This is a genomic window from Aquincola sp. J276 (assembly GCF_024700035.1).
Classification (GTDB): domain Bacteria; phylum Pseudomonadota; class Gammaproteobacteria; order Burkholderiales; family Burkholderiaceae_C; genus Aquincola; species Aquincola tertiaricarbonis.
This window is the reverse complement of record NZ_JAJONC010000002.1, coordinates 1,679,317-1,734,023: the sequence shown is the minus strand read 5'-3', so window position 1 is coordinate 1,734,023 and position 54,707 is coordinate 1,679,317. Positions and strand designations below refer to the sequence as shown.

The following is a 54,707-nucleotide window of genomic DNA, read 5'->3' as shown; positions in this document are numbered from 1 at the left end:
TGCTGTTCGAGCAGCATGAGCAGACGATGGGCGCTTCGGCGGCGGCGGTGGATGCCGCGGTCGGCATGCCGGCCCGCGCTGCCGCGCCCCGGCCGCTGCGGGTGGTGATCGTGGACGACGATCCGCTGGACCGGGAGCTGATCGCGATGCTGGTGCAGGTGGCGCTGCCCGGCGCGCAGCTGCAGGTGGCCGGCAACGGCTTCCAGGGCCTGGTCATGATCGCCCGCCATGCGCCCGACATCGTCATCACCGACGTGCACATGCCGCACATGGACGGCTTCGAGCTGATCCGCAACGTGCTGGCCGATGCGGCCACACGGCCCCGGCTGCTGGTCGCGGTGTCGGCCAAGTCGCCGAAGGAACTGGCGGAGTATGGGCAGTTGCCGACGGAGGTCACGCTCATCCACAAGCCTTTCGAGCGAGAGGCGTTCGTCGCCGCGCTGCGGCAGCGCTGATCTGCGCACCAACTTCGGGCACCTCGATTGCCGCGAGCCGGCATGTCTGCCAGTGAGAGTGCTCCTCCCCGCAAGCGCCGCCGGCGGAAGATCGCAGCAAGGCTGCGGCGCGCGCCGCCACGGCCAGTGACCGTTCATCAGGCGGCCGGCCTCGCTGCCGCGCTGGCGCAGGCGCGCGAGACGGCCAGGGCCCTGCAGGTCGAGAACCAGCGCATCCGGCAGGAGGTCCAGGCGCGCAACGTCTTCCTGGCCACGCTGTCGCATGAGCTGCGCGCGCCGCTGAACGCGGTGATCGGCTTTGCCGACCTGCTGGCGGCCGGCGTGGTGCCGGCGGACTCGCCTCGGCGCACCCATTACCTGGGACACATCCGCGACCGCGGGCTGCAGTTGCTGCATCTGATCAACGACGTGCTCGACCTGTCGCGCGTGGAGGCGGGCGCCTGCGTGCTGGCGTCCGAGCGGGTGGACCTGCGGGCGCTGATTGCCGGCGTGGTGGACGTGCTGCACACCCGCATCGCACGCAAGCGCCTGGTGGTCTTGGTGGACGTGCCGCCCGGGCTGCCGCCGGTGGTGCTCGATGCACCGCGGCTGAAGCAGGCGCTGGCCGGCTTGTTGGACCATGCGCTGCAGGCGTCGCCCGTTGCAGGCCATGTCAAGGTCCGCGTGCGCCTGCAGAGCGGCGAGCGCTTCCAGCTGGCGGTGCAGGACAGCGGGCCCGCCATCGCGCCCGAACGATGGCCCGGCGTGTTCGAGGCGTTTGCCGAGGACAGCGCGGGCCGCCGGCTCGAAGGCACCGGCCTGGGCCTGGCGCTGGCGCGGCGGCTGGTGCAGGCGCAGGGCGGCTCGGTGAGCGTGCACGGCGCGCCGGGGCAGGGCAGCGTCTTGTCGATGGAACTGCCGCTCGTGCCGGCCGGCTACCGGATGGAGGACGACGCCGCGCACCACGCCGACGGGTCGCCGGCGCTCACCTCGCCAACGGACGGCGCCGAAGCGCCGGAATGACCCGGCCGCGACAGCTCAGTCGGGCGGTGGCCGGCGTCTCCAGAAGCTGCGCAGCATCGCCAGGCCCACCGGCGCATGCGCGACGCTGAGGCTGTTGCGCAGCACCCAGTCCGCGGTGGCCAGGGCCAGCGGTTCCGAGCGGGCGGGCTGCGCCAGCGCCATCTGCCAGTCCGGGAAGGCCCGGGCGGCGATCGGCTCGTTCAGCATCTCCGTGACCCGGGTGTGCTGGCGGCTGCCCCGGATGCGCGCATAGGTCTCGGCCATGGCAAGGGGCTCGCCTTCGAAGTACTGCATGAACGTTCCCGCGCTGTAGATCAGCGCACCGGTCACGCCGCTTTCCAGGTTGAGGCGCCGAGCTTCCAGCAGGAGAGTCTCCAGCATGAAGTCCGTCATCGGTTGGACGCTGACGCTGGTGTAGACGATGGCTTGCAGCATGGAAGGCGACGGCATCGGCCAATGCAGCGCTCAGGTGCCCGGGCGCAGCTTGCGCAGTGCACTGGGCGTGTGGCCGAAACGGGCGCTGCAGACGCGGGAAAAGTGCGAGGCGTCGGAAAACCCGGCGCGCTGGCCGATCTCCTCCAGCGAGAGCCGGTCGAAGCCCGGCGCCTCCAGCATGCGGCGGGCGACGTCGGCACGTGCGTCGATGAGCAGGCGGCCGAAGGTCAGGGCGCCGGCGCTCAGCACACGGTGCAGCGTCCGCACGGACACGCCGACCTGCCGTGCGATGTCCAGTGCCTCCAGGGCAGGCTCGCTGCAGCGTTCGCGGATCGCATCGACGATGCGTGCCTGGAGCTCGGGATAGGTGCGCGCAGGCGCCGAAGCCGCCGGTGCGACTTCGGTGGCCGCCAGCGACAGCAGGGCGCCGACCTGGTCTGCCAGCATCTGGTTGGACAGCGGCAGCGGCTTGTCCGCGAGCTGCGGCGCCAGCTGCGCCACGTACTGGGCCAGCAATCGGCCCCACGGGGCGCTGCCGTCCATGCGCTGGCACACGAGCTTGCGCGGCTCGGGCACCCAGGCTGCCAGCCACTCGAACGGGATCTTGACGTTGTGCGCCGTGCAGCCGCTGGGCCAGTGGGCCGACTGCTCGAACCGCGAATCGATCAGCACCAGGTCGCCGGCGGTCAGCAGCAGTTCCTCGCTGGGCCGGCGCAGCCGCCATGGGCCGTGGCCGATGACGAGGTGGTAACTCTGGTCGGTGCTGCGTGCGATGTCACGCACGGTGCGGAAGGCGTCCTGGCTTGAGCCGCCCATGTAGGCGACGGACAGGGGCCCCAGCTGGCGCACCGCCAGCTCGGAGTGGAAGTCCACCACCTCCCGGGACGACGTGGTGACGTGGATGAACCGCTCACAGATGTTGCCCACGTAGGCGTCCAGCCGCTGGGACGGTGGCAGCTGGTCCGTCGACCACCTGAAGACCGGTTCGGTGCCTTGTTCCTTCTGCGCTTCCATCCCCGACCCCCTGCCCATCGCATGCGGCTATCCGCGTTTTCCCTGACTTTACCCAGCGAGCGTCCCGGCCTGCACAGGTGGCGCGCAGCGGCCAGTCGCTGGCACGCAGAAGCAAGGTTCTTGCGCGGTCGCCATCTAGCATTCCGATACACCCACTGCGCTGGTGCGAGGGCCGGCGGTTCAATGCGCATTACCAGGAGTCGGACATGTCAACCACTGCAAGGCGACTCAGCGTAGGTGTGCTTCATGAGTCCGTCGTCATCCAGCAAGGCCTGGCCGCACTCGTCGGCCACAGCGGCAACCTTCAGCTTGTCGCCACGGCCGGCATCGGCAGCCCGACCGTGGCGGCGGAACTGCTGTCAGCGCATGTGCTGCTCGCAAGCCACGGCTTTGCGCTCGAGCTGCTCGACGGCCCGGAAGGACCCCGGCATGCCGCCGTGATCGCGGTCGCGCCGCACTTCGGTGATGAAGCCGCGCGCGCCTTGATCCGCCGAGGCGCCCGCGGTCTGTTGCTTCTGTCCATGACGGCGGACGAGCTCGAGCAGGCGGTCCTGCGCGTGGGCGCAGGGCTGCGGCACATCACGCCGTCGGTGGCCGCGGTGATGGCAGAGCATCTTGGTGCTCCCGGGCTCACCTGCCGCGAGGTGGCCTTGCTCGAGCTGCTGTCATGCGGCATGACGAACAAGGCCATCGCCAGGACGCTGCAGATCTCGGACGGGACCGTGAAGACCCACGCACGCTCCATCTTCTCCAAGCTAGGCGCCAACAACCGGACCCAGGCCGTGGCCGTGGCCAGGAGGCGTGGCATCCTGAGGCACGGCGCGGACCTTCCCGCCGGCTGCCTGGAAGAAGCCCCGGCCGGACGGCCTGCAGCCAGCCGATCCGCAGGCAGCACGACCTTGGGCTTGCAGCTCGCCCGCTCCATGTCCGTGCCCGCTTAGTCGGGCGCGCGATCCCATCCGTCTTTTTCAACGTGGCTGACCAGCCACCATCCAAGGAGTGCCGCATGGCCAAGGTTCTAGTTCTCTACTATTCGTCTTACGGTCACGTCGAACAGCTGGCCCAGGCGGTCGCCGAAGGTGCGCTGGCTGGCGGTGCTTCCGTCGTGGACGTCAAGCGTGTCCCGGAGACCGTGCCGGAGCAGGTGGCCAAGGGTGCACATTTCAAGCTGGACCAGGCCGCCCCGGTGGCCACGGTGGCCGAGCTGGAGCAGTACGACGCCATCATCGTGGGCACGCCGACACGCTATGGCCGCATGGCGTCGCAGATGGCGGCATTCCTCGATCAGACGGGCGGCCTGTGGGCGCGCGGGGCGCTGAACGGCAAGGTCGGCGCTGCCTTCACGTCCACCGCCACCCAGCATGGCGGCCAGGAGCAGACACTGTTCTCCGTCATCACCAACCTGCTGCACTTCGGCATGGTCATCGTGGGTCTGCCCTACAGCCACGCAGGCCAGATGAGCGTCACCGAGATCGTGGGCGGCTCTCCTTATGGGGCTTCGACGGTGGCGGCGGGCGACGGTTCGCGGCAGCCGACGCAGATCGACCTGGCCGGCGCCCGCCACCAGGGTGAGCTGGTCGGCAAGACCGCGGTCAAGCTGTTCGGCTGATCGCCCTGGCAGGCCGGCTTCGGCCTCACAGGTTCTGCGGCTTGAAGCGATGCCGGCAGTTCACGATCTTGCCGGCCACCATGAACTCGCCGCGGCCGAGGTAGTGCAGCGTTTCCGGATGCGCCGGCTCGGCCGCAACGCGCGCCCTCACGATCTCCCAGATGAAGAGGTTGTAGCTTCCCACCTTGCTGCCGTCATGCAACCTGCACTCGAAGTTGGCGTAGGCCTCACCGATGAGCGGCACATCGACGTGTTCGGCATCCTCTGCCGTGAGGCCGAAGTGCTCGAACTTGTCGAAGTCCTTGCCGGTGGTGTTGCCGATGCCCACCACCTGGTCCAGCAAGGCACGGGTCGGCACGTTGATGACGCATTGCTTGCTCTTGCGGATCAGCTCGTGGCTGTGGTTGCCTGGCCAGATGTAGCACCCGAAGAGCGCCGGCGTGAAGCCCAGCATCATGTGCCAGCCCATCGTCATGATGTTGCGCTCACCCTTGTGCTGCGAGGTGACGAGGACGACCGGCCCCGGTTCGAGAATGCGCCGCACCTCACCGAGGTCGAAGTCGGTCTTTGTCATGGGTTTCATGATGGCGTCTTGGCGAGGGTCACTTGCCCCACTCGGGCCCACCGTCGGTGCACGTCTGGCCGCCGTCGACGGCCAGGGTGATGCCGGTGATGAAGGCGGCCTCGTCGCTGGCCAGGTAGGCCACGGCAGAGGCGATCTCCTCGGGCTGGCCTGCGCGTCGCAGCGGAATGCGCTCCCAGGCCTTCTCCAGGAGGGCCTGGTCGTCCATGATCCCGTCCACCATCCCCGTGATGGTCAAGCCAGGGCAGACGGTGTTGGCGCGAACGCCGAAACGACCGTTGTCGCAGGCGATGGAGCGGGTCAGGTTGGCGACGCCGGCCTTGGCGGCGCAGTACGCGGCATGGCTCCAGCCTCCGCCGAGCGAGGACACCGAACCCACGTTCACGATGGAGCCCCGCGTCTTGCGCAGGTGCACCAGCGCCGCTCGGGCGATGTAGAAGATGCTGTCCAGGTCCGAGCCCATGCATTGACGCCAGCTCTCGTCGCTCGTGTCACTGACGGAGCCGACCAGGTTCATCCCGGCTGCATTCACCACCGTGTCCAGGCGGCCGAAGCGGGCAACGGCCTCTGCAACCAGTCGGTCGCATTGCTCCCGCGACGAGACGTCGGTGGCCACCGCCAGGACCTTGTCCTCGGGCATGCCCGCCACGGCGTCCTTGAGCCGCTTTTCGCTGCGGCCGGCCACCACGACGCTGGCGCCTTCGCTCAGGAATCTCTTGACGGTCGCCAGCCCGATGCCGGAGCCGCCGCCGGTGACGAGCACCACCTTGCCTTCGAATCGATTCATCTTGAAGCTCCCTTGTGCCTTTGTGTGCGCATGTTCATGCGGGGAAATCGGCGTCGATCGCGGACTGTTTCCACCGGAGGAATTCAGACCGCATGTCCTCCACCTTCTTCATGGCGGCGTCGTGCGCGTCCTTGCCCAACAGGAGGAACCGGGGCGGCGAGGCCGACTCCACCGCGTCGGCGATCACCTTCGCCGCGCGTGCAGGGTCGCCGGCCTGCTTGCCCACGGACTCGTGGTATGCACGCCTGGCGGCGCCGGCCGTCGGGTCGTAGTCCGCGATCGGCGACGGGGTCTCGTTCGAGGCGCCCGCCCACTCGGTGCGGAATGCGCTGGGCTCGATGGTCATCACATGGATGCCCAGCGGCGACAGTTCCGCACGCAGCGTGTCCGAGAGACCTTCGACCGCGAACTTCGAGGCGCAGTAGTGCCCCACCGCTGGAAAGCCGCAGAGGCCGCCGATGGAGGTGAGGTTCGCGATGACGCCGGAGCGCTGCTCGCGCATCAGGGGCAAGGTCGCACGGATCATGTTCGACGTGCCGAAGTAGTTCACGTCGAACAGGCGGTGCGCCTGTTCGGCAGGCGTTTCCTCCACGGCGGCGAAGTAGCCGATGCCGGCGTTGTTCACCAGCACGTCGAGTCGACCGAACCGCTCCTTCACCTGCCTGATGGCAGCGTCGCACTGCCCGGCCGAAGTGACGTCCAGCTGGACCAGCAGGGCTCCAGGATGTTCACCCAGGTCGGCGACTGCCTTGAGGTTCCTGGCCGTGACCACGACCTGACGACCTCGCTCGAGCAGGTGCTCGGCGATGTGACGGCCGAAGCCACTCGAGCAGCCCGTGATCAACCAGACCTTCTTGTCGTCATTCATGCATGCTCCTTTCCACGCACGTCAGTGCTCGATCGCTTGATGAAGGTGCGGATCTCGGGTGTCCCGCCGCAAAGCAGGGGCACCCGGTCCATGAAGGCCCTGACGTAGGGCGTGTCCATGTGGAAGTCGAAGGCGTCCGAAGAGGCCCAGTCCTCGACCACCACCCACTGCTTCGGGTCGTCTGCGTTCTGGAGAATCTCGTAGCGACGGCTGCCGGATTCCCTGCGACTCGGCTCGACGAGGGCCAGCAGGCAGTCGCCCAGCTCGCCCTCCTTGCCTGCAACGGACTCGAAGAACGCAATCTTGGATACGGGATTCATACGGACGGTCCTTTCGATTGCAGACGGTGACCGATCACCAGGGTTGGTCGGTCGGCAGCACGAACAGCTCGGCCACGTCGACGTGGGCCGGCGCCTGCAGAGCGAACAGCACCGTGTCGGCGATGTTGTCGCTGCTGAGGAAGGACATCTGCTCGCGCAGGCCTTCCATCTGGTCGCGGTAGCCCTGGTCGGTGATGTGGGTGAACAGCTCGGTGTCCACGGCGCCCGGCTGGATGCTGGTGACGCGGATGTTGTGCTTCTTGCCCACTTCCAGCCGCAGCGCTTCGGTGAAGGCGGAGACGGCGTGCTTGGTCGCGCAGTACACGGCCAGTCCCGGGAACACCTTGCGGCCGGCGATGGACGAGGTGTTGACGAAGTGGCCCGAGCCGCGCTTGATGAGATGCGGCAGCGTCGCGGCCGTGCTGTTCATCAGGCCCTTGACGTTGACGTCGACCATGCGATGCCATTCGTCGACCTTCAGCGAGGCCACGTCGGAGATGGGCATCAGGCCGGCGTTGTTGAAGACGATGTCCAGGCCGCCGTAGGCCTGCACCAGCTTCTCGACGCCTGCTTCCACGGACGCGCGGTCCACCACGTCCATCGGGATGGCGATGGCTTCGCCACCAGCGGTCTTGATCTGGTCGACCAGCTTGTTCAGCCGGTCGATGCGGCGGGCGGCCAGGCCGACCTTGGCGCCGGCAGCTGCCAGCTTCAGGGCGGTGGCGGCGCCGATGCCACTCGAAGCACCAGTGACCAGGGCAATCTTTCCATTGAGCGACATGACAGTTCCTTTCGGCAATTGGGTTGGAGGTCGTGCCAACTGCGAACGGGTTGCTGTATCGCAGCTGGCACGGTTCCCATGGTGCCGACGGACGTCTGCTCGGTCGCTCGTGGATTTGCTCTCGATATCGAGGTTTTGCTGCCGCTGTCCAGCAGGCTCAGCGCACGCTTCGATAGTCGCTCGGAAGCACGCCTACCTCCTTGCGGAACACCTGTGCGAAGTGGCTCGGGCTGGCGTATCCCACCTCCAGGCCCACTTCGACGATCGGCATCTCCGTCTCCCGCAACAGGCGGCGTGCCCGTTCCATGCGCAGCCTGGTGAGGTACTGCGACGGTGAGAAGCCCGTGCTCTTCTTGAAGCAGCGGGAGAAGTGCGAATCACTGAGCTGGACTTCACGCGCAAGCCGGCTGAGGTCGAGCTCCTGGTCCAGGCGCTCCTGCATCGCCTGCAGGACCCGGTGCATCTTGAATGCAGGCAGCCCGCCGTGGGGTGCGGCCGATGCCGGCGCTTCGCTCGCATAGGAGCGGACCAGGTGAACCGCCAGGCTGCTCGCCAGGCCCTGGACCAGCATGGTGCTCGGGGTCCTCCGGTCCACCAGCTCGTCGCGAAGAATGCCCAGCTGGTGGGTGATGACGGTGTCCGTGCCCCCGGAAATCTCACGCAGCTGGACGTTCGCTGCTTCCGGTCCGTAGACGTCGATGACGGCCCGACGGATCAGCGGCAGGCCCAGGTAGACATGCATCACCCGGAACGGCTCATGCGTCAGCGTGCGCCAGCGGAGCTCACAGGGCAGGGGCGATGTCTGGAGGAAGAAGTCGCCCTCCCTGACCTCATTGCCCATCCATTCGCCTTCCAGCGGTCGTTCCTCCACCAGGGCCGCCCCTGACACCACCCACACGATGAGCGGTTCCGGCACTGCGGGAATGAGCAGGCTGTCCTGCACGGGCCGGCGGGTGAACATCTGGACGAACAGGTCGCGCCATGGCGTGCCCTTGCTGGTGGCTATCAGTTCGCCCGGTACATGCTCATCGAGCGCCTCGGCGGTGCTGGTTGCGAAGTCCATGGCTTCTTGTACCCAAGTTTGCATCCATGGTGCACGCGGCGCGCCCGGCGCGGCGTCAGCGGGGACCTCGGCTTGGCCACCCATCCGGACTACGGCAAAGGTGGTAGCCACCGACACCCACGGGGTGCCGGCCGGGCATGCTCATGGCCGCCGCAGCGCCACGTCCTTCGACGGAGGAAGGCCGAACAGCCGGCTGTACTCGCGGCTGAACTGCGATGCGCTCTCGTAGCCGACCGTGTAGCCAGCGCGCGAGACCTCGATGCCATCGCTCAGCAGCAGGCGCCGTGCTTCCTGCAGGCGCAGCTGCTTCTGGTACTGCAGCGGACTCATCGATGTCACCGCGCGGAAATGGTGGTGCAGCGACGACGTGCTCATGCAGCACTCGCGCGCCAGGTCATCCACCTTCAGCGGCTCTGCAAAGTGGGTCTTCAGCCAGGTCACCGCACGCATCACGCGGCTGGCGTGACTGTCGGCCCTCGCGATCTGGGCCAGCCGCTCGCCCTGCTCGCTGCGCAGCAGCCGGTACACCAGCTCGCGGGCCGCCAGTGGCGCCAGCATGGCGGCGTCCTCCGGCGAATCGAGCAGCCGCATGATGCGGATGGCCGCGTCGAGCATCCCGTCGGTGACGTTGCTGAGGAACAAGCCGCGCGATGTCCGCGCCCTGGGTGCTGCCGGCGGGCCCAGCTGCAGCACGAGTTCCGACACCTCCGCGGGATCCAGGTCCAGCCGGAAGCACAGATACGGCTCATGGAAGCTGGCGTGCGTGACCTGCGCGCTGACTGGCAGATCGGTGGAGAAGACGAGGAACCTCGACGCGTCGTAGCTGTAGATCTCATCGCGCAGCATCACGCGCTTGGCACCTTGCGCGATGATGCAGACGGCGGGCTGGTGCAGCGCGTGCACGAGCTCTTCGCCGGGTGCGGACAGCTTGATGGCGGACAGCCGTGGAATGGACGTCGGGCAGATGCCATCCCTGGCGCATGCCGCGCCACCAACCCGGCCAGCTCATGGATGCGGCCGCCGTCGGGCGGAGCAGGGTGGGGTACTGCGGAAAGGCGAGGCGCCGCAACAGGTGAAGCGATGTCTTGGGTGGCCATGGCTTGAACGTTACCTCAGGGAAAGGCCTTCAGCGGCAATGACGGGGTGAGCCAGAAGGCTTGCCCGGCTCGGCAAGCCCCACGTTGACATGACGGCCAGCGATCTCACTCTCCCAAATGGGGTAGGGCGCCGTGCAAGCCCTGGCGACAGCGCGCTGCGTCCTTCGCCGGCGCGGCACCGAATATCCGGGCGTAGTCGCGGCTGAACCGGGACGCGCTGGCATAGCCAACCTGGCGGCCGGCGCTGGCCGGGTCGAGTCGCCCGGTGACCAGGAGGCGGCGCGCTGCTTGCAGTCGCAGGTGCTGCTGGTACTGGAGCGGGCTCATCGCCGTGGCGGACTTGAAGTGGGTGCGAAGCGCGGACAGGCCCAGGTGGGCCGCCTCCGCCATCCGGTCCAGTGCCAGCGGCTCCCTGTAGTGGTCGCGAAGCCAGTCGATGGCTCTGGAGACGCGATGGCTCGTGCTGTCCGCCAGCGCTCCTTGCGCGAGTCGGTGGCCACAGGGGCCGGTGAGCAGCCGGTAGAGGATCTCGCGGATGGTCGGCGGCGCCAACGGCTCGATGTCCTGCGGCGAATCCAGCAGCCTGACCAGGCGCAGCACCGCATCGAGCAGCGGCGCAGTGACGTCGGCGGTCATCATCCCGCGGGAGGCGCCTTGCACGATGGACGGTCCCTGCCTTCCCATGCCGGACAGCAGCGAAGCCAGTTCCTGGGTGTCGTATTGCAGCCGGATGGCGAGATACGGCAGCTCGGGCGTCGCGTCCATCACCTGACCGGAGACCGGCAGGGGCTGCGAGACGACGAGGTAGGTGGCCGGGTCGTAGACGTAGGCCTCCCCGCCCAGCAGCACCCGCTTGCTGCCCTGGGCCAGCAGGCACAGGGCGGGTTCATGGACGGCGTGAACCGGACGATCCATCCGGTGGACCCGTATCAGCGAGAGACGCGGAATGGGCGTGGAGAACACGCCCTCGCGAGGCGCATGGCGTTCGATGCAGGCGGCAAGTTCGGCACGCCGCAGCACGGCTTCCACGGCCGTGTCCCGGCGCTGCAGGCAAGGCCGTGTGACGTTGTTGCTGGACATGCGCCGAGCTTAGGCCGCGGTCCGCCGCCTGGCGAGCGTGCGGAGCGATCGGGGCCGGTATGGGCAAGCATCCGCGACGAATGGGCAAGTGAGCGTCGGGTGGGTGACCCCGGGTGGCAGGCTTTGCAGGAACAGGCAAGTCAGCCGGCGGATCGAGCCAATGCCGGAGGCAGTCGCTTCCTAGAGTCTCTTCCATCGCAACCGACCCGCCCTGGAGAGATGAGATGAAGCGACACACCTCCGTCTATGGGATCACGGTCCTGCTCGCCGTTGCTTCGGCGGCGATGTGGGTTGTGCCGGTGGCCGCCTGGGCCAACAGTCCTGAACCCCTGTCCAAAGGAGCAACCATGAGCACGACAGCCACGCAACGTTCTTCCGCCAAGACCGCAAGCACCGCCAGCCACCCCTACGTGGGCATGTGGGTGACCGCCGACGGCTACATCCGCCATGAGCTGCTGCCGAACGGTCGTTACGACGAGGCCCGCGGCAAGAAGCAGAGCGCCTATCAAGGCCGCTACCGCATCACCGGCAACCACATCGACTACGTGGACGACACCGGCTTCACGGCCGACGGCGAGTTCCGCGACGGCATCCTGTACCACGCGGGCATGGTGCTGTATCGCGAGGCCAGGCAGCCGTAATACTCGCAATTGCCGCGCAATTGCCGCGCAATTGCCGTGCAACGTCGGGGCGCTTCCAGCTTGCTGGAGCGCCCGACGTCGTTCTTGGACGCTTGTTCGGCGGGATGCCGCGTGGACGACCGACGTCCGAGGCCCTCGCCGAATGCGGCCCGCACGGACCACTGGTTTGCAGAATCCGGCAAGTCGATACGGCGTTTTGGGCAGGCGCGAAGCGGGTCCGGTTCCTAGACTTTCTTCACCTCACCAACGAGGCCCAACCGAAAGGAACCACCATGAACACGCGACAGAACGTAGACCGCATCCGCGCCCTGTACGAGGCCGTGAACACCAAGGACCTGGAGACCATTGCCGGTTTCGGTGCCGCCGAAAGTGAATGGCTGGACGTGCCGTTCAACTACCTGGCCACCGGCGTCAACGCCATCATCGACCCGTGGAAGAGCTGGTTCAACATCTTCCCGGACGCGACCTGCGAGGTGCGCAGCCTGACCGCCCTGGGTGACCATGTGGTGGCCCAAGGCATCGGCCGGGGCACGCACAAGGGCGTCTTCCATTCGCCGGCCGGCACCATCGAGCCGACGGGCCGCAAGATGCAGGTCAACTTCTGCGACGTCTACCAGCTCAAGGATGGCAAGATCGTTCGCGCCGACAGCTACTTCGACTTCTACGGGCTGCACAAGCTGCTGGTCCAGGAAGCCACTGCCGCCGCCTGACCAGGCGCGGCAGTGAACGCCGCCGAACGCGATGGACTGCAGCACGCCGCCCGGCATGATGGGGCTCCTGGACGAGGCGGTGAGGTGACTCAGACGGCCCGGCCGCTTGCGCGGAGTTGCTCGCCAAGCCGGGCAATCTCATGTTCGCCATGCCGAAGCGCGGCATGGGACGTGTGCACCGAGTAGGCGCCCAGCACCAGGTCGTGCGGATGCTTGCGCGCGCTGCCGAAGACGAAGTCGGCGGCCTGCCCGGCCGTCAGCCGAATCGGCAGGTCGCCTTCTTCGAAGACCACCAGTTCGTCGGCCATGCGGTCATCGCCACTGGACAGGGCGCCCTGGCCGACATGCAGCCAGGCCACCTCGTGGCCGGCAGGCGGGTTCAGTTCGATGCGTTCGCCGGCCTTCAGGGAGACATGCAGGTACTGGATGCCTTCGGGTGCGTTGACCTTGCTGCGCACGCCCTGGTACTGGCCCAGGATCACGCGCACGTTGCCCACCTGCGGCACGTCGGCCGGCTGGAGGTACTGGCTCTGGGCGGGCGCCAGTTCGAGCGATTCGGGCAGGGCGACCCAGAGTTGGTAGCCGCGCAGGCGTTGGCCGGCCAGCGGCACGCCGTCATGCCACACGCCCTTGCCGGCACGCATCCATTCGACCGAGCCGGCCTCCAGCACCCCCGCTGGCGCCCGTGGTGTCCTCATAGCGCATGCCGCCCTCCAGCAGGACCGTCGTGGTGGCGATGCCTGAATGCGGATGCATCGGGAACATCGTCCTGCCGGCCGACTGGAAGTCGAAGTAGTCCAGGAAGACGAAAGGCTTCAGGGCGCTGCCCGCCATGCGGGGGCTGACCAGGCGCGTCACGGGCCCGTGAATGCGACCGCTGGTGCGGGTGGCGATGCCGCGACGGGTTGCCCGTTCCGGGGTACGGATTCCATACGGCGTTTGGTAGATGACTGTCATGTGTGCGCTCCGTCTAATGCGATGGAACGAAGCTTAGAAACCGGATCGACAGCCGGGAAGCCAGGATGTGTCGATGGGATCCATCTTCAGATGCGATAGAGGCGGGGCGCCTGGATGCGGCCATCGGAAGGAACGATGCTTTCCATCGAAGCAAAGAGGCTACCGGTACTCCATGGCCGTCCCTACTCTGCGAACCATGCAGCAACGAGCTGCACCACTTCAAGGAGTAGTCAATGGCATTCAAGGACTTCGAGAACAAGGTGGCCCTGGTCACCGGCGCTGGTTCCGGAATCGGTCGCGAGGCTGCGCGGGCCTTCGCAAGCCGCGGCGCGTTCGTCGTTGCGGCCGACCGGGATGAAGGCGGCCTGGCCGCCACCCGCGATCTCATCGCCGAGCTGGGCGGCCGCGTGCTGACGGCGACGGTCGATGTCTCGCACGAGGTGCAGGTGCGTGAGCTCATCGCCCGCATCGACAAGGAGTTGGGCCGGCTGGATGTGGCGTTCAACAACGCCGGCATCACCGGCCAGGCGCACCGCATCGAGGACTACCCCACGGAAGACTTCGACCGGGTCATCGCGGTCAACCTCAAGAGCGTCTTCCTGGGCATGAAGCACCAGATTCCGCTGCTGCGGCGCACCGGCGGTGGTGCCATCGTCAACACCGCGTCGGTGGCGGCGCTGACCGGCCCGGGTGGCATGAGCGCCTATGCCGCGTCCAAGCATGGCGTCCATGGCCTGACGCGCGTTGCCGCCATGGAGAACGCCGCCCACGGCCTGCGCATCAACGCACTGGCGCCCGGCTGGACCGAAACACCCATGGTCAAGCAAGCCAGCGCGCAGAACCCCGGCTTTGCCGAACTCGCCACCTCGGCCATTCCGGCCAGGCGCGGCGCCCGTCCCGCGGAGATCGCGGCCGCAGCCGTGTGGTTGGCCTCGGAGGCTTCCTCCTACGTCATGGGCCAGATGCTGGTCGTCGACGGCGGCATGACCATCGGCGGCTTCGAGATCTGAACCCCCTTCCATCGAAAGAACCATCATGAGCGACATCACCAACATCAGCGAGGCCGCCAAGGCCATCATTCGTCGCAACACGGCCGAAGTGCAGGGCGGCGGCAATTGGGACCTGTTCGACGAGCTGTTCTCCGACGACTTCCTGGACCACACGCCGCAGCCCCATTGCACGCCCGACAAGGCTGGCGCCCTGGGCTTGTACAAGAAGCTGCGCGAAGCGTTCCCGGATTTCCATGCCGTCATCCACTGGCAGCGCGCCGAAGGCGATGTGGTGACGACCTACAAGACCTATCACGGCACCCACCAGGGCGACTTCCTGGGCATTCCGGCCACCGGCAAGCCGATCCAGTTCGAGACCGTGGACGCCATGCGCGTGCAGGGCGGAAAGATCACCGAGCACTGGGGCGTTGCCAACCTGTACTCGGTCCTGAAGCAGCTCGATGCGCTGCCGCAATGAGCGAATCAGGGAACAACATGAACACCAACATCCTGCAGAACAAGGTGGTCGTCGTCACCGGTGCGTCCAGTGGCATCGGTCGCGCCATCGCCATCAACGCGGCCAGGCACGGCGCCCGCGCCGTCGTGGTGTCCGACATCAGCCCGGACCCGCGCGAGGGTGGCGGGCCCACGACGGACGAGATCAAGGCACTCGGTGTCGCGACGACCTTCGTCAAGGCCGACGTGAGCAAGAAGGAGGAGGTCGACGCGCTCGTCGAGGCGGCTGCTCAATACGGCGGCGTGGACGTGATGGTGGCCAACGCCGGCATCAGCCTGAAGGCCGACGGTCCTGAGGTGTCCGCTGACGACTTCCGCAAGCTGCTGTCGGTGAACCTGGACGGCACGCTCTTCAGCGCGCAGGCTGCGGCGCGTCAGATGAAGGCCAACGGCAAGCAGGGCAGCATCGTGCTCATGGCCAGCATGGGCGGCCTGTCCGGCGCGGGCATCACCGTGGCTTATTCAACCAGCAAGGGCGGCGTGGTCCTGATGGCCAAGTCCCTGGCCGATGCCTTGGGGCCGGACGGCATCCGCGTGAACGCGGTGGCACCAGGCACCATCGATACCCACCTGCTGCGCACTGCGCCCGGCATCGCGGAAGCCGCCGAAGGCTTCCGTCAACGCACGCCGCTGCGCCGACTGGGCCAGCCTTCGGAGATCGGCGACGCCGTCGCCTTCCTGGGCTCGGACCTGTCGAGCTATGTGACCGGCACCGCGCTGCTGGTCGACGGCGGCCTGCTGGCCGTCATCTGAAGCCGGCAACACATCCCGGCAGTACCAAGGCATTCCATTGTGAACACCACCATCCGTTTCCATTCCTACGGCGGCCCTGAAGTCCTGGAAGTCGAAGACCAGCCTGACATCGGCTTGCCCGGCCCCGGCCAGGTCCGCCTGCGCCACCTGGCCATCGGCGTGAACTTCATCGACACCCTGTTCCGCCAGGGCGTGTTTCCCGTGCCCGTGCCCTCGATCCCCGGCGTGGAAGGCGTCGGCCTCATCGAGGCGGTGGGTGCAGGCGTCACTCACCATCGGCCCGGCCAGCGGGTGGCGTACTACCTGGCGCCGGGCAGCTACACGCACACGCGGCATGTGGAGGCCGGCGCGCTGGTGGCCGTGCCGGATGAACTGGGCGCGGAGCAGATCGCCGCGGTGCTCACCAAGGGCCTCACGGCCTGGGCGGGCCTCAACGGCTATCACCCGCTGCAGGCCGGTGAAACGGTGCTGGTGCAGGGCGCTTCCAGCGGCGTGGGCAGCCTGCTGGCCCGCTGGGCCAAGGCAAGGGGCGCGACGGTCATCGGCACCGCAGGCAGCGAATCGAAGCGCGCGGCGCTCGCCGGTGTCATCGACCATGTCCTGGCATCGGACGCCGCGGACCTGGGCGCGCAGGTGCGCAGGCGGGTGCCGGCCGGGGTGGATGTGGTCTACGAGTTCGTGGGCAAGGCGACGTTCGATGCGACGTTGGCGGCGGTCAGGGACGGCGGCACCATCGCTTCCATCGGTGCCGCGTCCGGCGCCCCGATCGTGGATCAGGCCACGGTGACCAGGCGCGGCCTGAGGATGGTGGGCGGACCGATGGCCACCCACCTGGCGGGCCGCGTCGAGCAGGCGACCGCCGAGGTCTTCGCCGCCTACGAGGCCGGCGTGTTCGGCGAGGTTCCGATCACCACCTACGCATTGCGCGACGCGGCGAGGGCGCACCAAGACATCGCCTCCCGCGCCAAGGCGGGCTCGCTGGTCCTGCTGCCGTAACCGGTCCGCCAGCTCGCCACGGCTCGTCCGAGCTAGACGGCCCGCTTGCCGAGAATGGCATTGACGAAGGCCGGAAGCGATGCGGCCAGCGCCTGGCGGTCCATGGTCTGGGCGACCGTCTGTACGCCTTCGAACAGGGCATGCAGCAGCAGCCCCTTGGCGGGTGCATCCAACACGCCCAGGCCCGCGCACAGCCGCTGCAGCCGCTCGATCTGCTTTGCCTTGTATGCGGTGATCACGTCCCGGCCAGGGTGCCCCGGGTCGGGCAGCTCCACCAGGCTGTTGGAGAGGGGGCAGCCGCGATGGTCGGGGTCGGAAAGTCCCGCGGCCACCTGGGCCACCAGTCCGCCCAGCAGCTTGGCTGCCGTCTCGCCGTGAGTGGCTTCCAGGGCCCGCCAGCTGCCGTCGTATGCACGGGCCACTTCACCGAGCCAGTGCACGACCAGCTCATCCTTCGAGTGGAAATGCCGGTAGAGCGACATCTTGGTCGTGGCGGCCTCGGCAGCGATGCGCTCCACGCCCACGCCGCGGATGCCTTCTTCATAGAAGAGCCTGGCCGCTGCCGCGATGACGCGTTCACGCGGAGGAAGGTCGTGGAGATCAGGGTTCATGCGTTGACGAGCGATACCGATCGGTATTATAGTGACGATACCGAACGGTATCAACCTCATGCAAGGAGTAAAGCATGTCCGCGCTGGTCCTGATCGACCTTGACATCCGGAATGAACAAGACATGGCCAAGTATGAAGACGCCGCCATTGCCTTGCTGGCCCAGCATGGCGCGAGACCCATCGTCCGCGACTTGAAGCCGGTGCCTTACGAGGGCGAGTGGACGCCCAACTTCCTGGTGGTGCTCGAGTTCCCCAGCAAGGAAGCGGTCAGACGCTTCTACGACTCACCCGAGTACGAGCCCTTGAAGCAGATGCGCTTCAAGGCCGCGAAATCCAACGGCATCGTGGTGGTGGATACGCTTTCCGGGTGAGCGCATGCCGGGGCTTGCAGTCGTGCGGGACGCGCTGGAGCGGTGTTACTCCAGGTTTTGCACCTGAATATCGAGTTCGACGCCAAGTGCTTGTCGCGTATGAAGCTTGCCTGCCAGCCGGTCTAAACACCCCACAACTTACCCCACAGGCTGCGCGTGCTGCGCGGTGCTTCGGCTTGTCGCGGGTGATGCGTCCAGTGTCTAACTGTAGCCGGTGAAGTGAAGGCCTCGGTTGGCTGGCGCGCTCAATCACCTTCATTTGACTGCGACTCGGCGTGTGCACCGGCAAGTCAGCAGACCGTGACCATGCCGGGCCTTGCCCGCCGTCCCCACCGGTTTGTCGCGGGATAAATCCGTGGCAGGAGCAGCATGAACTCATCTGCTAGGAGAGCGCGATCGTCGCCCTAAGACTGGGGCGGACCGTCGCAAGGTTGGACCGAACGGCGGAAGTCGACCCGTTGCAGTCCTCAGCCGGCTCTACTTCGATGCCTGGAAGCGGCCGCTCGGCGATTGAACTTCGACGACGCGGACGGCCGCAACGACGGCGTTCTCGAACAACTCCAACAGGCCCTCCACGTCGTGGAGCACGGCCTCGATTTCAGCGCACAGGCAGCTATGCTTGGTGCCGGAAGTCGAATCGAGGCCTACCTCGGCATGCCTTCGATGAAGCCGACTGCCGGCGACAGGGGTTATTCGGAGGGACGGAGATGATGCGACTGGGCACACGTGCGGTTGACGAAGAGTTGGCCGAAAGCGCGAAACGGATAGAAGAGGCGCGCGAGGCTCTGGGGCGGCTCGGCGCCAAGCTCATCGCACTTGGCGCCTGACATGTCCGCCGTCGCTGGACTATCGCCCGCAGGCGCCCGCCGGCCCTTAGGCGCCACTTCGATAATGCGAGCCGGCACGGTCTTCGCACTGCTCTTGGCGCTGTTGTTTTCAGGCGGGGCCGCCGTCGCCGCCGAAAAGCCCCCCACGAAGCTGCACGGTGACCCGGGATCTCCGCAGGGATCCGGCCGGCCCGTCCCGTCAGCTCGCGCTGATGGTCCATGCCTTCACCGTAACGCCGGCCACGTTGATTCCGGCGGTGGAGCAACTTCGCGCCGTGCGTGGCCCCACTGACGTGCTGCTGCCCAAACTACCGCTGGATCTGTTTTCGCGCGCGTCAATGGAGAATGTGGTAGGCGACCTGGTGCGCTGCCTCGATGAGGCCTGGGACACAGGACGGTATGACTCGCTCGTGCTCGTCGGTCACAGCATTGGAAGCCTGCTCGTGCGAAAGGCTTACGTCGCAGGCATGGGACCGACAGTCCGTGCTCCGTTTGAGTCGGCGCTGGCACAGGCCCTGGACGCGCCCCGCGCCTTCCCTCGGCCATGGGCCCGGGAAGTCAAGCGCATCGTGCTGCTGGCCGGCATCAACCGCGGCTGGACGGTGTCGCACCACATGTCCTTGACGCGCAGCTTGGAGATTGGCCTCGGCCTATGGCTCAACCGGGCAGCCGAGGCCGTGGGCATGGATCCGTTTACCGTGATGGCCGCGAGGCAGGGGTCGCCCTTCATCACGCAGCTGCGCCTGCAGTGGCTGGCGCTCTCGCAGGAAAAGGCGGCGGACATGCCTGCGGTCGTGCAGCTGCTAGGCACGCGCGATGACCTCGTTCCCCCGGATGCCAACATCGACGCCGTGACGGGCAACGGCTTTACGTACCTGGAGGTGCGGCAATCTGGCCATGCCGACGTGGTGCGCATGACCTGCGACCGCACGAGCCCAGACTGCGTTGCGGCCTATGCGGTGGAGGACGAGCCCGAGGGAGCGCCGGCCCTGCGCGCCACGGCCTTTCGACGCGCGCTGGCGGATCCTCTGGGTCCGGGTGATGTGGTGCCCGTTTCTGTGGACGCGTTCCCGGGACCGAAACACGACCTGGCGGCGCGGGAACAAGCACAGGAAGGCGGTGACAAGAGCCCGCGCGATGTGGTGCGCGCGGTCGTGTTCGTGATCCACGGCATCCGCGACGAAGGCTACTGGACCGAGCGCATCGGGTCCGGCGTGCGTCGTGCGCTTGAAGCCATGCACGGGCCAGGCTCCGTTCATCTGGAGACCTCGAGCTACGGGTACTTTCCCATGCTGTCGTTCTTGCGCCCTGGCGCGCGGCAGGAGAAGGTCGAGTGGCTGATGGATCGCTACACGGAGGCCCGGGCGCGCTACCCCGACGCCGAGTTCCACTACATCGGCCACAGCCACGGCACCTATTTGCTGCGTAAGGCAATGGATGACTACGCCGGCGCGAAATTCAACCGCGTGGTGCTGGCTGGCAGCGTGCTGCGTACCTGCGTGGACTGGGCGCACCTCATCCAAAAAAAGCGCGTGGACCAAGTGCTCAATTTCACCGCCACCTCGGACTGGGTCGTGGCTTTCTTCCCCAATGCCATGGAGATGGTGAACTGGCAGGACCTTGGCGGTGCTGGCCATCGCGGCTTTGGCGCGTGCGAGCGTGGGGCAGCCGAGCATCTGATCCAGGTGGCCGGCACCGATGCCAAGGTACCGGGCCAGATCGGCGGCTATGTAATCGGCGGTCACTCAGCTGCGCTGGACGACCGTGCCTGGGACGGCATCGCTGCCTTCGTGGCTGGTGGCACCATGCCGCCAGAATTGCTGCCGCCAACCAGCCAAGAGCACGGCGCGCTCGTGCGCTGGTTAGGCCCGGTAGCCCCGCTGATCTGGGTGCTGCTGGCTGTGATCTTGCTGGGCCTGGCGTTGCTGCTGTGGCGAGCGCGCTGGCGCGAGTGGATCAAGACACTTGCGTTCGTAGTTTACTTGTGGCTTGTGTGGACGGTGCTGACCCAGGTTTAAGACTGGCGCTCTTGGGGTCGTTTCGTTTCGGGCAAACCCGCTTGATCGTCGCCGACCCGGTGACAGGCTGGACCCGACCCACTGGCGCCGTTCGACGTCGCGGAAAGCGGTCGGACGTGTAATCGCCGAGTGCCATGACGTAGCGACGTAACGCCACGACAGTGCGGATGAAACGCGTGACGTCCTCGAAGGCGTTGCGGTATGCATACGGGTACCTACACACGCGATGTCTTGACAATGGACCTGCTTCAACCGCTCCCTTCGCTCAGCAAGGTGGATTCCGGTGGGCAATCCGGCGCTGACCGCGCCGCCCCCGCTTGGGCACTCGCTGACCAGGTTAACCATGGTGGCTGGTTCCCAGCACACCGTCCCGGCGCGAGGAGGGCAACACCAGCGGCATCAAAGGCTGGGTGAACCAGGTGCCCGAGCGCAATGCGGTGCCGACCCTCTTGGGAACCAACAGCCTGGGCTCCTGCAGGTTTGGCGCACTGTACGAGGAACCCGCCCGGATGCATCATGCTAGGCGCTTATAAACAAGGAGGGCCCCGTGAACGCAGCCAATGTCTTCAAAGCAGCACTGTTCGGCTTCCTAGAGGATGAACTGCCCGGCCCCGTGGCGCACTTCGAGGCGTTGGTTGTTCTTCGCGGCTACCTTGCTGCAAGTCCGGGCCAGGCCGCGGCGGGCAACGCCTCCAAGTTGCATGAGTACATGAAGGGCCTGATATCCAGCGACGCCCCGGAGCAGATGGGCCTGATTCTGAAGGATCCACCGAACGGCGGCGTTACGACGATTCCCGGGCCGGGTTGCATGGCGGCACGGCTGCCGCTCGGTCGTCGGCCCACCCCGCAGGAAATCAGGGACGCGTGGGACGCCTGCTGTGGCAGCCAGCCCTGACGGGGCCAGCGAGGGCGCAGCGCCGCCCTACGTTCAAGCAATCCTGCTGTTCCTGCGTGACTCAGACCGCACCGCGGTCTCTTACTTCTACGACCACCAGGACGAGGTGAACGCCATCACCGATGTCTTTCTGCAGGTCGTTGTGCCTGAACGGCCGCGGTCTCCGGATGACGTCGCCACTGCCATCGACTCCAAGCGCTACCCGGGGCTGAAGGCGTCGGACCTGCCGTGCCTGTGGGTCGAAGGAGGTGGCGGGGGTCATCTCGTCGCGCGGCTGCCTGCCGATGTGCCTGGCGTGAAGAGTGTCCTGTTCGGGCTGGTTGACGCCTTCAGGCATGCGCAGAACTTCCCACAGGCCGAGCGGCTCTTCTCCGCGGCCCGGTCGCCTCGGCCAACGCCTGCTGCCGGTCACATCGTCATATCGCTTCACGGGTTCAACACCCCCGGGGCATGGCAAAAGTGGATTCAGGCGTGCTTCGACGAGGTGAAGCTGGGTCTCGAGCACCGACCAGATGACTACGGCCACGTCGGTTTAAGGGGGCTGCTGAACCCGGTGGAGCGCACCGCGGAGGTCCAGAGGTTCCTGCAGTGGTACGAGGCACTCGTGTACCGGGCGAATCTTCATGACTCACCGCCGTCCGTCATTGCGCACAGCTTCGGCTCCTACATCGTGGCGCGCGCAATGGAGGAGAACCCGCAAGTTCGTTTCCGGCGCATCGTCTTTTGCGGGTCTATAGTTCGCCGAGACTACGACTGGGGCGCCCGCATCGAGAGCGGCCAGGTCGAGCGGGTACTCAACGAGTACAGCCGCAGAGATATCTGGGCGCGCGTGGCCGAGTGGGTCATCGCCGACGGAGGGAGCGCGGGCGCCAAGGGGTTCGACAACACCGCTGGTGGAGCCGTCGTGCAGCGCGAGTATCCGTTCTGGCGACATTCCAGCTACTTCTACAACTTGCACCAGCGCGAGAGCTGGATGCCATTCCTGGCGCGCCAGCGAGACCCTCCGGTTGTCGTTCAGGGCAGGCAGCGGGTTCGCAATTACCGCTTCTACACGTTCATCTCCGCGCTGGCTGCACTGATCGGCGTGGCGGCATGGGCAGTCTGGCGATACGTCCTCGCGGGCGGGTGAGCTCAGGCCCGAGCGTCAGGGCAATCGTTCGTCCAAGAGGATTCGAGCTGACTCGCGACGAGTCGGCATCTGGCCGCCTGCTGGCGAGTGCTACGCCAGCGCGGCATCCATCCAGGTGGCGGTGTGGCCTGGACTTGGGCCTGACCCTGTTCAACGGAAGGGTTGCGATTGCTTTTTTCAGGCGCTTCGCTCGAGTGGACCTTCGCCGAACTAGTGCCTGTTCTGAAGAGACGATGCGATTGACCGCTCGTGGCCAGTAAGCTGTCCCTCGGTGCGTTCGGCAATGGGGTTGGGGTTGACGCAGGGCAAGAGCGGGAATCGGGCGTCGGCGCATCTTGTATGGCCCTCAACTCGATGGGAGACCATCATGGGCAACACAGGTGTCAACGGTTGTCGCGAGCCGTGGAACAAGGGCAAGATCGTCGGGCAGAAGGCCCCGTTCAAGCTCAAGGACATCTGGTCTCTCCGCGTCCATTTACAGATGTAACACCGGGTGCGCGAGCCCGCACTCTTCAACCTGGGCATCGACAGCAAGCTCCGCGGGTGCGATTCTTCGCTCTGAAGGTCAGAGACGTCTGTCATGGAGACCAGATTGCGACGCGCGCCATCGTCCTGCAGCACAAGACCCGGCGCCCGGTCCAGTTCGAGATTACGCCGGCCACGCGGGATGCCCTGCAGGCGTGGATGAAGCTGGCTGGCCTGAAGTCGGATGACTTCATCTTCCCCAGCCGGCTCCACGACTCACCTCACCTCGGCACCCGCCAGTACGCCCGGATCCGTGGGCACTGGGTCGACGGATATGGCCTTGACCGCGCCGACTACGGGACGCACTCGATGCGCAGGACGAAGGCGACGCTCATCTACCGGCGCACCAAGAACCTGCGCGCCGTGCAGTTGCTGCTGGGCCATTCCAAGCTGGAGTCGATCGTCCGATACCTCGGCATCGAGGATCACGCCTGTGCGTCGAACGGCCGCTGCTGCCAGCTCCAAACTCTCGGCCCGCCAGCGGATTTCGACGACTCTCGCCCTTTGCGAAGTTGACTCGCAACTTCGCTGCACCGTGGGAATCCGCCGCGGCGCGGCGGGCGCTTGCTCAAACAATTCCACCGTTGCGTGGCATCCGCAAACACTCGACAATCAGTAACGGCCAAGGAGAAAAATCTTGAGTAGCGAAATCTTTGTCAGTCACGCCGTCAGGGACAAACCACTTGCCGACGCCCTCGTGGATCTTCTTCAACTTGGATTGAATATGAACAGCGAGCGCATCTTCTGTTCTTCCTTAGAAGGCTTGGGAATCCCAAGCGGAGCGAACTTTGTGGACCACATCAAGAGCGAGATCCAGTCACCGAAGGCGGTGATCGCGCTCATCTCGCCAAACTACCTGGCTTCTCAGTTCTGCCTGTGCGAGCTGGGAGCAACGTGGGCTATGTCACACCAGATGTTTCCGCTGCTCATTCCTCCGCTTAAATATTCTGACGTTCAGGGAGTCATGACTGCGTTGCAGTTGACCAAGGTTAACCATAAGGATGACCTCAATCAGCTCCGGGACCAGCTTCAAACGGTGCTTTCGAGCAAGGGAGCCCCAACAGCTCGCTGGGAGAACAAGCGCGACAAATTTTTGAATGGCCTGCCTTCAATCCTAGACGCACTGCCGCAACCACTGTTAATACCGGCGGCAGAGCACGAGAAGGTGAAGCGGGACTACAAGGACGCCAAGGCGACGATCGGAGAGCTTGAAGACCACTTGGAACAACGAGACGCGCTGATCACTCAGCTGTCAGCGGCCAAGGACAAGGTGGAAGTTGCACGTATAAAGACTGCGCATTCCTCTACGTCGGACACCCTAAGGACGCTTGAGAAGAATTTGGCAAAGAAATTGAAAGAGCTACCGAGGGTAGTGGCCTTCCTGGTGTTCAAAGAATTGGGCCAGCGTGAGCCCATCAAGCTCGACGCTTCTAGCGCTAAGGAATTTCTTACTGAGGTTCAGTCCGCTGCTGAAGGTAAGCTAGTCCAAATTGACGACGAGGGCCTCTGCTCACTTGTCAGCGTTCACCCGAAAATCAAGCGTATTGAGGAGGCGTATCAGCCCCTTCGCAAGTTCCTTGACGGAGACGTCCAGGACCTGGCAGAGGCCTTTGAGGATGAGTACGACACGCTGTTGGCCTTGGACAATCGCGAGTACTGGGAGGCACGACTCGATCCTCGCATCAGACCGATCGGTGACTAAAAAAACCGTCGGCAGCCGATCATTCTACGAGTGGCCGCAGAGTGGTCCAACTACCGTGGCACAAGCTGACTTTAACCTTAACAGACATCGTGACAGAGTTGAACGCACAGAAGCTCAAAGAGAACGCGCTGACATCCATTCGCCTTGGCATTGAGGACTTCCAACGCACCAAGCAGGCGAAGGACCATGGAGGCGATCCGGCCCGTGCCCTCTCAGCCGTGCGGAACCTGTTCGCAGGCATCCTACTATTGTTCAAATATAAGATTGCGGTGTCTGTCGATGATCCTGCAGATGCGCCGGCTTTGATCTTCAATCCCCCGAAGTGCTTCCGCAAACTGACGGCGATGGTGGCGTCGAGTGGAAGCCCGTTGGTAAGTTCAAAAGAACAACTATCGACGTCGCGACCATCAAAAAGCGCTTCGAGGGGTTCGGTATTGATGTCGACTGGCCGGCCATCGAACAAATGCAGGAATGCCGCAATCACCTGGAACACTTGCACCCGGCCAATACGCTGGGCGAGGTGGCAGGCTTTGTTGCCGACCTGTTTCCTGTGCTGCGCGAATTCATCCAGACCCAACTGAACGAGCAGCCGGCCGAATTACTAGCCACTGCTTGGCCCGTCATGCTCGCGCACCACGAGTTTTTTACCAATACTATGTCGACATGCGCGGCCGCGTGGGACAACGTTGGTGTTTCGGAGCTGATGCGGCCGTGGCTGGATAAGTGTCAGTGCGTGGAATGCGGCTCTCCTTTGCTCCGACCCAGCCAAGACGACATCGAGGACGGGGCCAGCCTTGAAAGCCAGGACGAGTCGTTCAAATACGTGTGCATAGCTTGCGGCCATTCGGATTTAATCGCTCCGCTAATGATCAAGACGCTTAACGACGCCTACGATTATGACCCGCGTGATGGAGGCGAGCCGGGTGTCGAGGAATGCAACGCCTGTGACAGATCTACCTTTCTTATTCATGAGCAGCGTTGCCTCTGGTGCGGAGCGCAACTCGACTATCAGGAATGCTCAGTCTGTGAAGAAGCGCTTGGCCAAGGTGACCAGTACAACGGTGGCCTTTGTAGCTACCACCTACACGTCTTCGATAAGGCGATGCGAGACGACTAGGTTTTCTCGAAAGTCTGATTTTCTGTGGTTAATCAGACAACAGCTTTGCAACATGGCGAAGTGCAGGTTCTCGCCGGGACGTTCCTCGACCTATGGGAGCCCCCCTCCCCCCCCGCGTGGTTCACGATGAAACATCATGCGCTCCTTTGAAAAGCCTATAGCCGGGTACGAATGCATACAGCTACATTACGAGAAGACGTGCTCTCGCCTAAATAGATGACGGTGACTATGTATGACCTGCTGAGGGCCGAGGTGATCGGCGCCATGACGAATCGACAAGCGTAAGTGCCCTGCGATTCGTGCGGATTACTTGCACGGCGCAGCATCGGAGGCGATAGACTGCTTAGAACTACTATGCCATTGCTTACCCATCTTCCTGCTATTTTCAAGGATGCATTCGGTCAAGAGGTGATGCGTTCATGCGTCATCGAAGCTTTGGACTGGACTCCAGAATTGAAGCATGAAGGCCTAATCTGTACTTTCCTGTCGGCGTCCCTCCGGCGGCGAGGCATCCAGGCGACGCGCGAAGTTACCGTTAATCGTCGTCGCTACGACATCAATGTAAATGGCCAAAACGTCGAAGCGAAGTATCATGTGGAAGGCGACCTGCATGAGGTTATTTCTTCGTTCGCACAAGACTCAAAGTTTCGGTACGATAAGCGTGGCTGGAACTCTGCGTCCAAGGCAATTCATGACGAGATTAACCGCGATGAGCCGACCTGGTTTCTTTGGCTCATTGCAGTTCGAGACTATCGTGCGATCCAGCCATTCATTTATCTCAGACTCATAAAGAAGTTCTATGAAAAGTCGGGCGCCTCGTCTTGGTCGCAGGCAGTTGTCACAGCGTCCTGCCTATTGGACAACGAGGTTTTAAGTGCTTTTCAAAGTAGATTGAATGCGACGGTGCATAAACTTCCCGTGATCAGAGGTGAACACACTGCGCTCGTATCCCGCTTGTATCGGCTAACGCGTTAACTTGATCTGGCGACGCAGCACGGCTTCCAAGTGGCGCGGTCAACTGTTTGCACGCCGCGCCGCAAGGCAGAAGTAGTTCAAAAAGGTGCAAGCCACCCTGGCAAAGGGTGACCGCTGTACTTTGCTCAGCCGACGCTCGTGGAGGTGCTGTCGCCGAATCAGGGGTCGGCGTCGTTGGCGTAAGCGCGCACACGCTCGACGCCGACGACCGGCTGCTGCTGCATAGCGGTCCGTTGCGCTTGCGCTTGCGCTTGCGCGCAAGCCGCAGGACCTGCTGTTCGTGGGTGGAGGCGCTGGCGACGGAGTTTGCTTTTGGCCGCGTGGTGTTGTGAGACTACTGAATAAGTCAATTTCTACAGTGTTTATGCAACATTGTTCTTTTGGGCTTTGTCGAGGCCATCCGCGTGCGCTTGTGCAGCAGCATCTGCCTTCACGTCCCGGTAGGCCTGGGCGTCTCCCCGCTGCGCGGGGCCGGGCCGTCGCGCTGCGCGTCGAGCCACCGGGGGACCGGCGTCTCGCCCCTTCGGGCTTCCTTCCCTGACGCGAACACGGTCAGGCCGGCGAAGCCGGCGATCGCCACGCCGCGGCCTTTCCGGTGCACGGGGATCGCGGGCTTCATGTCCGTCATGCTGCGCATAACCGACGCCCGCTTGGCGATCGGGCCGGCTCGCAGGTCGCTGCGCTCGGTGCTCGCTCGCCCCGAACGCCACCCCGGTCACCGCCACGCCCGTCGCCGGGCCGCTGAGAGCGAATACGTGGAAGTGATCGCCACGGCTCGGCCAACGCGCCAGTCGTCCGCTGCGCCGCCTTTGTGTCACGTCGGCCGCGGAGACGCAGTGGCTCCTGGATGTCGGTCCGGTTGCGCTGCAGCCGGTGCGCCAGGCGAGCTGGCACACCGGCCGCGACGCTGCGCCGTCTTGCCACGCGGAGGGCAGCCCGTGCGCCAGTCGTCCCACCGCGCTCCCCCCAGCTGCGCCCCCATCCCTGGGTGAGGGGGACTTGTGGGGGGATCTTCGAGCGGTGGGCCGGGAAACTGGCTCACTGCTTCGGCTGCTGAAGAACGCCACCCATCCCCTACCCCTTCCCGTGAGGGAAGGGGCGATGCCCACCCCCGCCCGCCCGTGGGCGGGAGCAAGGGAGTCCGAGCGAAGGGATCAGTTTTCAAGGCAACCCAGATCGGGGCCTGGCTGGTCACTTTCGCAAGGAGATTGGCCATGGCCAACGTTCAAGTTTTCCAACGTCACGCGCACCTTGCAGGCGCAGTCCGCATCGAGTACGTCAACGGGCGAGAGGGCAAGATCGCCAAGGCGGTGCTAACCGCCATCAGCAACAACCGGCGTGGCAGCGGTGACAACCGCGAGGAAGAGGCGACGGCGATCCAGTGGACGCTGTGGGGCAAGCAGGCGGAGAACGCCGCCGAGTACCTGGGGAAGGGCTCGCACGTGAACGTCGTCGGGCGCCTGCGCAACAACAACTTCGAGCAGGACGGCAAGACCGTCTACGGCATGACGTTCACGGCTGACGAGATCGACTACCTCGACAGCCGCGCCGACAGCGAGGCGCGCCGCAGCAGTGGTGCCGACGCAGGAAGCGGCACGACCAACGACGAGCGTCCCGCAGCCGCAGCCCGCAAGACCCGCACGACGCGCCAGCCGGCGCATGCCCACGCCTGACCCCACCCGGGCAGGCATGAAGCCACAGCGCAGCGCCTGCCCTTCGAAGTCCATTCAACGATCGAAGGAAACCATCATGTACTCGACCCCGAACCTCGCGACCCGATTTGCCAAGAACACCCGCGTCCTGCGTGCCGATCAACCGCTGAGCGAGGACCAGATGCGCGCCGCGGCGCCGTCCATCTTCGCCGAGGGCAAGCACGCGAGCCGCTCCGAGCGCTACACCTACATCCCCACCATCGACGTGCTGCGCGGCCTGCGCAACGAAGGCTTCGCGCCGTACATGGTCGCCCAGGGCCGCAGCACCATCGAAGGCAAGGAGAACTTCACCAAGCACATGATCCGCATGCGTCACGCCGGCCAGGTGCAAGCCCGGCCGGAAGCCAACGAGATCATCCTCATCAACAGCCACGACGGTGCCAGCAGCTACCAGATGCTCGCCGGGATGTTCCGCTTCGTCTGCTGCAACGGGCTGGTCGTCGGCGAGGTGGTGGAGGACATCCGCATTCCCCACAAGGGCAACATCCAGAACGAGGTGATCGAAGGCGCGTTCCGCGTGCTCGACGAGTTCGAGGAAGTGGACGAGCACACCGAGGCGATGAAAGAACTGCCGCTCGAGCCGCCCGAGGAGATCGCCTTTGCGACCGCCGCCCTGGCACTGCGTTTCGGCGAGCGCGTGGTGGAGGAGGGCGGCGGGCATCTGCCGATGCCCGTCACCGCCGAGCAGCTAATCGAGGCACGCCGGCCCGAAGACCTGCGGCACGACCTCTGGACCACCTTTCAGCGCGTGCAGGAAAACGTCATCCAGGGCGGGCAGCCCGGCCGCAGTGTGCAGGGCCGGCGGTTGCGCACGCGCCCTGTCGGCAGCATCGACCGCGGCGTCAGCCTCAATCGCGCGCTGTGGATGCTGGCCGAGGAGATGCGCAAGCTGAAGGCCTGAAGCGGCGGGGCGGTGACTCGGCAGGCCGGGTCACCGCAGTCAACCGGAGAGGTCGGCCCGTCCGCGGTGCCGACCTTCCGCGCGCTGGACCGCGCAAAATCGCGCGGGCCGGCTGCGGCCGGCCCGCTGGAAAGGCGGCGCGATCACCGACGGCAGTGAACGGGCACCGAATCGCGCGGCCGGTTCAGGGCGACCGCTTGAACCCGTCTTCCCGCTGGCTTCTGACTGCCAACACGAAGACGGTGTCGATGCCTGGGATGAAGCGGTAAAGCGCGATGTAGCCCCGGGTGTCCTGACCGATCACCAGTTCGCGCAGCCCGCCGCGCACCTTGCGCCCGATCAGCGGGCTGTGCGTCAGGACGTGCAGCGCGTCCAGAATCTCACTGATGCGCTCCGGGATGTCCTCGACCTCGAAGGCATGAAGGTGGTCGAAAAAGCGGTCGAAGTCGTCCAGGACTTCGGGCGCCAGTTCCAGGCGCGCCATGGGTCGTCAGCCGGTGAGCTTGCGCGCCGAGGGGCGGGCAGGGCGTTGACCTTGCGCCCTGGCCTCGATGTACGCGCGCGCCTCGTCGAAAGGAATCGACTTGCCGGTCGCCCGGACCTTGGCCCAGCGCTCTTCGGCAACGCGCTGGAACTCGTCGTCGAGTTCCGACTGCTCTACCGTCTGCGCGATGGCATCGACGATGAAGGCGTGAGCGGTTTTCCCCTGGCGTTCAGCCGCCGCCGCGATGCGGGCCTTGAGATCCTCTTCCAGGCGGATGGTGGTGGTGCTCATGCGGCGCTCCTCGGCAGGGCAGCAGAGTAGCACAAGCGTGCTACTCACGCCTTCTGCCGCACGCCGAGCGCTGCCTCGATGCGCCGTCATGCCCATGGCCTGGTCTGCATCACCAGGGTGACGGCCGCCCCTACGGCTGCAGCGGCCGCATGGGTCAGCCACTGCTCCCAGCCCCGGCCAGCTTGTTCGACCAGCGGATTCAGGACGGCCTGCAGACGTTCCACAGCCCTGCCGATCTCGGCACCGAAGGCCAGACGAGCCGCGTCGGCCATCGCGCGGGACTGCTGCTCGATCGTTCGCCGGGTGGCTTCATCGGTTCGTGCCGCCAGATGCTGTAGCGTCTTGGCCTTGGCGTTCTCGGTGATCGCCGACATCCGTCCTTCGAATGCGGCCAGGCTGTCGCGCAGGCCGCTGTCGGCCAACGCCAACGCCTCGACGGCTTCTTCAACGCGCGGGGCCACCTGTTCCATTCGCCGCATCAGCTCGGCCGCCTCGCCCAGTGCGTCGGCGAGCAGCGCCTCGCGCAACGTGGAAGGGTCCGCCATGATCAGGCCGCCGCGGCTGCGTTCATCTGACGCGCAGCCATCGGTCCGATCGCCAGCGCCTCGAAGCAGTCATCCAGCGCCGGCACGACGCCACGCGCCAGGCGCTGCATGGCCAGCCGCCGCGCGAGGGCGATGCGCTCGTCGCTGTTGGCGGTGGCCGCGATCAACGCCTTGAAGTTGGTTGTGTCGTCGGCCAGCGCCGCGATCTCGACGCCCGTGGCGTTGACCAGGCCGTAGATCTCGTTGCTGTTTAGCCGACACGCCGGGTCTGCGCGCGCCGTGGAGGTCTTCTCGACGAAGGCCAGCAGCGGCTTGAACTCCCGTGCGATGTCGGTGTCCTCGTCCAGCATGTTGAACACCAGCCGAACCGCGTCCGACGGCACGCCAAGTCGTGAGAGCGCGACCAGCGTGGCGATGGTGTCCTGCTGCTGCTTGGTCGCTGGCACGGTTGGAACGATGAAGTAGTCGAAGTCCTGGTGGCTGCCGCGATACCGGCTCATCAGCATCAGCAGGTCTTCGACGTTGCTGGCGCCGATGTCAACGAGCACGTTCTCGGCGACTTGCAGGTACTCCTGCAGCGCTGCGAACTGGCGCCCGCGGATGACGTCTTCCGGGGCAGCGTCTCCGGCGTTGATGCTCTCGATGGAGACGAGCTTGGCGCCGGCGATCCGGGGCGCGAGCAGATGGCGGGCGATCGTCGTCTTGCCGACGTTGCCCGAGAAGCTGATGACGGCGATCTTCATCACGGTTTCCTTTCAGTCCGCAGCAGCGGGTTGGTAATCTGGTCCTTCATGAAGTCTTCGGCGACCTGCTTCGCAGTGCGCGGGTCATCGGCAGGAGGAACCGCACGGGAAGTGGCCAGCGAGGGCACGGGTTCTTGGCCGCTGGAGGTGGTCATCACTGCCGGTGGCGCTACCACCCCAGCGGTTGTCATCGCTACCGCAGAGCTTGCGGGGCTTGTCGCCACCGGCCGCTGACGCCCGCGCGCGGCTTCGCGCTGGACCGTGCTCCGGCTGACCACCAGGCCCACCGCGGCCAGGGCGTCACGGATCTCGTCACACGTATAGCCCTCGGCGTTCAGGCGGTGGATCTCGGCCGAATACGCGCAGAGCTTGTAGCGCGTGCGGCGGGGTGGATGCTTGGGCTCGAGCTGCACAGGGATCACCGGAGGGTTGATCCATTGTTGGCGCCGACGCGATCGGCGGACGCGATGATTTCGGCTCAAGAATCATCGCGCCGACTCACCCCGGCTCGTGCTTGCGCACTCGGTATGCACAGCGGGTCGTCCACGTGCAGCCATGCGCACCGTTTGGCGCACGATTGCTCAGATCCGGTCGGCAAGGGTCGATCCGCATCGGTATCGACCGAGTCGGCTCAAGAGCGCTCGCGCGACGGCACGTCGCCGCATTCGGCCTCACTGTCGCTCATATCAAGCGTCGTTGGTGCGCAGTTCGGCTCGTCAGTGGTCACGCTGGATCAGCGGCGCGCTCGTCCGATGCTCATGGCGTGTGCATGTCGTCTCACCATTGCCCAGCGATGCGCATTGCCGCTCGTACGGATGCAAGTGCCGCATGATTTTCAGCTCGAAATCATCGGTCTATAGACCTCGATCGAAGCCAATACTGAATGCATTGGTGAGTGCAGGATAGGCGCGGTGGCGCCGATGTCTGACACGCTCCGCATGTCAGGAGACTCGGGTATGGACGCCTCGTCACGTGATCGACTCAGCGTCGATCTGCATGGCCTGAAGGCTGCGTTGCTAGACCGCGCCAGAGAGCTCGGCGTCACGCCTTCCGGCTTCGTGCGCAGCACTTTGGCCGCGGCGCTCGGGCAATCTCTCGACCTCGATGCCGACCGCCTGACGTGTGGATCGCCAGGAGGCCGAGGAGACCGCGTGCGGCTTTGCCTGCGCATGAGCAGCGAGCACGCCCGTGCCACCGTGGCAGCGGCGTGCGACGCCCGCATGCCGATCGGCGACTACATCAGCGGCCTGGTCGCCGGCGTGCCGGTGCTGTCGGCCGGCGGCAGCCGCGGCGACCACATTGCAACGTTCGTCGCGTCCACGGCAGAACTCTCAACCCTCAGCCGCAACGTCCACCGGCTCACTGTTCTGCTACGCCAGGCCAACGTTGAGCCCGCACGCCAGTACCGCGACATGCTCGACACGCTGGCCGCAGACGTGCGCGGCCACCTTGAGCTGGCCGCAACCGTGCTGTCAGACCTGCAGCCGCAAGGCCGGCCCGCTGCCGCTTCCGCTCGTCGCGGGCAATGACCAGAAGGAGATCTTCATGTCCCAGCCACCCAACATCGACGATGTTCTCATCACGTGGGGCGACCGTCTCTTCTATCCGGGCAACCGGATGGTCGAGGGCAAGCAGACGCCGAAGCTCAAGGGAAGCGCCCCCAAGGCGCGCGCCGCCACCCTCCGCAGGCGTATCGAAGCCACCGTGTTGCGGCGCGCGCCGCAGGTCATGGTTAAGGTGACAGGTGGCGGTCGTGGCATGAAGGCCATTACCGCGCACTTCCGCTACATCAGCAAGAACGGCCGGCTCGAGATCGAGGACGAGCGGGGGAGACGTTGCGCGGCAAGGAGAGCGTCTACGATCTGGCCGACGACTGGCGACTGGGCGGATCGCTGATCCCGGAAGAACCCGAAGCCGGCCACCGGCGCGAAGCCTTCAACATCATGCTGTCGATGCCACGGGGCACCGACCCGATGAGCGTGAAGTGGGCCGTGCGCGAGTTTGCCAAGACCGAACTGACCGACCACAAGTGCGTGATGGTGCTACACAACCACCAGGCCAACCCGCACGTCCACATCAGCGTTCGCGCGGAGTCCAAGCACGGCCGGCGCCTCAACCCGCGCAAGACGGATCTGCACCGCTGGCGCGAGACCTTCGCCTCAAGGCTGCGTGAGCGTGGCATCGAGGCCGAGGCCACTCGGCAGGCCACGCGTGGCGCGACGCGCCGCTACCCGGAATTGTGGCAACTGAACGCCGGCCGGGATGGGCGCCTCCTTAACGCGCCGGCGACAGCAATGCAAGGCGCAACGGCGAGAGCGGCGCGCGAAGATGCCCAGACTGCTTGGCGCGCGATCGCTGCATCGCTCGGGGCGTCGGGAAGCGAGGCGGACCGGGAACTGGCTCGCCATATTCGAGTATTTTGCGAGGAAGTCGGCCAAAGGGCGCCCAAGGCGCCAGAGCGCGGATTGTCGCAGAACGCGCCAAGTTCCCGCGCCGTATCCGATAGATAGTGCGCCAAGCTCCGTGGCCAACTATGCGGCAAGAAGCAGCGTAGGGGCAATTTGTCTTGCGCGAGTTAGCGCAATGTTCACACCGTCGCGATGCCCAGTCGTTTTCCCACAACCTCGGTGAATATCTTGATCACCTCGGATTCCGGTAGCGCATCAAGTAGCTTAAAGCCGCCAATGGAGTTTAACTCCATCATCAACTTTCTAAATGTGCTACGCTCAAACAGTATCTTCTTGCCCATTGAGGACTGAATGAGTCCCTTGAGAATTACCGAAAAGACGTGGGTGGATTGTGCTATTGTCGGGCGTTCGATAATGTTTGCCCGTACGTCCGAACGTAGCAGGAACGCTTCCAGAGCTTGTTTCTGCGAGACGCCTTGCACGCGTGTGCACAAATGTGCCATCCACCAGAGCCGAGAGGCCAAATTGTCTCGCTCAATTTGGCGGTTTGCCTTCGCAAAGAAGTGCGTGTGGATATGTGAAACGGCCTTCTCGTCATCCTTCGGAATCGGCCAGCGGGCTCTCCCGTATTGAAGCAGGGTAGTGTGAGAAAGGTATACCCATAAGCGCTCGTCCCGAGCATCGTAAGGTGCAAGCGCTTTTAGTAGCTGGTAGACGGCCAAGCAATTGTCCACCTCGAAATAGTCCTCGCCCTTCGGAAATTTGATACCCGCAAGTGCTGAGTCGTCGCTATCGACAGGTAGCTCCAAATACTGCGTGGGGTCTAGGTCGAGATGACTGAAGTCACCATTCCTATATCGGCTGAGGTTTGCTGCAATGCTGTCTCGCAGACTTTGGACAGTGGCATCGCGAGCGATTCGAATTTTCATGCCTCTTCCCCCGAAAGACGTATGCATCTACAAGTCGGAACGGGCTCTTCATGAGCCTCTCGGCTACGAGATACTCTTCATGTTCCGCTAGGTTGATGCCCGCGTTATGGCACTTTTGTGCAATGACGCGCCCCCAGCGCGTCTCATCAAGATGATCGCCGTGTTTAAGTTGGGTCAGGCAATGCATCACTGCCGCAAAGTAGATTGAATTCATCAGGACAGCGCGATGCGACTTGTTATTCCTTGCGTTGTCAATTAGCGCCTTCAATTCGGCGCTTACAAGGATATGAACCTTGTCATCGGTGGTCCGTACCTGCCACTCATGCCCCGTGATGTTCTCGTCTTTGCGGATCACAAAGATTGAAGACAGCGGCTTGAATACATCTCTATCAATGTAGACGACTTGCGGCCGGTCTAACGCCAAAACTGCACCAACAGGATATGTAAATGGACCCGGGCCGAACTCAGGGTTGATCCATTCGGCCTGGTAGGCCTTAATCTGCTTGGCTGCAGACACATACGGATAAATCTGAACTTCGCCACGCAGACTCCCTGCGGGGAATGTGACCTCAAACTCCAACGCATTGGTCAATTCGACATGCCTGAAGTATGTGTCTCGGCAGGCAAACACTATTACATAACGAGCTCGACCTGCTGCAACCTCCGCTTTAAGTTCCTCGACACTCAGGTGGAACTCCACCCTGGCGCGCACCTCCTGGCCGTCCTCAGAAGGCTCGAACTCGGCGGTTACTTGAATGTCGCCATCGACGTAGTCGTCGCTGTCTGGCCGCAAGACGGGATATGGAAAGGCTCTCAGACTATCAAATTGCATTTGCCTTCACCCTTATAGTTCCTTCAAATGCCCGCTCCAGCGTCAGGTCAAGAGTTATCCGCTGCCCCGCTTCGCAAGCAAGCTTCAGCCTGCCGTCAACTATGGTCCCTCCCGACGCCCCGGCGATACGAAGCAGTCGATTCGTGTCGGCTCCGGAGTCCTCCAATTCCAATCGCAAACTGCCCCCCGCTTCCGGAGTGAAGCTCACACGGCGACCAGATGGCGCAGTGACAACTGCGCGAACGTTCCTTAGAGCCATCGAAGGACGTGAAACCACAGCTACGCCTCCTCCGCCACCGCCATCGCTGGTGCCATCGCCTTCGTTTCCGTCGTTACCTTCCTGCTCGCCGCCATCGCCTTCACCTTGACCCTGCCCATCGTCACCTCCACCCACGTCGCCCTCAGTGCCTTCGCCTTCGCCGACACCTACGCCAGGTTGCTCGTCCGGGCTCTTCGGTTTTCGAGGAGGTAGCGGGCGCGCGCGTATCTTCAGTGCACCGCGGGGATTTTCATCGCCATCGCGTGCCCCCAGACCCCCGTCATTCTCATCGTCGCCGAAGAATTCAGCCAGCTCGTCCAGTTCAGTTACTTCAGCAATGGGATCCTGTGCATGTCGCTTGAGCATATCCCTTACCCACTGCGCCAGCTCTCGCAATGCAATTCTCGCTACGCGTTGCTGGTCTGCGGTGAGTAGTCGAGCGGGTTGAAAGTCGTCGTGCGCAGGAGGCTCCATATCTCGGAGTAGCGCATTGCCCTTGTCGCTCAAGCATTCCAGGACAGCCGAGAACTCTTTGAACTCGCTGAACCGTCGCAGTCTTTCTAGCTCCGAGGTAATCAGCATGCCGTTTCTGAGGACCGCCACTTTCTTGGGCAGATTCTCACCGACCAAAATATGCAGGCGACATCGCCCTAGACCGGCATTCTCCGTTTCCTCGATCTTGCTCTCGCTACTGGTGAGGGCATGCAGAAAGTGCCCGCTATTGAGAAAGGCGTCCGGCTCGTCCTTCTGGTCCTGTAGCGCGTCACGTACGGCATCGTTGGAAAACAGGTCTGGCAGCGTGGCGCTTTGCAAAAGCGGTTCGCCCTCGATGTCGACCTCGAGATTCCCTCGGTGAATTGAAGCAAAGAAGCTCTCTGCAATACTGCCAGCAAGGATCTTTTCCCAGTTCTTTGGCGGAGAGAATCCCAGAATGCTTAGAGTTGTACCGGTATCTTTCGCTGATCCCTTTTCGCGGCGCAGCCAAGCCGGCAGCTTGTTTGCCTGGCCGACAAGCGGCAGGCAGTTTTTCTTAACGCCCCAAAAGCCTGTACCACGGTGGGTCGCCTGCCCACGCTTGTGAGACATTAAGATCGACTTACCCTGCGTGAGGTGTTGCAGGCTTCCGTTGGTATCCTCCCATACAGTGGTAAGGAAGGTGGTTCCCTGCTCGTCGCCCAGGCGCATGAACGTGCTGATCGACGGCGTCTCGGTGTACCGGCCGGCGTTCTCCGAGGTGGTTTGGTTGCAACTGCCCGTGTCCATCGACGACATCGAACGCATAGAAGTCACGCGTGGTCCCAGTTCGGCGACGTACGGGCCGAATTCGATGTTGGCGGTGGTCAACATCATCACGTTCAACGCATCCGACGTGGGGCTCGGGCATGTCTCGATGACTGCCGGCCGGCGCCTCGGGGACGAGGCCAACGTCCGGCTGGGCCTGCGGTTCGAGTCGGCGGCACTCACCCTGACCGCGAGTCGATCGGTCGACAGCGGGTTCGACTGGGTGACGCAAGATTCCGCCGGTCACGACGGCTTGGCGATCTCCCGATTGGGATTGCGCTTGGACGCCACGCTGCCGAGCGGCGACGTCGTCAATGCGCGAGCCATGCTGGCGCGTGGCGTTGCCGAGGTGCCGTTCATTGACCCGTTTCAACAAAGCTACCCCGACCGGCGGTTTTCCGATTCATACGTCAGCGGCAGCTGGCAACGCGACTTCTCGCCAGAGCACCAGCTCCGCGTGTCCATCGACTCGGCGCGCCAGCGCAACCGTCAGTCTTGGCGCACCTGCCTGCCCACCGCCGCGCTGCTGCCCGAGTTGTTTAAGCTGTGGCAGGCGAACCCGCGGTACGCGAACGCCATCCTGGCCGGGCAGGTGCCGGTCGGCTCGGGCGGCTCGCCGCGCGACGATCAGCTTGCGGTGAGTGCTATCGGTGCTTTGCATGCCCTGGGACCCGAAGCAGCCCTGCCGCGGTGCGGCACCACCGACCAGGACGCGACGCAGTTCCGCACCGACATCGAACTGCAGGACACGCTGGTCCTGTCGCCCGAGCTGCGCATCGTCACCGGCTTCGGTTGGCGCCACCAGGGCGGCGAGAGCGAGACCTATCTCGGTGGGCGGCAGACCAGCACCGTGCGGTGGCTGTTCGGCAACGTCGAGGCGCGGCCGAGGCCCTGGCTGACGCTCAACGTCGGTGGCTATGTCGAGCGCAACAGCCTCGCGCCGTCGAGCTTCTCTCCGAGACTGGCCGCCAACTGGCACCTCGCTCCGGGTCACACGGTGCGTGCCTCGTGGTCGAAGGGCACCCGCGCGCCCGACATCCAGGAACAGCTGACCAACTGGACCATCCGGTTCCGCGACGTGGACCCGCCACTCGCGGCCTCCTCCACGGCCCGCTTCTACCAAAGCCGCATCGGCCCCCGTGGCCTCAGCAGCGAGCGCATCGTTTCGCGCGAGATCGGCTATCTCGCCAATCTGCCGACGTGGGGCGTGATCCTCGACGCGCGTGTGTTTGACGACCAGCTCACCCGCCTCATATCCGAGCGCACGAACCTCGCGGGCCTGACGCCGACGAACGCAGGCGCCGTCAATCTGCGCGGCGCAGAGTTCCAGATCAGCGGGCGACTGTCGGGTGAGTGGTTCGGTCACGCGACCTACGGCTACCTGGACAACCGCAACCCCACGAACATCCTTGAGCGAACGCTCTGGTCCCGGCACAGCGGAAGCGTCGGGGTGAGCCGTGAGTTCGGGAACGGATGGCAACTGGCTGGCAGCTACACCGGCGCATCATCCACCGGCTACCAGCAGTCGCGCTATGGCCGTGCCGACCTCGTCGTGTCGAAGGCGTGGAAACAGGACCAGACGCAGTGGCGAGTCACCGGGGGGCTGCAGCGTCTCGACCGTCCGGCCACCACCTATTCGATCGGCTCCGACACCGCGCTGGAGAGCCGGTACGACGGACGCTTCAAGGGGTTCCTGCAGCTCGCGGTCGACCTCCCGTGATCTCCAGTGCGGCGGTGCCGAGGTGAGACGCGATCGCCGCCGCCTGCTTGGCGCTGCTGGGCTGCTCGCGACCGGGTCACCCGTCATCAGCCAGGCGCAGCAAGGGCCTGAGATACGGGTCTTGTTCGACGAGGCTTCGTCGGCTGCTGCAGACCTTGTACGCGCCCTCGGAGGACGCTTCGGCCGCGTGTCTGCGGTCAGTGACGTCCGCCAGCTGCGCGTCGTGCCGGCCCCACGGTTCTATGTGGCCATCGGCGCTGGTTCCCTGGCCGCGGCGCTCGGTGAGCGCCTCAACGCACCTTCGGTGTCGATGCTGGCCTCTCGCCAAGCTTATGAGCGCGTCGCGGTGGGTCGAGAGGCCGGCGTGACCGGCATCTATGCGGAACCGGCGCCGATGAACCAGATGCGGCTAATCCGGGCGCTTCTGCGCCGACGTGTCACGGTCGGCGCCCTGATTTCTCGCGGGTCGGTGCCGATGGCAGACGTTCTTCGTGAAGCCGCGACGGTTCACGGCCTGACGCTACATGCCGAGGTCTACGAACCGGACCTGGGCCTGTCGCGGAACCTGCTGCGCATCGCGGATGCCGCAGCAGTGCTGGCTTTTCCGGACGCCGGTGTTTACACGACCCAGAACCTGCGGGAATTGCTGGAGGCAACGTACCGTCGGCGCCAGCCCGTGTTCGGGTTTTCGTCCGCGCTCGTCGCAGCCGGCACGCTGGCATCGGCCGTATCAGAGGCGGACGACTTGGCAGCGCAGATTGCCGGTTTTGCGTCCGAGCTGACTGAGCGGCGGATCCCTCCGCCGCAGTACCCGCGCTATTGGCGCGTGGCCGTCAACGAGAGCGTGGCACGTTCGCTAAACGTGGTCATCGAGCCACCGGTGCTGCGCATGGGAGATCGGCCATGAGACGACTTCTCGACCTGGCGCGTTGGAGCATCGCCGGCCGCCTCATCACGCTGGCGCTAGCGCCTGCCATGTTCATGCTGGTCATCGTGAACGGCGCGCTCTACTGGCAGTCGCTTCAGGACGCGACTGCCGATGCCCAGGACCGCGGGCAGCTAATCGCGCGCTCGCTGGCCGAAGGCAGCCGGTATGGCGTGATCTCCGGCAACACAGCGAGCATCGAGCAAACCGTCAGCGGCATCTTTGCGGCCGATCCCAGCGTTATTCGCATCGCGGTGCTCGACAGCAGCCGGCGGATAAGTGTCGTGCGCCAGCGGTCCCCCGTACCCGCTGATCTCGTCGACCTTGAGGTGGACATCCCGGCCGAGCCCCTCAACGTTGACATCTTCGACAACACAGGACGCACCGGTCCGCAGACGCGCGCTTCGCCCCTCGGCTTCGTCCAAGTGACCGTGTCACCGACGCCGATCGTCGCCAAGCGCGCGCAGCGCCTGGCCGTCGGCGGGACGCTGATCCTTTTATCCGCGTTGGCCAGCGTGGGCCTTGGCCTTGCGCTTGCCCACCGGCTGCGCGAGCCGCTGGTCGGCGTCCTGGCAGCGATACGTATGGTGATGGCCGGGCGGTTCGATCTGCCGGCTGACAAGGAGGCGCCGGGAGAACTGGGCGAACTGCAGCGTGCGGTCCAGTCGATGGCGCAGGGGTTGCGGTTGACGCGAGACCGGCTCGAAGGCGAGGTCGAGTCGCGCACCGTCGCGCTGCGCGAGGCGCTTGAACGGTTGCACGCCGCCGACGACGAGAAACGAAGGCTCATCGCATCGAGCAACACGATGGTGGAGGCGGAGCGGCGGCGCATCTCTCTCGAGATCCACGACGATCTGAACGCTGCGCTCGTGACGGTCCGCATGCATGCCGCTGGCCTTGCTGCCGCAGTGCGCGCCACCGGCCAAATCGAACTGGCGCAGACCGCCGACCGCATCGTCGCGCTGGTCGACCAGACCTACGACCGCGCTCGAGACATCGTGCGCAACCTGCGCCCGGAAGTGCTGGATGCACTAGGCTTGGCTGGCGCGGCCGAGGAAATGGTGCGCCACTTCGACGAGCCCAAGCGCGAGTGCCGATACACCTTCAAGCTCGACGGCAACCTACCTGCGCTGGATGAGGGCACGGCCATTGCCGTCTATCGCATCCTCCAGGAGGCGCTGTCGAATGTCTCGAAGCACGCGCGGGCGACGCTCTGTCGCGTGACCTTGGCCGAAATCGACGATGGGGCAGCCATCCGGCTGTGCGTGGTGGACGACGGTGTCGGCATCCAACCCGGCTCGAATGGGTCAGGGTTGGGCCTCGTCGGCATGAAGGAGCGTCTTGCGGCGCTCGATGGGTCGTTGGAGATCACTACCGAGCCAGGGCAGGGGACGACGCTCGAGGTGGTTGTCCCAATTACATCTGGTTCAGAGCGTAGGAGCGAATGAGCGAAGCACTGAGTGTTACCAGCGATCCCGATCCGGCGATCTGCCAGGTTCAGTTGTCCTTCACGTGCTGACCTTGACTAGCGGTGGCTCGCGGCGCTCGAACAGTTGCTCAAGACTGAACTGAGTCACTCGCAGTCCTCAGCCTGAATGGCCGCTGCTGCCAACACCGGTCATTCGGAGTGCGACATCGGTAAGGACTGGTTGACCTTCGAGACCTGACACTCGCGGTCAATCAGCTGTGAGTTGAAGTCGAAGGACCGCTTCCACTTAGGGCGAGCTGGCAATCTCGACCCTGAAGGGACATCCGCTGTCCTGATCCCGCCGCCCAAGACCTGCCGGTCGGCCTCGAGCACGCAGCCGTCTGGGGCCCCCGCAGCGGAAGGCACTTATCGGCAGGCGGCACCCGGGGCGATTGAGGAGCTGACTCGCAGGCTTGCAATTGCAGGCCATACGAATTTAGGAGGTCACCATCTACCATCGACCTGCGAGGGCCCCGGCCCACGGCATTGCCCGTTCGCAGGTACTCCGACTGGTCGAGCCCGCTCCTCGGTTTCCTGGCCGCGGTCATCGTCCTTCGGCGACATCAGGATGATGCGGCCATTCACGGGCAGAGCCCGCAGGTCGATGTTGTAGCCCTCGCCGTGGTTTTGCGGCCAGGCGCACCCGATCCGGGTCCAGAAGGCTTGCTTGCCCTCGCCTGTGACTATCCAGACGGTAAAGGCGGGATCCTTTGCTGTCGTCATCGTCATTCCCCCTTCATTGAGCGTTGCGACGAGACGGGTCAGGCACGGGGTAAAGCGGCTCAGGTCACGGGTCGCCCGCTGCACAAGCGCCTGAGGAACGACGGCCGCGGAAGCGAGGATGATGCGGAGCACTGGCCGTTGAACAGGGACGCGCCCCGGGCAGGATCACGGAATGAGCTCGGTCAGATGGGAGGAACCGGAACGGCCGGCAGCGAAAGAACACCGTCCGCAAACGCATGGCCGAACGAAGCCAGGCGAAGCCGACTCAGGAACTGGACCGCCTTAGGTACATCGATTCGATGTCAGTGGCGGAGATCTCCGCTGCGTCCTTCACGATCAGAGCGCGCTTCCTGATCGCCAGGTCATGACGAAACACGGGCGGGCCGGAACCGTCAAAGGTCGCAGGCATCAGCAGGTAGGAGCCAACCCGCCGATACGCCGCGAGAAACCGGCTGAGATTGACATCGTTGGTCGGAAGCATGGTGTGCATGCGCGCTGCGACCATCGCAATGCGTTCATCGTCCTTGAGGTTAGACGTAACGATGATTCCGTAATGCGCCGGGTGCTCCGCCGAGAACTTGCGCACCATGCCGATGTAGATCTCTTCATCCTTGTCACAGTCGCCGAACCGCTCGCGCCAGCGTTCAAAAATCCGCGTCCCGGCCTCGCCGCCGGTGAACATCAGGCCGAACCACGGCGGCGCATGAGGGCCGACGTCGCCGTAGCCGGTCCCTCTCCATTTCGCGCGGTCCCACAGATGCATGTCGATCACGGATCGAACGCGCATGTCGCGGTGGTCACGGATCTCCGGAAGATCTGCCGTTCTTTCGTCGTTGCCGCCCTGCGGCTCCTCGCGCCGCATCGCGGACGCCGAACGGACAATGCGCGGTCTTGTCGGCAGAAGGTCGTAGCGTTTGGGCGAGTGCTTGTCCCAGTCCGACAGACGCGCCACGCCGCTGAAGATGCGGGCGCGACTCAGGCAAACAGATCCGACCATTGCGACGCGCTCGCCCGCCGCGTCCTTCTCAAAGAGGCGCGGCAGCGCGTGCTTCATGCTCTGGACATGGCACGTCGAGGAGAACACCTCCCCCGCCACGTCCATCAGCATGTTCTGGTAGTCGCCATACGACGATGCCGGGCTCGGGATCACGCCGCGCGGCCATTGCACGGTCAGTCCCGTCCGATCGCCGTCGATCGAAACCTCATACTTGGCGACATCGGCCTCAAAGATCCGGACGGCGAACCGTTCGATGTGCGCCGCAGCCTGAAGCTCATAGGCCGTCGCGAAGAACGCCTCGATTGCGCCAGCGACGGCCTCGGCCACCGTGATCGATGCGTCGGTGGTTTCGTGAACGACATCGACGCGAAGTCCCAGCACCGAAGTTGAGAAGCTCTGCTTGCCCGCCGCGTTGAACACGGCCGGACGCCACGTCGCATCCGCGGCCGGTTGGTCCGCAAGTCGCTTAAACATGGCGGCGACATCCGATGGAGAATCCTCAGCCGGGAACGAGCCATCGGAGCGCATAAGGGCCTCATGGCCGAGCGCGTAGAGCAAGGTGGTCCGGCTGACGAAGAGCTGCATCTTCTCCAGGACGTCCGGCATCGTACACAGCCGTTCGAGATCGGCCTCGCCGAGATTGATGATCTGGCAGGCGAGAATGCCGTCATAGTCGCGCAGGCGCTCATGCGCGACCTCAAGCGATTCATCGCTGTAGGGCAGAGACGAGAGGCAGCCGCGCGCAAGCTGCATGGCCTCCAACGTTTCAGGAAAATGCTTCAGTTCGACCGCTATCGATACTCCAGCCATCAGGGTCGGGAAGATCGACGCAGGCATGTCTCCGGATTCTTCGCCTTCGATAAAGAGGCTCGCCGCCGCGGTCGTAAAGGAGGCGCGCGCGGCCCAAAGCAGGCCAGCGCTGCGGTAGGCAATCGCGAGGAGCGTCATAGCTTCGATAGATTGCTCGGCGTATTCCTTCTTGTTCAGGCGACGGGCGGCCTTGCCGAGCAGGCGGATCATCTCCATGACTTCTTCGGACTCGCCGAGTTGCCTTGCGCGCCGGACGAGGATCAAAGCGCCCTCACCCTCGCTGGTTCGCTTGGCGACGAAGTCGGAGGCCTGATCGACAAGATCGCGGTAGCCGCGATCGCTGCCCGCAGCTGGTCCGAACGCCTCGATCATCTTGATCAGCAGCGTGGCTTCGAATTCACCGAGACCATCCGCCTTCACGAGGATGTCTGAGAACTCCGGCCACAAGGAGGAGAGATCGTCGGCGGCGTCATTGATCACCGCTTCATTGGCTCTTATGACCAGCAACGACGCGCGCGCCTGAAGCGCGTTGTTCGGCCGTTCTGCCTCATTCGCCAGCGTATCAAGTCGCGCCTTGAGCCGAGCCAAGCGCGCATCCAGCTGAACCTTGTCCCGATCCCAATCGTTGCGGAGAACGGCATTGAAGAGCAGCTGCGCGAGGTTGCACAGGAACTCCAGGTTCTTGGCGATGTCGTCGTCGATAACCTTGGCTTCAAACTGTTCGTATCCGGCAACGACGGCCGCAACATCATCGAACCACCAGAACGCCGTCCACAGCGACTCGTATCGAGCCTCCAGCTTCTGGCGGCCTGTGCCGCCATCGTCAGCGAGGCGAACGGCCCGGAGAAAGCGGCCGTCAACATCCGTACGGGGCATTCCGAGGCTGCGCGAGAGTTTGGCGGCGACCAGGGCTTCCGTCGCACGGTGCATGGACATGCCTTCAAACGCCGTGGGATCCTCCAACTCGCGTTCGATGTCGGCAAGCTGTTGCTTTCGGGAGTAGTCGTTCGGGCCCAGCGCGTTCTCGGTTGCCTCCTCGCCTATGCCGAGATAGTTGAAGGCCAGATCTCGACGGTTCTTGTCAATGACTTCGTCGATGACCCACGCCCGGTCATGGATGGTGACCGGGACGCCGTACTCGCGCGAAAGCTCGTCCTCGACGCGCGAACGGTCCTTGGCGCGCGCAGCCCGGGAGGTGACGAAAATGATCCGCTGGTAGTCGCGTCCGGTGGCGACGATTCCGGCCACGTCTGAGCGTGCCTTCTCGGCCCATTTCTGCTTCGCGCTGAAGGCGAAGGCCCAGCGCTCCCGGCCGCCATTGGCTTGGCCGACGACGATCTGAAGCTTGCTGACCTCGTCGGCGACCGGGACGGTTTCAGTATCGGCCTTGCTGTCTCCGCCGCCTTCAGGCCCGGTGGCGGGCCGCAGATTCGGACAGATCGCGCGCTCGCAGAGCTTGCGGCAGAAAATCTCGAAGTCGTGCGTCTGGTTGCGCTCAGTGATCGTGTCGAGATGGTGGGACAGGATCTCGGCCTTCAGGCGGTGCTCGGTCTTCGGAACGGAATCCGAGTACAGCTCCGGCCGCAAGGCGCGCATGAATTCCGACGGCTTCGGGCCATCTCCGAGCGGCTTCTTGATCATGCAGAGTGTCCTTTCCCAGTCTCTCTTGGTCTGCACCCGCGGGACTGCCGCACGCAAGGTCGCCTTCTGCGGAGGCATCGTAACGGAGGGCTCTGGCAGGAACGCAACGCCTAGTTCCCCTGCGCTCGGGTCGGTCTGGTGGCAGCCAACACAATTCTGGAAGCATACGTAAGCCGGGCGCATGGCCTGAGGCAACTGCCCTCTTGATCGAAACGCGGCGTTCGTTCCTGATTTGTTCCTTGGGAGATCTAGACGCACCGCATCGGGCTGGGCCGGTAGCGCCCCGTGTGGATGCGCCGGTGCAGTTCCAGAAGGTTCGCTGCAAGGTTCTGCTCGTACGCTAGCTAGAACGGCGCTTTCGTCGACCCCTGCCGCTGCTCGCCGTTGCTTTCGACCAAACGCTCTCCCGAGCGGTTCTTGGTCGATGTGAAAGAGCAGCGCGGTGAACCGCGTCTGGGCAGTGCTTCGCGCCGTCGCGTGCACTCGGGCCTCGGGCCAGTCGGCTCTGCGGCACAAGGTCACCGGATGAACTCCCAGAAGGCTGTCGCTCGCGATCGCCCGCTTGTGGCCGGCCACGACGGTTCGCAGGCGGCAGCTTCAGAGCACCGAAACGACGAGCGACCGGTTCCCGCCTTCAGGATCGCGAGACCGAGCACCTGTAGGCGGACCCAAATCTGACATCGGGCAATTGAACCGAGCGCCGACACAGGTAAATTACTCGCGCGACCATGCGGTCGCATGGGCTTGCAAGCGAGTGGTTCCTGGCTTTGACACCCCGTCGTCAACGCACAGGAGCCCAGTAGCCCGCAGCGTTGTAGTTCGCCGACCGTTCCATGCCGGCCGACTGCCACACCAGGTCGAAGACCGGCTTGAGCGCTTGCTCAGGACTGAGGTCTGCAGGCAGAAGCACGTCCGGCAGAACAAGCGTCTTACGGTCGAAGAAGCCCTGATGGTCGTCCAGCATGTAGCGATGCCGGTCGAAGCCAAGCTCGACACGGTCAGCGTCCAGGAGGGAGACCATGCAAGTCATCTCTGTGCCAATGCCAAGATGAACGTACTCGGCGCGAAGCAATCGCAGGACTGCGATGAACTGCTCTTCGTAGGCCAAGCTGCCAAGGCCTACGCGTGCTGCATCTCCGTAGGGATAAACCTTCACGGTCTCGAAGTAACCATTGCGGAACATCTGCGAGTAGCCGTGAGTTCCCTCTGGGCGAGGGTTCCGCACAGCGAGCGCGCCGTCTGCATTGACTCGCGAAAACGGCACGGTAGTGCTCAGTACGGGCAGCGCCCGCTGTTGCATGTACGGAATGGGGTCGACTTGAACGGTTCCCAATGCGGCTTGCGTTGGCACGAAGTGGCCAATCAGTAGCGCGCCAGGAATGAGGCGATGAGGCCCTTCGCCTGACATCAGCTTGCCAATGCGCTCGGTGCGGAAATCTCGCACGCGCTGCGCTTGGTTCTCCGACCGCAGGAAGAGGCCGCGGACCTCCGGCACATCAAGCTGTCGTTTGCGGCCATTCTCCCGGGTGAAGAAGTGCTGGTTCGACTTAACCCGGTGCGGGCCTGCCCAGCTTTGCGGCGCTCGCACGACGACCACGAAACCGCCTGCGACAGTGACTGCTTGCACTTGGAGGCCGGGCACCCTGGACTCGATCCCGTTGAGCAACACGTCCTGGAGTCGGCGGGCCTCCTCGTCCGGATTTCCAGGCTGCGCAACAACGGCAGTAGCTCGGCCTTCACCGTCCTCGTCAATGCCGTAGACAAGGTCGCCCCCGCTGCTATTTGCGAAGGCCGACACGTCAGCCAGAAATTCGTGCCGACCACCTGCGTCAGGCCGAGGCAGGTCCCGCTTGAACTCTAGATAAGTTCCCTCTGCCGTTCGCGCAGCCACGAGGGCTTGGATATCGTCTGCGCTTGTTGTTGAGAGGTCGCGTGGAAGGCTCATGGCTTCTGGAAGTTGTCGTAGTTGTTCGATGGGGCTATCAATGCGTCACACAAGACCGCTGAATGTGTAGCCGGCTACGTTCTTCTCATAGGTCACGATGCTGATGCCACCCTTCTTGGTGACATGCTTCCCGTGTCCGGCCCGAGGAGGCGCAGGCAGAACCAAGTGGCGGCGCACCGGCAACTCAAGCAACTCTCGAATGCACTCGCCGTGAATGAGCAGCTGACCAACGCCCGTGTACACATCGGTGGTTCGAGCTGAGGTCTTCACCTCAAAGAGGTCAACCTGCGATGCCACGATGGCCAGGTCGATGGCCTGAGCCTTCTGGCTCCGGCCGTTAGCGCCCAGCTGAAGCTCCAGAGCTTTGACGACATCTCCATGCTCTACAGTGCGCTTGCCCCCGCCGTGGCCCTTCAAATTTCCTTCGCCAGCGTACTCGTCGAAGTAGTCTCTAAGCTTCAGCACAGGATCTATCGGCGGGGAGCTCGGCTTCCTACCGCCGCCTCCGCCGGCCGTCGGTGTGTCGTCGTCTGCATCACTGTCATCCTCCTCGGACGCAATCCGCGTCGCGACCTCTCGCGCCTCCACAGCAAACTTCCAGAGCCGGTCAGCCAGTTCGGGGTCGTCCAGCGCTGAGATCAGAATGATCTTCGAGGTCAGACCATGGTCGTCCGCCTCGACCGTGCGGGACGCGAATTCCCGGAAGACCTTCGCCTTCGGAAGTCCTGCCTTCCCCTTAGTCAGCTTGCCTCGATGAGCAACCAGGACGTCGCCGCTCTCGTCGGTCACGAACGCACCGGCCATACGGCGGTTGTAGGTGCCGGCGGGGAAGTTCATCTGCACGTCAATCTGCATCCAGGTAGACGCAGCCGGGTCGCCAGCAAGCAGGAAGTTGATGAGCTTGTCGGGTCCGCTGTCGGGTGACCACGCTCGGACGGCGGTGCCCGCGGCAGACTCGAAGTACACCGTCCCCGTGTGATGGCCTGCGGGGTACGTGATTTCGCGGGTTCGCCTCACCTTGAAAGACGTCGAAAGGCGTCGTGCCAGCTGTTCGTTCAGCCGAGCGATTTCGGCGATGTCGGTCACGACCGCGAATGAGTTGCTCACTGTGCCCTCCCAGGCTCTCGTTCCTTGACAACCATCTTGCCACCGACTGACTGCACGGCAACTCTAGGACCTTGTCACCGAATCTGAATAGTGCGGGCGGCTACGGCTTTCGATGCTGGCGCCCTCGGCGGTGAAGGCTGCGCCAGCCATGGGCTGAGGCTGTGAGGTCCGTGCGGGGTACCCGAAACCGGCCGTCGGCCAGTGACTGTTCATGGCCGAGACTGACAGTTCGCAGGCACGCCAGGAACCTGCCACTCGGCGGGAAATGGTGGCCCCTCTGCGCCGGCGAGCGGCTCAGGCCAGGCGGTGACGGGTCTGTTTCGGAGCGCATCCTGTGAAACCCTCAACTCGATGGGAGACCATCATGGGAACCACAGGTAACGCCATTCATCGCGAGCCTTGGAACAAGGGCAAGCTCGTCGGGCAGAAGGCGCCCTTCAAGCTCAAGGACATCTGGGCGCTGCGTGTCCGCCTCCAGATGGAGGGACGAGTGCGCGAACTCGCCCTGTTCAACCTCGGCATCGACAGCAAGCTGCGAGGTTGCGACCTCGTCGCGCTAAAGGTCCGGGACGTGTGTCACGGCGATCAGGTGGCAACGCGCGCCGTCGTCATGCAGCACAAGACGCAACGACCGGTCCAGTTCGAGATCACGCAGGCAACCCGGGATGTCTTGCAGGCCTGGATCAAGCAGTCCGCGCTGAAGTCCGAGGACTTCCTGTTCCCGAGCCGGCTGCACGACTCACCTCATCTGGGGACTCGACAGTACGCTCGTATCCTCGGGCACTGGGTCGATGAACTCGGCCTGGACCGCGCCGAGTACGGGACGCACTCGATGCGCAGGACCAAGGCAACACTGATCTACCGGCGCACGAAGAACCTGCGGGCCGTTCAACTGCTGCTCGGGCACTCCAAGCTCGAGTCGACCGTGCGATACCTCGGCATCGAGGTCGATGACGCCCTCGAGATCTCCGAGCAGACGGAAATCTGAGGCGCTCGACGGCGGCCGCGCCTGCGTCAGGTCGGGCCGGCCGCCCTGAGCGGCGGCTATCTGGTGCAAGGGCGAACTGTCGGTCCCGGCCATCAGCCGACGGTGTCGACGGGCAGCTTGCTGGCATCTCAAATTGTGCTCGCAGGCGGCGGGGGCGGCGGGCAAGTTGGGGTGGAATCGCTGTCATCCGGCGAGGGCCGTGGCCAGTCCCGCTAGATCCAGACAGCGTTCAGCTGCCGGGGCCTGGGCGCCGGCCGAACGGCACGCGAGCTTAGCTGGGAGCCAAGTTACGGCTTGGCAGGGGCGATCAGCTTGGCTGTCTCCAATAGCACCTCCGGCTTGTTAGCGTCAAGCCAAGCGCGAGTCTCGGCCGCTGCGTAGGCCCTGATCTTTGTTTCGCTAGTGCGCTCCTCGAAGTCAGCCCGAGCATTACTTAGCTGTGTGGCGGCGAAGGCCTTGAGAACTTCTTCGATGGGAAGCAACTTACCTTCGCAAATCGTCTGTTGCGCCGTAGGCGGCAACTCCCGATAGTCTTCGCTCAGTCCCAGGGTGCCTAGCGGGAACCTCGCCATCGGCAAGTCCTCACCGTCGAAGAAGTAGTAGGTTGGCACCCGGAATTGGCTGCCCAGACAGACGCCGGCGGTTTGCAGGACATCTTTCCATGTTCTGGTCTTGGCTTGCGTCGGTCGAAGCACCGGCACCTCCATCGACGCCAAGGAATTGCCTGCTGCGTTTGCCAAAAAAGCGTTTGCGCTTCCCGTTACCCCTACCCCGGCAAACGCATCGTCCCACTCTATGAACTCTGCGGCAAGCTCTGCCCGGTGGGCGGCCGCCCTGGGGCTGATTGGCTGGCCTCTGCGGTTAACAAGGGTTTGCGCCACGTTCATGAACTGATCACCGACACGCAGCTGCAGTCGAGAAAGCGGCTTCTCCACGCCGTCCTTTCGGCGAATATGCACGTCGCCGGCCGCTATGCAGTACTGGCACACCGACGACAGCACCGTCTGCGTCACGGTCACCTCGGCGACCACGGGAGCCGCAACGACGAAAGCTGCCGCCAGAACAGCGGTGCGGGACATAGTCAGTACGGCGTTCATTGACGCTTCCTCTCAGCTGCGAGTGTTTGCTTAGCCGGTGCGATAGCTGGTCCCGCGGCTTTGGTGGGCGGCCGCCCACCCCAACTGCGCCAGAGCGGCACGGAGGGAGGTCGCATGTAGGTTGCCAACTCCATCCCGGAGACTGGGTCCTGCTTCTGAAGCGCGAGGTAATACTGGGTCTGTCCCAGGTACGCCAAGCTTGACGACATTAAGATTTGCGTCTGGCCGTCGGTGCGGGGTTTCGCATCGGCAACTCGAGCGGCCAACGGAAACGGGGCAAGCACGCAGGCCTGTGTTCGGGCTTCATCAACCAGACGCTCTTCGTCGAGGATCTCCGTCATTCTTGGGTCAGGCTTGGCCTTCTTGAGCGACTCTAGCGCGCTCTTGGCAGGGTCAGTGCACGCTTTGCCATTGCAGGCCACTAAACCGTTCGACTGCAATGTGGTGCTCTCGGGGAAGCGCACGCATTGCCCGCTCAGCCGCATGTACCAATGTGCCGATTCGCCCTGCGGGCGATCCGGCGCGGTCGGGCTCTTCGCCGCTGCTGCGGACAAGCGGACGAGTTCGACACTGGGGAGCAGTTCCTGCAAAGCCTGAGGAGTCGGGCGCGCCAACGCCTGAGCGTACTGTGCCGCGTCGAGCGTGCCGTCGGCGCGCTCGCGAGCGTTCGATGTCGCCAGCATTTGGCGGACTCGCCACGCAGCAACGTTGGCTCGAAACTCGGGTACTTCGCGCACAAGGCGCTGAGCCGCAATGACGTAGGCAGCCATCCGCTTGGACCCGAGTCGCTGGCACAACTTGTCTTCTTCAGGCACGGTCTGGGCGTCCGCTTTGCAGCGCAAAGGCGCTTCAGCCCACTGAAGCAGCTCGCTCGCGATCGGCACCAAGTAGTCGCCTCGCTGCAGTACTGACCAACCCAACGACCCGAGCGTTAAGGGAACCCATTGTGCGAGCCAGACATTGCCTCGACGCCGCCGCTCCGCGAGGGCCGACGAATCACGGGCGCTCATCGCCGCTTGGGACTCAGCGACTGCCGCACTCCCGCCCAGTTCCAGGAATTCAGCAGCGTCGGCCAGCCTGCTGGCAGCGAGCATGACGGTCAATGCCGACGGTGGCGACAGGGGCTCTCGAACAAGTAGCTCAAGGCGAGCTGCTTCGCAAGGTAAACCAGAGAACCCATAGGCGGCTGCCATCGCGTAAAGAGTTGGTACGGGCCCGCGCAGGCTCGAGTCCTGCGCCACCCCCGGCTGCCCACCGGCCGGGCAGTCGCGCCCGCTCGCGTCGGCATCCTGCTTTGCCAATGCGAACCCTTCTTCCACGGCTCGCCACGTCGCTGCCGGCCGAAGATGGAGGTCCCATATGCGAGACACAGGCGTTTCCTGCCAGGCTGCCGCTGCCCCGACAAGCCGCCGCTGCGCTTGGTCGATCAGGTTGGCTCTGGTCAGTAGGGCTCGGTGCTGGGCGAACTCTTTCACCCGCTGCGCCTCTGTATCCGGGTTGGCTGCCAGAGCCGCTCTAAGCGCGCTGGAAGTGAATGAGAACCCCCTCCAGAGTGCTCCTGGATCTCCGCCTGCGGCGCCGATAACGGCCTGATTGTCCTCTAGGAACTTGATGCAGCGCTTCGCGTTGAGGGCTAGGGCTCCATCGCCAGAGGGCGTGGCCCGCATTGCGTTGACTAGCTCAACGGGCGTGGTCACGTCCGTGTTGTGCAGCCTGTTGTCGAGGAAGACGCAACCACCAACTGGCATGAACTGTGCGTCCTGAACGATGGCCAGGGTTTCTCGGGCAAGAACGTCCTGCGCTAGCAGCAGGTCCAACGTCTGCCGGTGCTGGTTGACCACAAGTTGCCGCAGGTCCTCCACCTGTCTGCTGAGGTCTTTAAGCGCCTTCATTAGCGCTACTTGCTGTTGAGTCTGCGCATTGCCGCCGCCGCCGAACATGGCGCTCAGGTTGCCACCCGCTTGCAGGACGCTGACGCCGATGGTCATCCAACCCACAGGGCCCATGGCTCCAGCGGCCATGACGCTTGCCACCTGACTGACAGTGCTGGCAACTGTCCCCGCAGCGGCCACGTAGCGCGCTGCCTGCGGATTGCTCTGCCCCAGCGCCCCGGCCAGAGCGCCCAGGGCCTGCCCTGCTGCCGCAAAGTCAGTCGCCACGTTTGCAGCGCCCGCACGAAAGGTGAGGTCGTCCACCGAGCTTCGGTCCAGGGCGGCCATTGCTGCCTTGTTTCCCTGCAGCCCTGCAATGCGGGCGCGCATTTCGGCCGGCTTCAAAGTCTTGAAGTCCGCGCCGAGCGCGAGGTCGATCGTGGCGCTGCCTCTTGCGGCAGGGCCCAACGCAGCAATTGCAGACTGGGAGCGCTGAAGGTACCCTTTGGCCTGCTCGATGGCACCGGTGTACCTGGCCCGTACGTCCTGCACACCCGCCAAGAACGTGACGGCGCCATCAATTTCCGGGCCGACTCGCTTTCGTAGCTCCGTGCGGGCGGCCGCCTCGATGGCCTTGCCGAGGTCCTCGCCGTCCCGCACAGTGACCAGCCGCTGCACTAGCTGAGCGTATCCGCCCGCACCGGCGCGCTGGAGCTCATCGCGCACGAGGTTCTCTGCGGTGCTCCTCAGAAATGCACTGGCCTCGCCGGGAAGCACCGCTTTTGCGCCTTTATCCAGTTCGCTCAGCAGGGCCCTCGTACTGAAGGTGTTCGTCTTTGGGTTCCACGCCTTGGCGACGGCTCGTTGGGCCACTTCGTGCGGCGCCGTGCCCAGCACCTCCTTAGCGACGTCCTCCGTGGCAGCCTCAAGGACCATGCTCAGCAACACAGGTGCCTGACGCTGTAGCTCGGGCAGCAAAGTCTGACCCTGCGTGACTAGGGCGTGGTAGTGGGCTGCCTTGGCAAGTGCTAGGTCGTGCGATGGAGTTTGGTCAACCACGACCAAAGCGCCATCTGCCAGGACGCGGGTTTTGGCCAGTACGCAGGAGACGTAGCGCTGCCTGGCGCGCCCCACGCCAGCATCCCCGAGCATGGCCTCGTCGGAGGACGGCGCTCCGCCCCAATCCAGTCGAGCAGCACCAAGAGCATCCAACAGGTACGGGCTGGGTGCGCGCGAGCCGGTACGCTCGAGAAGGTCGCTACGTTCAGTGGCGCAAACGTCTGGGACTTGATCTTGCGCCGATGCCAAAGGCCAAGCCGTCGCCACTGCGAGCGCGAGAGTTAACTGGCGCACAGCCCGAGGAGGCCCTGGCCATTGACAGCACGAATATCGCGGGCCGCTTGACAAAGCGGTCCTGCCGTGGGACTCAATTGGTGAACGCATCGCGCAACCCTTGCATCTCTGCGGCCTGCTGATCAAGCGGCGGTCGTTTGCGCCACGCGATGACGAAGATAGCTAGGGTCTCTGCACCGCAACGGATGTTCACTGTCACCCCCAGTTTCAGGGCCAGCACCCCGGTGCGCTTCTCCGTCACCTCAGCAAAGTAGCCGCGACGCTGAAGCACCTGAGCGCCTAGTTCCCGGCACCCCTCTGGAGTCGGGTTGCGGCTCTGCGTCCAGTCCGTTACCACTCGTACAGTAGATCCTTCGCCGTCATCGCTCGGCGGTCTCACCGTCCCTGCCAAGCAGAGACAGAAGCATGCCGTCTTGACCATCTATGGCTTCCTGAGGCGAGCACCGGCGGGCTCGACAAATAAGCAGTTCGTCGCCTTATTAGCATCCACGTACTCGCGCAGGACCTTGCTCCCGGCCAAGGCCTGCTGGCGATAGAGCTCTCCCCACTTCTTGGCGTCGTTCCCCAGCTCGCCGACGCCAGCGTCGACGGCTTTGAGACGGACGAGGGCCAGCTTCAAGGCAGATAGCGCCTGGTCCTTGTTGCTGTGATGGTCGTTGTATTCGTATGCCGCAACGAAGATCGCGGTGGCGTTCGCGGCGTTACCGACCAGCTTGGCCATTGATGAGGAAGCGTTCTGCGCCAGCATTCCTGTCAGCATGAGCCCGCGGTCGCGCGCATAGCCCATGACGAACGCAACTTCCTTGGGCCCTTGCCTAAAGAAGGCCTGCGCGGCGAACGAACTGACGCCT

At 64.4% G+C, this 54,707-nt stretch carries 58 protein-coding genes and 1 pseudogene (2 of these 59 only partly in view); 29 read left to right on the top strand and 30 right to left on the bottom strand.

Translation table 11 applies throughout. The features are described 5' to 3' along the window. Together LRS14_RS25875 and LRS14_RS25870 are read left to right on the top strand one after the other, a co-directional pair. Positions 1-455: the 3' portion of a response regulator gene (locus LRS14_RS25875; RefSeq protein WP_257801650.1), read on the top strand. It extends 154 nt beyond the left edge of the window; only the last 455 of its 609 coding nucleotides appear in the window; its start codon lies off the left edge, out of view; it ends in the stop codon at positions 453-455. 126 nt (positions 456-581) lie between these two features. Continuing rightward, the gene (locus LRS14_RS25870; protein WP_257801649.1) at positions 582-1,457 is read left to right on the top strand and encodes a sensor histidine kinase KdpD; all 876 of its coding nucleotides are present in this window, start codon (positions 582-584) and stop codon (positions 1,455-1,457) included. Between the two features lie 15 nt (positions 1,458-1,472). Here LRS14_RS25870 and LRS14_RS25865 read toward each other — a convergent pair whose 3' ends face one another. Together LRS14_RS25865 and LRS14_RS25860 are read right to left on the bottom strand one after the other, a co-directional pair. Beyond that, a complete protein-coding gene (locus LRS14_RS25865) occupies positions 1,473-1,907 on the bottom strand; it encodes a BLUF domain-containing protein (RefSeq protein WP_052736349.1) in 435 nt (144 codons plus the stop codon). Positions 1,908-1,922: 15 nt separating this feature from the next. Beyond that, the gene (locus LRS14_RS25860; protein ID WP_257801648.1) at positions 1,923-2,906 is read right to left on the bottom strand and encodes a helix-turn-helix domain-containing protein; all 984 of its coding nucleotides are present in this window, start codon (positions 2,904-2,906) and stop codon (positions 1,923-1,925) included. A 206-nt stretch (positions 2,907-3,112) separates the two neighbouring features. Here LRS14_RS25860 and LRS14_RS25855 point away from each other — a divergent pair, with 206 nt between their 5' ends. Beyond that, positions 3,113-3,847 (top strand): response regulator transcription factor, encoded by a 735-nt coding sequence (locus tag LRS14_RS25855; RefSeq protein WP_257801647.1) that lies wholly within the window; start codon positions 3,113-3,115, stop codon positions 3,845-3,847. A gap of 65 nt (positions 3,848-3,912) precedes the next feature. Next, positions 3,913-4,515 (top strand): NAD(P)H:quinone oxidoreductase, encoded by a 603-nt coding sequence (wrbA, locus tag LRS14_RS25850; protein WP_046113690.1) that lies wholly within the window; start codon positions 3,913-3,915, stop codon positions 4,513-4,515. Positions 4,516-4,540: 25 nt separating this feature from the next. Here the strand turns inward: wrbA and LRS14_RS25845 are convergent, their stop codons facing one another. The 8 genes from LRS14_RS25845 to LRS14_RS25810 form a co-directional block, all read right to left on the bottom strand. Continuing rightward, entirely contained in the window at positions 4,541-5,089 is a 549-nt protein-coding gene (locus LRS14_RS25845) for a flavin reductase family protein (protein ID WP_310740880.1), read from the bottom strand. 28 nt (positions 5,090-5,117) lie between these two features. Further along, positions 5,118-5,885 (bottom strand): SDR family NAD(P)-dependent oxidoreductase, encoded by a 768-nt coding sequence (locus LRS14_RS25840; protein WP_046113692.1) that lies wholly within the window; start codon positions 5,883-5,885, stop codon positions 5,118-5,120. Between the two features lie 34 nt (positions 5,886-5,919). Continuing rightward, the gene (locus LRS14_RS25835; protein ID WP_046113693.1) at positions 5,920-6,753 is read right to left on the bottom strand and encodes an oxidoreductase; all 834 of its coding nucleotides are present in this window, start codon (positions 6,751-6,753) and stop codon (positions 5,920-5,922) included. Continuing rightward, positions 6,750-7,073, bottom strand: coding sequence for a putative quinol monooxygenase (locus LRS14_RS25830; protein ID WP_257801645.1), 324 nt, complete (start codon positions 7,071-7,073; stop codon positions 6,750-6,752). Before LRS14_RS25830 ends, LRS14_RS25835 begins: the two co-directional genes overlap by 4 nt. 34 nt (positions 7,074-7,107) lie before the next feature. After that, positions 7,108-7,854, bottom strand: coding sequence for an SDR family oxidoreductase (locus LRS14_RS25825; RefSeq protein WP_257801644.1), 747 nt, complete (start codon positions 7,852-7,854; stop codon positions 7,108-7,110). Positions 7,855-8,011: 157 nt separating this feature from the next. Continuing rightward, positions 8,012-8,917 (bottom strand): AraC family transcriptional regulator, encoded by a 906-nt coding sequence (locus tag LRS14_RS25820; RefSeq protein ID WP_257801643.1) that lies wholly within the window; start codon positions 8,915-8,917, stop codon positions 8,012-8,014. A 141-nt stretch (positions 8,918-9,058) separates the two neighbouring features. After that, on the bottom strand, positions 9,059-9,820 hold the full coding sequence (locus LRS14_RS25815; protein ID WP_257801642.1) for an AraC family transcriptional regulator: 762 nt from the start codon (positions 9,818-9,820) through the stop codon (positions 9,059-9,061). A gap of 299 nt (positions 9,821-10,119) precedes the next feature. Further along, a complete protein-coding gene (locus tag LRS14_RS25810) occupies positions 10,120-11,094 on the bottom strand; it encodes an AraC family transcriptional regulator (protein WP_257801641.1) in 975 nt (324 codons plus the stop codon). Between the two features lie 347 nt (positions 11,095-11,441). Here LRS14_RS25810 and LRS14_RS25805 point away from each other — a divergent pair, with 347 nt between their 5' ends. Both LRS14_RS25805 and LRS14_RS25800 read left to right on the top strand, forming a co-directional pair. Further along, the gene (locus LRS14_RS25805) at positions 11,442-11,735 is read left to right on the top strand and encodes an Atu4866 domain-containing protein (protein ID WP_046113697.1); all 294 of its coding nucleotides are present in this window, start codon (positions 11,442-11,444) and stop codon (positions 11,733-11,735) included. Between the two features lie 272 nt (positions 11,736-12,007). Next, on the top strand, positions 12,008-12,445 hold the full coding sequence (locus tag LRS14_RS25800) for a nuclear transport factor 2 family protein (protein WP_257801640.1): 438 nt from the start codon (positions 12,008-12,010) through the stop codon (positions 12,443-12,445). Positions 12,446-12,534: 89 nt separating this feature from the next. On the opposite strand, the gene LRS14_RS30465 is transcribed toward LRS14_RS25800, so the two are convergent. Then, a complete protein-coding gene (locus tag LRS14_RS30465; protein ID WP_310740879.1) occupies positions 12,535-13,089 on the bottom strand; it encodes a hypothetical protein in 555 nt (184 codons plus the stop codon). After that, positions 13,061-13,402 carry a pirin family protein gene (locus LRS14_RS30460; RefSeq protein ID WP_310740878.1) on the bottom strand — a complete coding sequence of 114 codons (342 nt, stop codon included), beginning with the start codon at positions 13,400-13,402 and terminating at the stop codon, positions 13,061-13,063. Before LRS14_RS30460 ends, LRS14_RS30465 begins: the two co-directional genes overlap by 29 nt. A 260-nt stretch (positions 13,403-13,662) precedes the next feature. Here LRS14_RS30460 and LRS14_RS25790 point away from each other — a divergent pair, with 260 nt between their 5' ends. From LRS14_RS25790 to LRS14_RS25775, 4 genes are read left to right on the top strand one after another with little or no spacing between them, the layout of a single operon-like run. Continuing rightward, positions 13,663-14,412: an SDR family NAD(P)-dependent oxidoreductase gene (locus LRS14_RS25790; protein WP_198156955.1), complete on the top strand. Its 750-nt coding sequence runs from the start codon at positions 13,663-13,665 to the stop codon at positions 14,410-14,412. Positions 14,413-14,437: 25 nt separating this feature from the next. Further along, entirely contained in the window at positions 14,438-14,869 is a 432-nt protein-coding gene (locus tag LRS14_RS25785) for an ester cyclase (protein WP_257801639.1), read from the top strand. A gap of 17 nt (positions 14,870-14,886) precedes the next feature. Further along, complete coding sequence (locus LRS14_RS25780) at positions 14,887-15,660, top strand: SDR family NAD(P)-dependent oxidoreductase (RefSeq protein ID WP_257801638.1); 774 nt, start codon at positions 14,887-14,889, stop codon at positions 15,658-15,660. A 39-nt stretch (positions 15,661-15,699) separates the two neighbouring features. After that, positions 15,700-16,656: a quinone oxidoreductase gene (locus tag LRS14_RS25775; protein ID WP_257801637.1), complete on the top strand. Its 957-nt coding sequence runs from the start codon at positions 15,700-15,702 to the stop codon at positions 16,654-16,656. Positions 16,657-16,688: 32 nt separating this feature from the next. On the opposite strand, the gene LRS14_RS25770 is transcribed toward LRS14_RS25775, so the two are convergent. Continuing rightward, a complete protein-coding gene (locus tag LRS14_RS25770) occupies positions 16,689-17,327 on the bottom strand; it encodes a TetR/AcrR family transcriptional regulator (protein WP_257801636.1) in 639 nt (212 codons plus the stop codon). A 14-nt stretch (positions 17,328-17,341) separates the two neighbouring features. Here LRS14_RS25770 and LRS14_RS25765 point away from each other — a divergent pair, with 14 nt between their 5' ends. The 10 genes and pseudogenes from LRS14_RS25765 to LRS14_RS25725 all read left to right on the top strand — a co-directional run bounded on the left by LRS14_RS25765 (position 17,342) and on the right by LRS14_RS25725 (position 26,826). Further along, complete coding sequence (locus LRS14_RS25765) at positions 17,342-17,638, top strand: DUF1330 domain-containing protein (protein ID WP_046113705.1); 297 nt, start codon at positions 17,342-17,344, stop codon at positions 17,636-17,638. 510 nt (positions 17,639-18,148) lie between these two features. After that, entirely contained in the window at positions 18,149-18,349 is a 201-nt protein-coding gene (locus tag LRS14_RS25760) for a hypothetical protein (protein ID WP_257801635.1), read from the top strand. A 274-nt stretch (positions 18,350-18,623) separates the two neighbouring features. Continuing rightward, a complete protein-coding gene (locus LRS14_RS25755; RefSeq protein WP_257801634.1) occupies positions 18,624-20,483 on the top strand; it encodes an alpha/beta fold hydrolase in 1,860 nt (619 codons plus the stop codon). A 201-nt stretch (positions 20,484-20,684) separates the two neighbouring features. After that, the gene (locus tag LRS14_RS30805) at positions 20,685-20,897 is read left to right on the top strand and encodes a YpsA SLOG family protein (protein ID WP_404977615.1); all 213 of its coding nucleotides are present in this window, start codon (positions 20,685-20,687) and stop codon (positions 20,895-20,897) included. A gap of 133 nt (positions 20,898-21,030) precedes the next feature. Beyond that, entirely contained in the window at positions 21,031-21,378 is a 348-nt protein-coding gene (locus LRS14_RS25750; protein ID WP_257801633.1) for a hypothetical protein, read from the top strand. Between the two features lie 106 nt (positions 21,379-21,484). Beyond that, the gene (locus tag LRS14_RS25745) at positions 21,485-22,507 is read left to right on the top strand and encodes a hypothetical protein (RefSeq protein ID WP_257801632.1); all 1,023 of its coding nucleotides are present in this window, start codon (positions 21,485-21,487) and stop codon (positions 22,505-22,507) included. Between the two features lie 367 nt (positions 22,508-22,874). Then, positions 22,875-23,548, top strand: a pseudogene (locus tag LRS14_RS25740) (tyrosine-type recombinase/integrase). A gap of 121 nt (positions 23,549-23,669) precedes the next feature. Then, on the top strand, positions 23,670-24,734 hold the full coding sequence (locus LRS14_RS25735) for a toll/interleukin-1 receptor domain-containing protein (protein ID WP_257801631.1): 1,065 nt from the start codon (positions 23,670-23,672) through the stop codon (positions 24,732-24,734). A gap of 322 nt (positions 24,735-25,056) precedes the next feature. After that, entirely contained in the window at positions 25,057-25,851 is a 795-nt protein-coding gene (locus tag LRS14_RS25730) for a hypothetical protein (protein ID WP_257801630.1), read from the top strand. Between the two features lie 354 nt (positions 25,852-26,205). Beyond that, the gene (locus LRS14_RS25725) at positions 26,206-26,826 is read left to right on the top strand and encodes a hypothetical protein (protein ID WP_257801629.1); all 621 of its coding nucleotides are present in this window, start codon (positions 26,206-26,208) and stop codon (positions 26,824-26,826) included. 430 nt (positions 26,827-27,256) lie between these two features. Here LRS14_RS25725 and LRS14_RS25720 read toward each other — a convergent pair whose 3' ends face one another. After that, positions 27,257-27,445 (bottom strand): hypothetical protein, encoded by a 189-nt coding sequence (locus LRS14_RS25720; RefSeq protein ID WP_257801628.1) that lies wholly within the window; start codon positions 27,443-27,445, stop codon positions 27,257-27,259. Between the two features lie 595 nt (positions 27,446-28,040). Between LRS14_RS25720 and LRS14_RS25715 the strand changes: the two genes are divergently transcribed. Continuing rightward, positions 28,041-28,499 (top strand): single-stranded DNA-binding protein, encoded by a 459-nt coding sequence (locus LRS14_RS25715; protein ID WP_257801627.1) that lies wholly within the window; start codon positions 28,041-28,043, stop codon positions 28,497-28,499. A 76-nt stretch (positions 28,500-28,575) separates the two neighbouring features. Continuing rightward, on the top strand, positions 28,576-29,439 hold the full coding sequence (locus LRS14_RS25710) for a DUF932 domain-containing protein (RefSeq protein WP_257802226.1): 864 nt from the start codon (positions 28,576-28,578) through the stop codon (positions 29,437-29,439). Positions 29,440-29,623: 184 nt separating this feature from the next. Here LRS14_RS25710 and LRS14_RS25705 read toward each other — a convergent pair whose 3' ends face one another. From LRS14_RS25705 to LRS14_RS25685, 5 genes are all read right to left on the bottom strand, one after another. Further along, positions 29,624-29,923, bottom strand: a complete 300-nt coding sequence (locus LRS14_RS25705) for a type II toxin-antitoxin system RelE/ParE family toxin (RefSeq protein WP_257801626.1) — start codon at positions 29,921-29,923, stop codon at positions 29,624-29,626. Between the two features lie 6 nt (positions 29,924-29,929). After that, positions 29,930-30,214, bottom strand: coding sequence for a ribbon-helix-helix protein, CopG family (locus LRS14_RS25700; RefSeq protein ID WP_257801625.1), 285 nt, complete (start codon positions 30,212-30,214; stop codon positions 29,930-29,932). An 86-nt stretch (positions 30,215-30,300) separates the two neighbouring features. After that, positions 30,301-30,759, bottom strand: coding sequence for a hypothetical protein (locus LRS14_RS25695; RefSeq protein WP_257801624.1), 459 nt, complete (start codon positions 30,757-30,759; stop codon positions 30,301-30,303). Positions 30,760-30,761: 2 nt separating this feature from the next. After that, positions 30,762-31,502, bottom strand: a complete 741-nt coding sequence (gene stbB / locus LRS14_RS25690; RefSeq protein WP_257801623.1) for a StbB family protein — start codon at positions 31,500-31,502, stop codon at positions 30,762-30,764. Continuing rightward, positions 31,502-31,915 carry a hypothetical protein gene (locus LRS14_RS25685; protein ID WP_257801622.1) on the bottom strand — a complete coding sequence of 138 codons (414 nt, stop codon included), beginning with the start codon at positions 31,913-31,915 and terminating at the stop codon, positions 31,502-31,504. Before LRS14_RS25685 ends, stbB begins: the two co-directional genes overlap by 1 nt. Positions 31,916-32,458: 543 nt before the next feature. Here LRS14_RS25685 and LRS14_RS25680 point away from each other — a divergent pair. Genes LRS14_RS25680 through LRS14_RS25675 form a run of 3 tightly spaced genes read left to right on the top strand, consistent with a single transcriptional unit; the run spans position 32,459 to position 34,012 of the window. After that, positions 32,459-33,031, top strand: coding sequence for a hypothetical protein (locus LRS14_RS25680; RefSeq protein ID WP_257801621.1), 573 nt, complete (start codon positions 32,459-32,461; stop codon positions 33,029-33,031). 16 nt (positions 33,032-33,047) lie between these two features. Next, positions 33,048-33,398 carry a hypothetical protein gene (locus tag LRS14_RS30455; RefSeq protein ID WP_310740877.1) on the top strand — a complete coding sequence of 117 codons (351 nt, stop codon included), beginning with the start codon at positions 33,048-33,050 and terminating at the stop codon, positions 33,396-33,398. Continuing rightward, positions 33,338-34,012 (top strand): relaxase/mobilization nuclease domain-containing protein, encoded by a 675-nt coding sequence (locus LRS14_RS25675; RefSeq protein WP_310740876.1) that lies wholly within the window; start codon positions 33,338-33,340, stop codon positions 34,010-34,012. The genes LRS14_RS30455 and LRS14_RS25675 overlap by 61 nt, the downstream gene beginning before the upstream one ends. Positions 34,013-34,089: 77 nt before the next feature. Here the strand turns inward: LRS14_RS25675 and LRS14_RS25670 are convergent, their stop codons facing one another. The 3 genes from LRS14_RS25670 to LRS14_RS25660 are packed head-to-tail and all read right to left on the bottom strand — an operon-like array spanning position 34,090 to position 37,115. Continuing rightward, positions 34,090-34,839 carry a DUF6339 family protein gene (locus LRS14_RS25670; protein ID WP_257801620.1) on the bottom strand — a complete coding sequence of 250 codons (750 nt, stop codon included), beginning with the start codon at positions 34,837-34,839 and terminating at the stop codon, positions 34,090-34,092. After that, the gene (locus LRS14_RS25665) at positions 34,763-35,671 is read right to left on the bottom strand and encodes a hypothetical protein (protein WP_257801619.1); all 909 of its coding nucleotides are present in this window, start codon (positions 35,669-35,671) and stop codon (positions 34,763-34,765) included. The genes LRS14_RS25670 and LRS14_RS25665 overlap by 77 nt, the downstream gene beginning before the upstream one ends. Next, a complete protein-coding gene (locus LRS14_RS25660; RefSeq protein ID WP_257801618.1) occupies positions 35,661-37,115 on the bottom strand; it encodes a hypothetical protein in 1,455 nt (484 codons plus the stop codon). The genes LRS14_RS25665 and LRS14_RS25660 overlap by 11 nt, the downstream gene beginning before the upstream one ends. Here LRS14_RS25660 and LRS14_RS25655 point away from each other — a divergent pair. From LRS14_RS25655 to LRS14_RS25645, 3 genes are all read left to right on the top strand, one after another. Next, positions 37,114-38,931: a TonB-dependent siderophore receptor gene (locus LRS14_RS25655; RefSeq protein ID WP_257801617.1), complete on the top strand. Its 1,818-nt coding sequence runs from the start codon at positions 37,114-37,116 to the stop codon at positions 38,929-38,931. The genes LRS14_RS25660 and LRS14_RS25655 overlap by 2 nt on opposite strands. Before the next feature lie 121 nt (positions 38,932-39,052). Further along, positions 39,053-39,838, top strand: coding sequence for a hypothetical protein (locus LRS14_RS25650; RefSeq protein WP_257801616.1), 786 nt, complete (start codon positions 39,053-39,055; stop codon positions 39,836-39,838). Beyond that, positions 39,835-41,304, top strand: coding sequence for an ATP-binding protein (locus LRS14_RS25645; RefSeq protein WP_257801615.1), 1,470 nt, complete (start codon positions 39,835-39,837; stop codon positions 41,302-41,304). The genes LRS14_RS25650 and LRS14_RS25645 overlap by 4 nt, the downstream gene beginning before the upstream one ends. A gap of 464 nt (positions 41,305-41,768) precedes the next feature. Here LRS14_RS25645 and LRS14_RS25640 read toward each other — a convergent pair whose 3' ends face one another. The 4 genes from LRS14_RS25640 to LRS14_RS25625 all read right to left on the bottom strand — a co-directional run bounded on the left by LRS14_RS25640 (position 41,769) and on the right by LRS14_RS25625 (position 48,547). Next, positions 41,769-42,179 carry a hypothetical protein gene (locus tag LRS14_RS25640; RefSeq protein ID WP_257801614.1) on the bottom strand — a complete coding sequence of 137 codons (411 nt, stop codon included), beginning with the start codon at positions 42,177-42,179 and terminating at the stop codon, positions 41,769-41,771. Positions 42,180-42,312: 133 nt separating this feature from the next. After that, the gene (locus tag LRS14_RS25635; protein WP_257801613.1) at positions 42,313-45,495 is read right to left on the bottom strand and encodes a hypothetical protein; all 3,183 of its coding nucleotides are present in this window, start codon (positions 45,493-45,495) and stop codon (positions 42,313-42,315) included. A gap of 781 nt (positions 45,496-46,276) precedes the next feature. Then, positions 46,277-47,440, bottom strand: a complete 1,164-nt coding sequence (locus LRS14_RS25630; protein WP_257801612.1) for a helix-turn-helix domain-containing protein — start codon at positions 47,438-47,440, stop codon at positions 46,277-46,279. Between the two features lie 45 nt (positions 47,441-47,485). Continuing rightward, positions 47,486-48,547: a hypothetical protein gene (locus tag LRS14_RS25625; RefSeq protein WP_257801611.1), complete on the bottom strand. Its 1,062-nt coding sequence runs from the start codon at positions 48,545-48,547 to the stop codon at positions 47,486-47,488. Between the two features lie 364 nt (positions 48,548-48,911). On the opposite strand from LRS14_RS25625, the gene LRS14_RS25620 reads away from it, so the two are divergent. Next, entirely contained in the window at positions 48,912-49,535 is a 624-nt protein-coding gene (locus LRS14_RS25620; RefSeq protein ID WP_257801610.1) for a tyrosine-type recombinase/integrase, read from the top strand. Positions 49,536-49,822: 287 nt separating this feature from the next. On the opposite strand, the gene LRS14_RS25615 is transcribed toward LRS14_RS25620, so the two are convergent. The 4 genes from LRS14_RS25615 to LRS14_RS25600 all read right to left on the bottom strand — a co-directional run. Next, entirely contained in the window at positions 49,823-50,632 is an 810-nt protein-coding gene (locus LRS14_RS25615; protein ID WP_257801609.1) for a hypothetical protein, read from the bottom strand. Next, entirely contained in the window at positions 50,629-53,655 is a 3,027-nt protein-coding gene (locus tag LRS14_RS25610; RefSeq protein WP_257801608.1) for a hypothetical protein, read from the bottom strand. The genes LRS14_RS25615 and LRS14_RS25610 overlap by 4 nt, the downstream gene beginning before the upstream one ends. Before the next feature lie 274 nt (positions 53,656-53,929). Then, positions 53,930-54,127, bottom strand: a complete 198-nt coding sequence (locus LRS14_RS25605) for a hypothetical protein (RefSeq protein ID WP_257801607.1) — start codon at positions 54,125-54,127, stop codon at positions 53,930-53,932. Between the two features lie 150 nt (positions 54,128-54,277). Further along, a protein-coding gene (locus tag LRS14_RS25600; protein WP_257801606.1) for a hypothetical protein crosses the window boundary here: on the bottom strand, positions 54,278-54,707 show its 3' portion. Its footprint extends 329 nt past the window's final position; only the last 430 of its 759 coding nucleotides appear in the window; its start codon lies off the right edge, out of view; the stop codon is at positions 54,278-54,280.

What these genes read in the sequence shown, in the direction of transcription:
- LRS14_RS25865 (WP_052736349.1), bottom strand. Translation starts at nt 1,907, where the DNA reads ATGCCGTCGCCTTCCATGCTGCAAGCCATCGTCTACACCAGCGTCAGC.
- LRS14_RS25860 (WP_257801648.1), bottom strand. Translation starts at nt 2,906, where the DNA reads ATGGAAGCGCAGAAGGAACAAGGCACCGAACCGGTCTTCAGGTGGTCG.
- LRS14_RS25855 (WP_257801647.1), top strand. Translation starts at nt 3,113, where the DNA reads ATGTCAACCACTGCAAGGCGACTCAGCGTAGGTGTGCTTCATGAGTCC.
- wrbA (WP_046113690.1), top strand. Translation starts at nt 3,913, where the DNA reads ATGGCCAAGGTTCTAGTTCTCTACTATTCGTCTTACGGTCACGTCGAA.
- LRS14_RS25845 (WP_310740880.1), bottom strand. Translation starts at nt 5,089, where the DNA reads ATGACAAAGACCGACTTCGACCTCGGTGAGGTGCGGCGCATTCTCGAA.
- LRS14_RS25840 (WP_046113692.1), bottom strand. Translation starts at nt 5,885, where the DNA reads ATGAATCGATTCGAAGGCAAGGTGGTGCTCGTCACCGGCGGCGGCTCC.
- LRS14_RS25835 (WP_046113693.1), bottom strand. Translation starts at nt 6,753, where the DNA reads ATGAATGACGACAAGAAGGTCTGGTTGATCACGGGCTGCTCGAGTGGC.
- LRS14_RS25830 (WP_257801645.1), bottom strand. Translation starts at nt 7,073, where the DNA reads ATGAATCCCGTATCCAAGATTGCGTTCTTCGAGTCCGTTGCAGGCAAG.
- LRS14_RS25825 (WP_257801644.1), bottom strand. Translation starts at nt 7,854, where the DNA reads ATGTCGCTCAATGGAAAGATTGCCCTGGTCACTGGTGCTTCGAGTGGC.
- LRS14_RS25820 (WP_257801643.1), bottom strand. Translation starts at nt 8,917, where the DNA reads ATGGACTTCGCAACCAGCACCGCCGAGGCGCTCGATGAGCATGTACCG.
- LRS14_RS25810 (WP_257801641.1), bottom strand. Translation starts at nt 11,094, where the DNA reads ATGTCCAGCAACAACGTCACACGGCCTTGCCTGCAGCGCCGGGACACG.
- LRS14_RS25805 (WP_046113697.1), top strand. Translation starts at nt 11,442, where the DNA reads ATGAGCACGACAGCCACGCAACGTTCTTCCGCCAAGACCGCAAGCACC.
- LRS14_RS25800 (WP_257801640.1), top strand. Translation starts at nt 12,008, where the DNA reads ATGAACACGCGACAGAACGTAGACCGCATCCGCGCCCTGTACGAGGCC.
- LRS14_RS30465 (WP_310740879.1), bottom strand. Translation starts at nt 13,089, where the DNA reads ATGCGTGCCGGCAAGGGCGTGTGGCATGACGGCGTGCCGCTGGCCGGC.
- LRS14_RS30460 (WP_310740878.1), bottom strand. Translation starts at nt 13,402, where the DNA reads ATGACAGTCATCTACCAAACGCCGTATGGAATCCGTACCCCGGAACGG.
- LRS14_RS25785 (WP_257801639.1), top strand. Translation starts at nt 14,438, where the DNA reads ATGAGCGACATCACCAACATCAGCGAGGCCGCCAAGGCCATCATTCGT.
- LRS14_RS25780 (WP_257801638.1), top strand. Translation starts at nt 14,887, where the DNA reads ATGAACACCAACATCCTGCAGAACAAGGTGGTCGTCGTCACCGGTGCG.
- LRS14_RS25770 (WP_257801636.1), bottom strand. Translation starts at nt 17,327, where the DNA reads ATGAGGTTGATACCGTTCGGTATCGTCACTATAATACCGATCGGTATC.
- LRS14_RS25765 (WP_046113705.1), top strand. Translation starts at nt 17,342, where the DNA reads ATGTCCGCGCTGGTCCTGATCGACCTTGACATCCGGAATGAACAAGAC.
- LRS14_RS30805 (WP_404977615.1), top strand. Translation starts at nt 20,685, where the DNA reads ATGCATACGGGTACCTACACACGCGATGTCTTGACAATGGACCTGCTT.
- LRS14_RS25725 (WP_257801629.1), top strand. Translation starts at nt 26,206, where the DNA reads ATGCCATTGCTTACCCATCTTCCTGCTATTTTCAAGGATGCATTCGGT.
- LRS14_RS25720 (WP_257801628.1), bottom strand. Translation starts at nt 27,445, where the DNA reads ATGAAGCCCGCGATCCCCGTGCACCGGAAAGGCCGCGGCGTGGCGATC.
- LRS14_RS25715 (WP_257801627.1), top strand. Translation starts at nt 28,041, where the DNA reads ATGGCCAACGTTCAAGTTTTCCAACGTCACGCGCACCTTGCAGGCGCA.
- LRS14_RS25710 (WP_257802226.1), top strand. Translation starts at nt 28,576, where the DNA reads ATGTACTCGACCCCGAACCTCGCGACCCGATTTGCCAAGAACACCCGC.
- LRS14_RS25705 (WP_257801626.1), bottom strand. Translation starts at nt 29,923, where the DNA reads ATGGCGCGCCTGGAACTGGCGCCCGAAGTCCTGGACGACTTCGACCGC.
- LRS14_RS25700 (WP_257801625.1), bottom strand. Translation starts at nt 30,214, where the DNA reads ATGAGCACCACCACCATCCGCCTGGAAGAGGATCTCAAGGCCCGCATC.
- LRS14_RS25695 (WP_257801624.1), bottom strand. Translation starts at nt 30,759, where the DNA reads ATGGCGGACCCTTCCACGTTGCGCGAGGCGCTGCTCGCCGACGCACTG.
- stbB (WP_257801623.1), bottom strand. Translation starts at nt 31,502, where the DNA reads ATGAAGATCGCCGTCATCAGCTTCTCGGGCAACGTCGGCAAGACGACG.
- LRS14_RS25680 (WP_257801621.1), top strand. Translation starts at nt 32,459, where the DNA reads ATGGACGCCTCGTCACGTGATCGACTCAGCGTCGATCTGCATGGCCTG.
- LRS14_RS30455 (WP_310740877.1), top strand. Translation starts at nt 33,048, where the DNA reads ATGTCCCAGCCACCCAACATCGACGATGTTCTCATCACGTGGGGCGAC.
- LRS14_RS25670 (WP_257801620.1), bottom strand. Translation starts at nt 34,839, where the DNA reads ATGAAAATTCGAATCGCTCGCGATGCCACTGTCCAAAGTCTGCGAGAC.
- LRS14_RS25665 (WP_257801619.1), bottom strand. Translation starts at nt 35,671, where the DNA reads ATGCAATTTGATAGTCTGAGAGCCTTTCCATATCCCGTCTTGCGGCCA.
- LRS14_RS25655 (WP_257801617.1), top strand. Translation starts at nt 37,114, where the DNA reads ATGAACGTGCTGATCGACGGCGTCTCGGTGTACCGGCCGGCGTTCTCC.
- LRS14_RS25660 (WP_257801618.1), bottom strand. Translation starts at nt 37,115, where the DNA reads ATGCGCCTGGGCGACGAGCAGGGAACCACCTTCCTTACCACTGTATGG.
- LRS14_RS25645 (WP_257801615.1), top strand. Translation starts at nt 39,835, where the DNA reads ATGAGACGACTTCTCGACCTGGCGCGTTGGAGCATCGCCGGCCGCCTC.
- LRS14_RS25635 (WP_257801613.1), bottom strand. Translation starts at nt 45,495, where the DNA reads ATGATCAAGAAGCCGCTCGGAGATGGCCCGAAGCCGTCGGAATTCATG.
- LRS14_RS25630 (WP_257801612.1), bottom strand. Translation starts at nt 47,440, where the DNA reads ATGAGCCTTCCACGCGACCTCTCAACAACAAGCGCAGACGATATCCAA.
- LRS14_RS25620 (WP_257801610.1), top strand. Translation starts at nt 48,912, where the DNA reads ATGGGAACCACAGGTAACGCCATTCATCGCGAGCCTTGGAACAAGGGC.
- LRS14_RS25615 (WP_257801609.1), bottom strand. Translation starts at nt 50,632, where the DNA reads ATGAACGCCGTACTGACTATGTCCCGCACCGCTGTTCTGGCGGCAGCT.
- LRS14_RS25610 (WP_257801608.1), bottom strand. Translation starts at nt 53,655, where the DNA reads ATGCTCGGGGATGCTGGCGTGGGGCGCGCCAGGCAGCGCTACGTCTCC.